Genomic DNA, 41,170 nt, shown 5'->3' on the forward strand with positions numbered 1-41,170 from the left:
TGCAATTGGTTATGCAGAAGTACATCATGAGGAAAGATATCGAAAATTTTTAGAACAAATAGAAGCAGGTACCCTTTACAAGAAAGATAAGGAAGTAGAATGGACCTGTAGAAAATGTGGACATGTATATATTGGAACAGAGCCTCCAGAAAAATGTCCATCGTGTGATCATCCGGCAAAATACTTTGAAATTAAATGTGAACAATATTAAAAGAGGAATCAAAATGACAGAACAAAATCAGGTTTACAGGTGCAATATCTGCGGAAATATCGTTGATGTCCTTCATGCAGGTGCAGGGAAACTAGTATGCTGCGGACAGGAAATGCAGTTGCTTGAAGAAAAAATCAATGATTCAGGGTCTGAAAAACATGTTCCAGTAGTTGAAAAAACAGATAATGGAATTAAGGTTAAGATAGGTTCAATTCCACACCCTATGGAAGAAAATCATTTTATAGAATGGATAGAAATAGCTACAGATGGTAGAGTTTATAGAAAAATGCTTAAACCAGGCGATAAACCAGAAGCTGAATTTGAAATTGATTTAGAAAGTGTAAATGTAATCAATGCCAGGGAATATTGTAGTATCCATGGATTATGGAAATCAGTTTAAATTAGTTAAATGATTAAGGGGGTCTTAGACTTCCAATTAATTTTTTTATTTTAATATATGATTTTTTTTAGTAATCTCTGATTTTTTTTGCATGCTTATAAAACCTCTAGTTTTGCAGAGCAGTGGAAGTTCAAAGAATTTTGCAGGTTGTAATAAATCTTCGTTTTGATACAGCAAAATTCAAAGAATTTTGCATGCTTCGCATTTACGAATATTAAAGATTTTTCAGTTAAAAATAGAAAATCTTTAAAGCTTGAAAAAATCAAAGATTTTTTCATGTTTAAAATCGTAAGATTTTAAAGTTGAGGAAATTACGTTTTCCGAACATTAAAATTTTACTAAAATAGTAAAATTTTAAAGTTGAGTAAATGTTATCAAAATCTTCGATTTTGATGCAGCAAAATTCAAAGAATTTTGCATGCTTTGCATTTACGAATATTAAAAATAGAAAATTTTTATACTTGAAAATTAAATGTCTAATAGGTAAATATGAAAAATAAAATTCTCCCATTGCTACTTGTAATATTTATGATGGCCATAGTTGCTATATCTGGATGTATTCAGTCAGATGCAAGCGGTATAAACGGACTTTCTTCCACCATAAGTAATCATATTAAAAATGGGGACAGTTATTATAATACTGCAGTAACAAATGCAAACAAATATTCGCTTGATAATGCCAGTTCAAATGCTGACAGTGCACTATCTGAATTTAATTCAGCAAAAACTTCGGCTAAAAATGCTTTAAGTTACGCTCAAAACTCTAAAGATAGTGTATTTACACAATATATTCAGAACCTTATGGTACAAATAGATGCCAGGATTAATGCAACTTCAGAGCTTCAACAGGCTGTTACTTACTTTAAACAGAAGGATAGTACAAATGGAAATTCTCACGTAACGCTTGCAAATAGCTACATGGACAGATCAATCCAGTATGAAACAGCAAATGATAATTTAGTAAGACAAAATCCATCTAAATTTAAATAGTATTGAATATAATCTTGATATTGATTTATTATTTTACAGGAATTACTCTATTTAGTAAACTAACAAAAAACACTGGTAATTAAAACATAGGATATAACTTCATTAAAAATGAAACATGAATGTATTTAAATGGGAAAGACGAATTAGTAAATAACGATTTAAATTTAATAATACTGGTGAATAATTCAAAATTTAAAATTGAATTTAACAGTTTTTATTTTTTGTATCAAAAATACGGAGTAAAAAAGGCAAAAACATGGATTTTTGCATTTTTCGTATTTTATCAAGTCACAAAACCATTTTGGTAGGTCAATATTTTAAATTTTGACGGTTTTTATATAGGCTATATTTTTAGACCTAAATTCAGAGTTGAGGTATTTTATGATTAAAACTTGTTTGGAATGTAAAGGTAAAGGACATAAAGTCCTAAGTTACAAAGTTTGTGAAAGCTGCCATGGAAGCGGCGTAAAAAGTGAAGTAGATGTTAAAAAGCATGTTAAAGGTATTTCAAAAGGGGCGATGGAACGGTTTGATTTAGGAGAAGAACATGAAGTTCCCTGTGATGTCTGTAAAGGTAAAGGGGAAGTTGAAGTAACAGAAACATGCGAAGAATGCGGCGGTAAAGGCGAAATTAATGTCTGTAAAAAATGCGGTAAAACGATAGAATCAGGCGATTACTGCAAAGGCTGCGAAGTTAAAGAGAAAGTATATGCATTACACCCTTCATGTGATATAAATGATCTTGAACTCGGTTCTCACTATAAAGGAAAGGTTACAAGAGTCGAAGATTGGGGAATATTTGTAAGCCTCTCAAAAAAAGGTTATGGCCTAGTTAGAGGACGAATGTTAGGTCATGATGTTGGTGATGAGGTTATTGTTAAAGTAATTGATATTAAAAAGGCCAAAGGAGAAGTTGACCTTACATTATCAAATCTTAAGGGAAAATATGAGCTTGTTAAACTCAGGAAAAATATTGCAAGAACTCCTATTGGTGAAATCACTAAAAAATCAGTCAAAAAATCTGTAAGGATAGTTGGGGAAGTAATTCAGATCCAGCAGACTTCTGGACCTACCATTTTTACAATTTCAGATGAAACCTCCACTACATGGGTAGCTGCATTTGATGAGCCTGGAATTAGAGTATATCCTCACATAAACATTGGGGATATTGTTGAAGTACTTGGTGAAGTCTCTATTCACAGCGGTAAGATACAGATAGAATCGGAATCAATTGAAAAACTACATGGTAAAGAGTCCCTTGAAGCAAGGAGGCTTATTGATGAGGCAATTGATGAGAAAGCTATGCCTGAAACAACAGAAATCCTGATTGAAAGTGAAGTCCTGGATAAGCTTAGGGGAAGAATGGCTAATGCTGCAAAAGCAATAAGAAGAGCTATTTTCGACGGCAGATCTATCCTTGTAAGACACCATGCAGATGCAGATGGGATATGTGCAGGGGTTGCAATTGAAAAGGCAGTAATTCCTTTAATAAGAGAAATAAATCCTGGCAGTGATGCAGAATGGCATTTCTTCAAGAGAGCTCCAAGTAAAGCTCCTTTCTATGAGATAGAAGATGTAGTAAAGGACCTTTCATTCTCACTTGAGGATATGGAAAGACACGGCCAAAAATTGCCTTTAATAGTTCTCCTTGATAACGGGTCCACTGAAGAAGATATTGTGGCGCTTATAAAGGCTAAGATCTACGATATTGAAATTGTAGTTGTTGACCACCACTATCCTGGTGAAGTGGAAAATGAAAGGGTAGCTGTGGATGATTACGTGGACGTACACGTGAATCCTTACCTTGTTGGTGGCAACTCTGAGATAACAGCAGGGGCACTTGCATATGAAGTGGCAAAAATGATAAATCCTGAAGTTAAGGAAAGCTTAATGCATTTACCGGGTATTGCTGCAGTTGGAGACCATGCAAGCTCGGAGGAAGCTGAAAAGTACATAGAACTTGCCGGAGAAAAAGGTTATACAAGGGAAGATCTTGATAAAATTGCAACATGTGTCGATTTTGAGGCATTTTATCTGAGGTTCATGAACGGTAGAGGTATTATAGATACAATCCTGGGCCTTGGAAATTATGATAAACATGTAAAGCTCATAGGGGCGCTTTACAATGAATCTCAAAAGAGAGTTAAAAACCAGCTTAGAGCGGCACTTCCTAATCTTAAAACCCAAAAACTCCCTAATGGAGTAATATTCAACGTTTTAGATGTTGAAAAATATGCTCATAAGTTCACTTATCCTGCCCCTGGTAAAACTACAGGTTATGTGCATGATACAATTGTTAAAAAGTATGGGGAAGAAAATCCAATTATAACACTTTCTTTTGGCCCTGATTTTGGAGTTATAAGGGCAACAGATGCTGTAAATGAAAAATTTGGATTTAATTTGAATACCATTGTTACAAAACTCGCAGAAGGAATTCCTGAAGCAGGGATAGACGGCGGCGGCCACGAATGTGCTGGATCACTCAAGTACGTTGAGGGGTTATCCAAAAAAGTGCTTGGGGCTTTTGCAGAAGAAGTTGCCGACCTTGGTAAATAAATTTCATAGTGAATAACATGACTTTATGTCATTAGGCACTAATCAAATTTCTTATAATTAGTCCAAATATTGGGTTATTCACTTATAAGAAACTTTTATTTTTAACAGTTTCTATTTATTTACTCTCTTTTAATTCAGTAACAGCTTCGCAGTATTCATCACCTTTACACATTGCTTTTGTGAATTTTTTTGAATATTTGGGGTTCAAATTACTAACAAATGTTTCATGATAAGCACTGCAGTTTTCAAAAAGACTTTTACTTTCAAAACCTATTTCTTTGCTTCTATTTAAAAATGGACAGCTCGTTATCTGGCTTTTTGCATGATGTCCAACTGCATAAATTTTTTTATATTTTATTTCTGGCCCATAAAGTATTTCTGAGACTAATTCATTGGTTTTCTCAATTTCTTCTGCAGTCTTGAATGGAAGTCCTAGATATTTTGATAGAATACTTGCATTTTTTCCATCCTGAATCCATGATATATAATTAATAGTATCCATTAATGGCTGTATTTTTTTGTAATCTGGACCTAAGATATCTTTATATACTTTTTCATGAGTTAATAGCAGTGAACTTGCAGATTGGGCAGCAATTTTCCATCTCAATTCTGCCGGAAAATTATCTATATTGATCACAGTTTCATCTCCCTTTAATATTATAAGTAATATTATTATGTTATTTAATATTAATTTATTTTATGAATTAATTGATAAAACAAAATAAATATGAAAATCAAAAATTATTATAAATGAAATTTTAACCTGCCATTACTTGAATAAGGCACATCATCAATATGTCGATATTTAACTCTAAAAGTCTTAATTTTGAATGAAATAAGTTTGGAAGTTGTAGAACTGTTTTAAATTCTATTTTTGCAATCGGCTGTTCTGGCATTTGATTAAAATAATTAAAACAATAAAAATAAAATATAATCTAACTAAAATCGACTTTAAATGTTAATGGATTAAATTAAATTTTAGCTAAACAAATTTATCATGATTAAATGAAATTGGAGCTGATCTGAATTACTAGGATTTTACCAGATATTTGCATTTTAATATCCCATACACTCTCAAGAGTAGTAGAACTGGATTTTTTAGACGGCTTTGAGATATTAATTCCGGATTTTGTTGAAGAAATAGTTTTAGTTTTATGTGAAGGAAAATTAAAGGCAGGGTTTTACAATGAAATAAATAAGTTAAAGGAATTAGAAGCTGAAAGAAAAATAGATATCCTGTATTGTAGTTATGGAATAGATTGGCCTGAAAATAGGAATAAACTTATAAATACTGAAGATGACATGATTCTGGAAGTTGCTGTAGCCACAGATTCAATTCTTTTTACTGCAGATAAAGGTTTGAGGGATAAAGCTGTTTCAATTAAACAGCCTGTTATTTATATCCCTCCTAAGTTTCAAAAAGGGATCAAAAAGCTTGCTGAAAGATAGTTTTTAATTGGATTTGGAATTATTTAGATATATGTCTAAAGCTTGGTGCAAGGGCGTAATTAAGTTGAATTGCAATGAGAATTACAATGCTTAGGTATGTACTGATGAAACACATGAGTGCCGCAAGGGCATAAAATATCTGTGCAGTAATGATCCTGTTTCGTAGTGATTTATCAACTTTTTCAGGGATTTCACGTGATATAAATCCGCTTTTACATGCGTATTGCCAGTGGATATATGTGAAAATTCCAAGGATCAAAATATTTAGCCAGTAAACTCCTATCGCTAGTTTGAATGTGATGTATTCAGTTAAAAAGGCAGTAGTAAAGGGTATCAGTGCAACAAACATCAGGAAAAAAATAGAGATCCAGTTTAAATGTCGGTCGCTTTCCTCAATAAAAGTATACTGAAGGGAATGGCCTGTCCAGAAAATTCCTAAAGTGATAAAGCTCATGAAATAAACCAGTAATCTCGGCGCTACCTGCAGTAGAACTGTAAACAGATCGCCTTCACTGTGAACTGATCCAAAAAATGGAATACTTAGTTCGAGCACAAGAATTGTCATTGCAATAGAAAATACGCCGTCTGCAAGGGCTTTTGTCCGCTGTAAGTCATGTCCTGCAAAAATGTTGTAATCGTCTCTTAACTGAGGCATTTTATTTCTCCAAAATGAAACTTGGCTGTTTATTTAAGTAAAGTTGGGCCAACTTTTACACTATATGAGTAGGGAATACTTGATTTTCGATAGGGAATTTCAAATTTCCATGTTTCCCCGGGACTAATGTAGCTTTTAGCGTCAAAGCTGGAATATAATAAATTACCATATTTATCATAAAAATTAACGGTTATAGAAACATACCTCAGTTTGTACTGCCCTGTATTTTGTGACTGGCCTTTGATCATATATTTATCTGGCTCGGTTTTAACCATCTGTTCATTTAAAATTTTTATATCATCGTGGGGGTCAATTGTCTGTGCTGTACTGTCATAAGCATTGCTTTTGGTAAAATAATCGTTTAAGTTAACCAAACTCAAGGCACCAGCTAAAGTAAGAACGATCAATGCAAATGATGCTATGTACATAACATTTCCCACGCATATCCGACCTTCAATACTAATAATTTTACTAAGAGAAGTATTATTAATTATATGATCGGTATTATTTAACAATTTCTAAAAATGAACTTAAATGAGATATTCCTGTTTTTTAAGAGTAGTTAAAGCGCAGTTTTACATAAAAATAACAAAGATTACATGAAATAAAAAAAGTGCTGCTGAAATAATATTGTAGATAAATTAAGAAAGGTGTATATTAGCACATTAATTTTTAAAAGTAGGAGAAAATATTGCATAAAATAGCTTGGAAGAATAATCAGATATATAAAGAAGTAATAATTGATTATTTGATTTTATTTTTTAAGAGGATTCATTCTTCATATCCCTATAAAAATCACACAGGTCATTAATCGGACATTCTTCATGTTTTGGCCCAATAGGCCTGCAGATATCCTGTCCAAACCTCACAAAACTTTCATTTAAATCAAGCCAGTAATCTTCAGGGACAATTTTTGTAAGTTCAAGCTCAGTTTCATCGGGAGATTTTGTCTCTACAAGTCCTAATCTATTTGATATTCGATGCACATGTACATCTACGGGAATCGCGTTTAATCTGAACCCATAAACCAGAACACAGTTTGCTGTTTTTCTTCCCACTCCCGGAAGAGCCAGAAGCTCATTTATATCATCAGGAACGACATCTTTGTAGTCTTCATGGATTATCCTTGAAACTTCCTTCACTCTCTTTGCTTTCACCCTGAAAAAGCCCGCTTTTTTGATCAATTTTTCTACTTCTTCAGTGGGAGCATTGGCGATTTGTTCTGGTGTTCTGTATACTGCAAAGAGAGTAGCTGACGCTTCATCTGTGTTTTCATCCCGTGTTCTCTGGGATAAAATAGTTGTAATCAAGACCCTGAATGGATTCGGGTTTTTCACAGGCTTTTTAACGTATTTGTGGAGCCTGTCCATTATTTCTTTGATTTTCATTTGAGTTTGAATTTCAATCACCTTGTTTCCATTTCTTGTGGATAGCAGGGCAGAGAGTGTAATAGCCGCAGAAGTTGCATTTCCAGTTGTTTGCTTCTCCAACAGAGGTAGGGCTTCGTTTTCCAGACCAGTATTCAAGTGCCCATTCCATTCCACGGGTAAAAAATCTTTCATCAAACTTATATTTTTCTCTGTGGACTTCAGTAAGTGTTTTTTGATTTATATAAATAATTTCAATGGTTCTGGATAGTTCGGGGAGTTCCTTAAATTTATGGATAACTTCAGTTATAAGTGTTCCAACCCCCAGTAGAGTACCAATTTCTTTTTGTTCATTTTTGGGGATTTCAAGGCTTTCCATATATTCCTCACTTAAAATAATTTCATTAAAATCAGGTTCAATTAGATCTACTCCATAAGCAGACCAGAAATCTCCCATTTCAGTCTTTCCATTTATCATGGCGTTGAGTACATACCAGTAAATCATGCCCTGCATTTTATCTTTAATTATCTGCTGGGATGATGGTGGGTTCTGGCTTTTTCGTGTTTTCATCTCAATTATTTGAGTTCTTTTATATGTTTTTAGGCCTTCAACTTCTTCTACAAGTTTAATCTCATCAATAATGCCTTTTATAAGTGCATTTTTAAATTTAGATAAAATAGGTAGTTCACGGGTTAAACCTTCCTTCTGGTACAGATCAAGTTCTACGTTCATGTTATGAACATTAGAATGAAGTTTATCTGCAGGAGTCTTTATTTCAACTACTATTTCTTCTAAGACCTCAAGAAATCTGTCTTTATGAATTTCACTGCCTTTTTCTTTCTCTGGTGTTTGAACTTCACCGTACTGGCGCCTCAAGTCAACTGCCATTTCACACCAGAACTGGCTTGCGATGGTTGATGGTCCTAAAATAATTGAAGACATATTATCAATAAAAGAAAATTAAAATTATTAAGGTTTTATACTAAGTTTAAAAGAACTTCTAATCCTTCTTGAATTCCTTCTCCTGTTGTTGCAGTGGTTGGAATTAGTGGAGTATGGGGTTTTATATATTCGGATTCAAGATCTCCTGGAGCTATATCCTGTTTATTTACAAAAACTACATAGGGAATGTTTCCGCCGTTTAGTGCTTCCAGTATTCTGATATCCATGTCTGTGACGCCTACAGAATTATCAACTACTACAATTGCACCGCTTAAATTAGTAGTTAATATTTCCCTCATGAACTTGAACCTTTCCTGACCTGGAGTGCCGAAAATATGGACTTTTTTACCATTAATAATGGTGTTTCCGTAATCAAGTGAAACTGTCGTACCGTTACATTCTATTTTGGTTACTTTTTCTTCTCTTCTATTTAAAAGAGTTTCTATAACAGTTGTTTTCCCTGAATCGGCTGACCCAAGAATTACGATTTTGGTTACTTTTTTTCTTGTCATGTCCATCTGGTTCCCCTTTTTTGTAATAAAAATACTATATTTTCAGTAATTAAATAGATTACCATGTAGTTAAAGCACTAAATAGATATTTGCTTTTTGTGGGAAAATTTTTTGCAGTAGTGTACCTTGTAGTTAAAGGATTAAATAAAATTTAGTTAATGGTTCTATTTTGTTTTTATATTACATCCAAGTCTTTTCATAGCCTCTGGGAAATTAGGGAAAGATATATCATAAACCGACGCGTTTTCTATGGTTAAACCACCTGTTTTTAATCCAACAAGCGAGAGCGCCATTACAAGGCGGTGGTCTCCATGAGATTTAACTATTCCCCCTTTAGCTCCTCCTTTAATTACAAGCCCATCTTTTTTTTCTGTAACATTTACGCCGAGTTTTGAGAGTTCAAGGGCACAGGTATGAATCCTATCCGTTTCCTTAAAACGGGCGTGTTCAACATTCCCAATAGTTGTAACGCCGTTTGATATGGCTCCAAGCGCTGCAACAGTAGGCAGCAGATCTGGAGCATTTTCCAGGTTCACATGCGTACCGTTAAGTTCTCCCTGTCCAATTATTGTAACTTCATCTTTTTTAACTTTAACTTCAGCACCCATATCCTTGACAATATCTAATATTTGTTTATCTCCCTGTTTTGAGTCTTTAAAAACATTTTTTACTGTAACTTCGCCGTTAAGTGCTGCAGCAGCTCCTATTATATAAGAAACTGAGGAATAATCTCCTTCAACTGTATAATCCCGGCTTTTGTAGGTTTGGGGATCTATATGGAATGATCCCTGTTTTTTGTTATAGTCTAGACTAACTCCAAATTTCTCCATGATGTCTGTTGTCATATCCACATATGGTTTGGAGATGAAATCACCCTTCACGTTGATATCAACAGAATTCTGGGCATAGGGAGATGCAATAAGAAGAGATGAAATAAACTGAGAGCTTATATCACCTTTTATACCGGTTTTACCTCCTTTAAACCCTCCTTTGATACATATTGGTGGTTTTCCATTTCCTCTAGATGAAAATGCTGTAACTCCCAGGCTTTTAAGGGCGTCTAATAAATCCTGCATGGGCCTTGTTCTAAGTGAGCTGTCACCTGTTAAAACCGTATAATTTGAAGCAAGAGCCGAGACGCTAGTCATTATTCTAAGTGTTGTCCCTGAATTTTTAAGGTCTACAACATCTTCTGGTGTTTCTAAGACCCCTCCAGTACCATTAACTATGCATCTATCATCTTCCTTTTTAATTTCACATCCAAGTGCCCTGCATGCATTTAAAGATGCAAGTGTGTCCTCAGAGTACAGGGGGTCATTGAGTGTAGATTTCCCCTCTGCAAGTGATGAAATTATAATAGCCCTGTGGGTGTAACTTTTGGAAGGAGGAGCTTTGATAACCCCTTCAATTTTATCAGTTTTTTGTATTTCCAGTTCCATTGAATCACGTAAATTTTTAAAAATTTTCTATTTTTAAGCGGTGCAAAATCCTTAGAAATTTTTAGTTATTTAAACGATTACCTCTAAAATTACATCTAAATTAGATGCGTGAATTACTTCTACCTTCTCTCCAGTCTTACCAACCGCTACCTTCTTGGCTTCAATATGGTCCCATGTCAATTTGTTACCTTCAATTGTGATTTCTCCTTCATTATCAAGAGTTGCCACAATTTCATCCATATCTTCAGACTGCAAATACTTTACAATCTTAGGAGCGTCTCCTTTAAATTCAGGGCCTATTTTTGCCATGACTGGGGTAATTTCAACCACTTTTTCTTTAATATCTGGTTTTCCTGTCATCACATCTAAACTTTCTATTCTCATGGTACCTTTAATGTCTTCTTCCAGGTTTTCGATCTGGCCAATTAAAGCAGGATCGGGAGTGTATATGTTTAGATTTTTAATCTTTGCATTTAAAGGCATTTTCTTGGATGCCTTGAATCTCCTGATTTCTCCTATAAGTTCTACTCCAATTTTTCCAGTTTCCTCTGCTGCTTCATCAATTAATTCAAAGTTTACATCGGGCCACAGAGTTTTGTGGATGCTTATACCAGTATCAGAAACATACTGGTAAATTTCATCTGCAAAGTGAGGAGTCAGCGGAGCCAGCATAATTAATGAGGTTGATATAACAGTTTGAAGCGTATATTGTGCAGCTTCTTTTGTCATGCTGAGTTCGGTAGAATCATTGTAAAGCCTGTATTTTACAGCTTCAATGTATTCGTCGCAGAAATCATGCCAGATAAATGCCTGAATACTGTTCACGACATTGGCAAAATTATATGACTCTATTGAACCCATTACATCAGCAAGCAAACGGTTTAATTTTGATAATATCCATTTGTCCATAGGATCTAAGTTCTTCTGGATTTCTTCTTCACTTATGCTCAGTTTAAAGTCCTGTATATGCATATTTATAAATCTAAATGCATTCCAGAATTTTCTAAGGAATTTATATCCATATTTTACATCTTTCCATGCAAAAGGAACATCAGAACCTGGGACACTGTTTGCAGCCCAAAGCCTGAGAGCATCTGCACCGTATTCTTCAAGCACTTCTTCTGGTGATATGGTGTTGCCCCTTGATTTACTCATTTTATGGCCGTCTTCACCAGATACCATTCCGTTTACAACTATTTCATCAAATGGTTTTTCCCCTGTAAGTGCTTTACACCTGAGTATTGTGTAAAATGCCCATGTCCTTATGATGTCGTGCCCCTGCGGCCTGAGTGATGCAGGGTAATATTTTTTAAAGTCCTCATCAGGCCAGCCGGTAATAGAAAGAGGGCTTATTGAACTGTCCATCCATGTATCAAGTACATCGGTTTCCCCGATGAATTCTTCGTTACCGCATTCGCATTTTTCTTCTAGTTTGTCCTGTGTTGGATCTACTGGGAGCATATCTGGAGTTGCAAGATGTACTTTCCCACACTTGCTGCAGTACCATACTGGAACAGGGGTTGCAAATATCCTTTGACGGGATATACACCAGTCCCAGTCCATGGAACCTGTCCAGTTTAAAAGACGGGTTTCCATATGCTCTGGAGTCCACTTCATTTCAGCACTGGCTTCCCGTACTTCAGGTATGAGGTCTTTTACCGCTACAAACCACTGATTTTTAACCAGTATCTCTATTGGAGTTTTACATCTCCAGCATAATCCAACGTTCTGGTCTACTTTTTCCTGTTTTTTGAGGTACCCTTCATTTTTCAGGTCTTCAATGATCTGTTTTTTACAGTCCTGGGTATTCATACCAGCATATTTGCATGAAACATCTTTCATCACACCTTTTTCATCCAGTGCTTCTATTATATCAAGATCATATTTGTTTACCCATAAAACGTCAGTTTTATCACCGAAGGTACATATCATAACTGCACCAGTACCAAACTCCGGATCAACTTCTTCATCAGTTATTATTTCAACATTGCGCCCAAATAAAGGTACTTCTACTTTTTTCCCTGCCATTTCTTTATATCTTTCATCTTCAGGGTGTACAACGACAGCTACACAAGCTGATAAAAGTTCAGGTCTGGTTGTTGCTATCATGAGACCTTTTTCACTTTCTTCAACTGGAAATTCCAGATAATTTAGGTAGGTTTCATTTTCATGGTATTCAACTTCTGCAAAAGCTATCGCAGTTTCACATCTTGGACACCAGTTTACAGGGTGAATTCCTCTGTAAATCAAACCCTGTTCATACATTTTTAAAAAGGACAGTTGTGTCCTTTTCATATATTCTGGCGTCATGGTCACAAATTCTCTGGACCAGTCCTGTGAAAAACCCATTGACAGCATCTGGGATTTCATCTGTTTGATGTTTGTACGTGTAAGATCTACACACATTTCCCTGAATTTAGCCCTTGGAACATCTCCTTTTTTGATATTATGGGTTTCTTCTACTTTAACTTCAGTAGGGAGCCCGTGGCAGTCCCAACCCTGTGGGAAAAGGACATCATAGCCCTGCATTCTTTTAAATCTTGCTATTATGTCTATGTATGTCCAGTTTAAGACGTGCCCCATATGGGTAGCACCTGTAGGGTATGGTGGAGGTGTATCAATTATGTAATTTGGCCTTGTTCCGTCACCTATGAACTTATATGTATCGTCTCTTTGCCATTTATCCTGCCATACGGCTTCTTTTTTATGATCATAGTCCTTTGGAATATTGTCGTTGGTCATCTCACTTCTCCTTTATGTAGATTTAAGAATAGATTAAGTTAATTTGTTTACTAATTTAATTTTAGTGCCATAACTTATTAGATTTGTGATTTAAACATGTAGATCATCATTATTTAAATGATTTTAAATTAAATCAAATGCCTATGCCTGCAAAATTTTGCTGTTTAAATAATTTAAGTTGAATTTAGTTAAGCACCGATAAATTCAATAATACTTGCATTCGGCATAATGATGTTTTAGATTTACTTATCCATATAAAATTTATAGTATGAAAAATGGGAGGTTAATTCCATTAACATATATGGTAAGATTATAATTTAAATGTAGCTTTGTAATTTATGTTTCACATTTAAATAATAAAATGTACTCTATATTTTTAGAATTCTTATTTTTAGTAGATTTTTAAACTAAAATTAAAATTTAATGCCATATTTTTATCTAATGATATTTTAAACTTATAACTTAATTTATTTAAGTTAACCTGTGGGTTAAAATATTTTAACATTGTTTAAAATAATTGATTACTCACTACAAAATTTATTAAATAGTCAGAAAAGATATAATACTTTAAATTAATATATGGAATTTGTGCTTTTAAAAAGTATACTTCATAGGAGGGAATACAATGATGGCCAATCCAATAAATATTTTACTGGTTGAAGATAATCCCGCAGATGCACGACTCATAAAAGAAGTCTTCAAAGATACAAAAACCAAAAATAGATTGTACGTGGTAAAGGACGGTGTAGAGGCAATGGCCTTTTTAAATCAGGAGTTTGAATATACTGATATACCGAGACCTGATGTTATTTTACTCGATCTAAATTTACCCCGTAAAGACGGACGTGAAGTTTTAAAAGAATTGAAGGAAGATGATATCTTAAAACGCGTGCCAATTGTTATTTTAACTACTTCCAGTGCTGAAGAAGACATAATTAAAACATATAATAATCATGCAAATTGTTATATCACCAAACCTGTGGATTTTGACCAGTTCCTTAAAGTTATAAACTCTATTGAAGATTTTTGGCTTTCAGTTGTTAAATTACCTTCTAATTTAAATGGAGATTGATGGGGTTAAGATATGGATGATAAGCTTATCAAAGTTTTAATAATTGAAGATAATCCTGAAGATTTTAGATTAATAGAGGAAATGCTGAAAGAAGTTAATAGTGCTGTATTTGAGCTTCACCATTCTAAAAGGCTTTCTGATGGGCTTCGGTGTCTTGTTAGGAATGATTTTGATATTTTATTGCTTGATTTGAGTCTTCCGGATAGTGTTGGGCTTGATACGTTCTTCAGTGTATATGAACAGGCCCCTGAAATCCCTATTGTAATATTAAGTGGATTCAATGATGAAGAAACAGCTATTAAAGCTGTAAGTGAAGGTGCACAGGATTATCTTGTAAAAGGACAGGTTAACAGTCCTTTATTGTCCCGATCTATATCATATGCTATTGAACGTAAATTAATTGAAGATGAATTAATCCGGCACAGATATTATCTAAATGAACTGGTTGAAAAAAGAACAGAAGAACTGGAAAGGGCCAATAAATATCTTCAAGAAGAAATAAAGGAAAAAGAAACGCTTATAGATGAAATATATAGGCGAATTCAGTTTACTCTGGAACTGATCTCAATTATAATAACTATAGATGCCTCTGTAATTAAAGAGGAAGATTCAGCTGATTTCTATATTAAAAGCCAGACTCGTATAAATGCTATTATGATGCTTAATGAAATACTAGATCAGTCTGAAGATTTTGCAATGGTTAATTTTAATACGTATACTGCTCTCCTCATAAATTATTTACTGGACGTATATGCTGTGGATAAAGATCTTGTTAAACTAAATTTAGATATGGGTGGAGTTTTAATTGATATAAATACTGCAATTATCCTTGGATTAATTCTAAATGAGCTTATATCTGATGAGTTAAAATATGAATTTATTGAAGGTAACTACTTTGAATCAGATCAGGATAAATGTGAGTTAAACATCAGTTTAAAATCGTATGATGGGACTGTTAAATTGGTTATGAATTATGATGGTATTGGAGAAGATATTAACGGGTCTCGAAAATCTAAATCAATGTTAAAATTTATAATGACAATATTAGAACATTTTAATGGTTCAATTGAGTTTATAGAAGATAAAAAGAAAATTAATCTTATTTTAAGCGAAATTAAAGTTTAAAAGGCATCTTAAACTTCAACATATTTTTTTATAACATAAATTTTACTTCTTATTTTTAGATTACCAAGTTATATTCCATTTTTTAACCTATAATTTATTTAATATCGAATTTGAAAGTGATTTAAGAAAAATATTTTTTTATCAATTATATGGGCTTTATAATGGTGGTTTGATGTATGGATTTACTTATTTTAAGATATTTAAACCTTCAACGTCAGCTGAAGTGGTTAAATTTCTTAATTAGTTCTTTGTATTTTCCACTAAATTTATTAGAGTAATCTTAAATTGAGTAGTTCATTTAAAATTAAGAATATATAATAAATGGACTATTAAGGCGCGGGGTGAATAATATAAAATAATGGAAAGTATTATTAATAAGTAATAATATATTATCTAATTGAAAACTAGTGCATGTAAATATAGATAGTTGCCTAGTTATCGCCTCCACGCATACATTTGCAGACCAATTTATAAATATATCTTGGTCTGCATATAAAACTTATTTTTTAAAAATTCCTAAATAAAAAAACCGATTACTGCAGTAACAAAATTTGCAGTTAAAGAAATCAAAAAGGCGGTTTTATATTTAATTTCTAATAAGAGTATGATTAAAATGCTTTCTATGAAAATAACAGCTATTTCAATAATATAAATGTTGTTTAAAATGTTGTAATAGCTATATGTAGCTAGTGGGAGTGTAAATGAATTTATAAGTAAAGAATAAAGAAAAAGTTTAGATGGCCTATCTCGGGTAAAAAGCCATAAAATAAAAAATTCTACCATAACTGTGATGAGCCATGCAACCAGAAAATGTGCCATATTTTCATTTAAATTTTCTTGATATAATAATTATAACTATGGCAATGATAGCTAAAACTGGAATAACAATGTACCATAATTCAAGAGCTAAATTAGATTTATTGGAAGGTTCAGGTGTTATATTTTGATCTTTAAATATTTTTTCCTGTGAAGTACCGTCTGTATATGTAAATATTATTTTAGATTTATTTATCTCCATTGTACTTCCATTTATCGAATTTATATCAAGTAGTACGCACGCTTTCTCTAGAGGGTCATTAATATTGACCTGTTTATAAGAACCATCGAGTTTTATATTTGATCTTATTATATCTGGATTATTTTTAAAGTAATTATAAAAATGGGCGTTACTGGATAGTTCAGTTTCATTGAAATTAGATTTTTTTATGGCATATATGGAAACTGTACTTAATTTATAGAAACTAAACTCGCTGGAATTAATTATTTCGTAGGATGGAGAAGGTGTCCCATGGATTAAAAAAATATAATCTGGGTATTTATTAATATTGGAGATAGTATAATATAATTTAACTTCTTTCATCCCAGGCTCTATAACATCAGCAAATACAACTGGTGAAGTAATGGATAAAATAAAAATAGAGATAACTGAAATAACTAATTTGTTTTTCATGAATTGATCTTGCACTTATGGGCTTATAAATATTTAAGATCATGTAAAATTTTACATTTTAAAATTACTGTTATTTATTAAAGAAAAAAATCATTATAAGAACTCCATATTAAAAACATCATATAAAATTCAATATTTAATTTTTACATAATGTATGTAATTTCAAAATCAGAGATTGAAGGCATAAAGGAGGTGAAAAGTATGGAAAAAATAACAAGAAGGATGATTTTATCCAGACTTTTCACCAGGACTTGTTCGGCCCTTGATTTAAAGTAATTATCACAAATAAATAAAATTTTGTCCCTTAAAATGTGAGTTATTTCACATGTGATATTATCTGTGTATAAAATCTTAAGGAAAAGAAGTTTAGAATGGTAAATTCAATTTTTAATCCTGTTATTTGATGTATAATCTAGATTATAATGAATTACCAGTATTTTTTTACCAGCGAAACTACTGTGAAAGTTATTCCTAAAACTAAAATAATAGTTGCTCCTGAAGCTAAATTGAATATGTATGAAAGCAGCAGTCCAACAGTAGTTAAAATAGCACCGGTTATAATGGAAAATGCCATTAATTTTTTGATATCATAGGTAAATTGTTTGCTTATGGCAGCGGGAATGCTTAAAAGGGCAATTATAAGGATGACCCCAACTACTTTAATAAGAACCACTACACTTAACGCCACCAGAGATAGAAGAAGCATATAAATGAATTCTGTAGGAACTCCTAACACCTTCGAGAATTCCTCGTCGAATGATATGGCTAAAAATTCCCTCTGGAACAGGAAAACAGTTGCTATAATTATCAGGTCTAGAATAAACATTATATAAAGATCAGAGTTGTCTATGGTTAGTATGCTTCCAAAAAGGTAGCTAAAGAGGTCCGGAGCGTTTCCTGGGGTTAAATTTATGAAAATTATACCAATAGCCATTCCTACACTCCATAATATCCCAATAGCTGTATCCTCACTAACTTTAACTCGATCTCTAATTGCACCTATTCCCATTGCAGATAAAATACTGAATGGAATAGCTGCCAGTACTGGATTTACACCTAAAAAGTAGCCAAGACCTACACCACCAAAAGCAGCATGGGATATTGCCCCGCTTAGAGAGACTATTCTTTTTATAACTACGTAGGTTCCAACGATTCCGCATGCGATACTCACAAGCACCGCTGCTATAAACGCTCTCTGCATGAACTGATACTGAAGTATATTCTCAATCATCAATAATCTCCTTTATCTTATTATTTTTCATGTTTTCCCAGCACTCTGTGGGGAATACCATGGCTTATAAGTTCAAGAGGACATTTATAAACCTCTTCTAATCCTTTTGCAGAACCTTCCACTGGGCCGTGATAAAATAATTCACGGTTAAGACATGCTATTTTATCAACATGGGCCGAAACTGCCCCTACATCATGACTTATGAGTATTATGGTCATTTTATCATTCAAACGAGATAATAATTTGTAGAATGAATTTTGCATTTCAGGATCTATGCTGGCCATGGGTTCATCCATAATGAGAAGTTTAGGCTCTCTTACAATGGAACGAGCTATAAAAACCCTCTGCATCTGCCCACCGGAGATCTCGCTTATTTGTCTATCTCTTAATTTGTAAATGTCAACATCTTTTAAGGCCTTTTCGGCTGCTTCCTCATCGCTTTTTGTGTAGCCTTTAAATAATCCATGATATCTGCCGGAAAGTACTGTGTCAAAAACGTTTATAGGAAAATCAGGATCAAAAGCAACATGCTGTGGTAGGTATCCCATTAATTTTCTGGATTTTTTAGGTTCCCTGCCGAAGATTTTGACTTCACCAGTGTCTGGTGTCAGGATCCCCATGATGATTTTAATGAGGGTACTTTTTCCACCTCCGTTTGGACCTATTATTGCCATCAAATCTTTTTCATTTACACTGAGGTTAATATCATGAAGAACTGATAATTTGCCAAATTTTTTTGAAACATTGCTAATTTCAACTACTTTTGAAGCCATAATTTAACCTTCGTTTTTATTGTTGTTAGATTTAAGGGGTTTAACATATTTTTCAGCTTGTATCGCTGGTTTCAACCACGTAATAGCCGTAATCTAACCTTCAATTTATATAATTAACTGTTAAATAAGAAGAATCAGCAGTATCTTTCTGTTATATTGCTAATCCTAAATAATAACACAAATAAAATTTTAAAAATTAATTTTTTTAAGACCCTGAAAATGCTTTAGCGACATTTTCCATGTTTTGCAGATAATTTTCATCAAGATCATTTACAAATACAACTCTGCCTCCTATTTGGGAGGCTACTGACTGCATATATTTTGGGTTGTACTGGGGCTCTGTAAATACCACGCTTATATTATTTTTTTTGGCAGTGTCCACCATCATTGCGATTCGCTGTGGTGATGGTTCTTCATCGTTGATCATAGCTGCGATCATGGTAAGATTGTATGCTTTGGCGTAATAACCGAAAGCAGGGTGAAATACCAGTATAATAGGAGTATGTTTCTCTTTAAGCGTTTTGGTTGTGTTTTTATCTAATTCATCAAGTTTCTGTAAATACTGGTCACGGTTTTTTTGATAGTAATCTTTATTTGAGGGGTCTATCTGAACCAATCCTTGGTATATATTTTCAACCATTATCTCAGCGTTTTTAGGATTTGTCCAAACATGGGGATCTATTTCATCGGATTCATTCTCTGCAGTATTAGGCATTAATTCTATCCCTTTTGAACAGTTTACAATAAGCATATTGGGATTAATGCTTTTTATTTTGGACATGTAATTTGTTTCAAACTCTACTGGTGTCCCTACTTCTGCATACATTCTTGCTTTTGAGATGCTGGTTAATTGTTCAGGTAACGGCTCGTAGGTGTGTGGGTCTGATCCAGAGGGCACCATTAAAATTACATTTACTTTATCTCCCCCTACAGCTTTAACAAACTCAACTTGCGGACCTATACTCACTGCTACGTTTATTTTACTGTTATCTGATTCTTCTTGACTGCTTGCAGAAAAATAAATAAATAAACCTGCCGTTAAAATAAATATTAAAAGTAATGATACTATTATTATTCTTCTCTTTTCCATTCATAGCCCCCAAAGCTATTAAACTTTGTATGCTTTATTATTAGTTCTTATTAATATTTAAATATAATGTTAATAAAATTTAGCATAATCTTTATAATAGCTTATTAACTTATAATACAACATGCCAATTGTCAGTATATCTCTGAATGAAAAGTTGCTTGAAGAAATAGATAAAATAAAAGATGAAATCGGTTTTTCTGGAAGATCTGATGTAATTAGGGCAAGTGCAAGGATGCTAATAGCAGACAATAAGGAAAAAGAGGCCTTAGAAGGTCAAATTAATGCAATACTTGTTTTAATTCATAAACAGGAAGTTGAAGATAGGGTAACTGAAATAAAACATGATTTTGAAGATATTGTCAATACTCAAATTCACAGCCACCTTAAAGACAGCACATGCCTTGAAATATTTATTTTAGATGGTTCGGCAGATAGAATCAAAAAGATTGCTAAAATGTTCCAGATAAGCCGTAAAATTGATTATGTTAAGTTAATTGTAGTATAAATGTTCACTATGCCTGATTAATTATTCATCAAATAACAACTGAATTAAAGTTATGTATATCTCTATTTTATGTAATAATTCATTTAATTAAATTTCACGTATATGTTATTTATAATAAGTAATATAAACCTAAAATAAATTATAAAGTTAAATAAAACATAAGTTTGCTGTATATTAATTTGATTACTAATGGGATTTGAAAAAATGAAAGTATTAATCATTGGTTCTGAAGGTATGCTGGGTCATGATTTAGTGGATAGCTTATCTGCCGAAAATGAAATCAGTACCACCACAATTGACACTTTAGATATTACAGATATTAATAAAACAATCAAAACAGTAAAAGAGATTAATCCTGATGTAGTGGTGAACGCTGCGGCATTTACCAATGTGAATGAATGTGAATCTAAATTTGATCTAGCATATAAAGTAAATGTGCTGGGAACAAGGAACGTTGCTGTTGCATGCAGAGAAGTTGATAGTGCCCTTGTTTATATATCTACAGACTATGTTTTTGATGGTACTAAGGGCAGTTCATATTATGAATATGATCAAACCCACCCATTAAGTGCTTATGGTAAAACTAAGTATTTGGGTGAAGTTTATACCCGTGACATTTTGGACAAATTTTATATAGTTAGAACTGCATGGTTATACGGCTACCACGGCCCTAATTTTGTTACTACAATGCTTAATTTAGCTAAAACAAATGATACTATTTCCGTTGTTAATGACCAGGTAGGCTCTCCTACTTATACTTTAGATCTTGCAAATGCCATTGAGCAGCTTATTAAAAAACCAGCCTACGGCATTTATCATGTTACAAATAGTGAATACTGTTCATGGTATGAATATGCCAAGGAGATTTTTGATATAGCTGGAATTGATGTTGAAGTAAAACCAGTTACTACAGAAGAGTTTCCTACTCCCGCATTAAGACCAGAATATTCAGTTCTTGAAAATTATAACTGGAAAATGGAAGGTTTTCCGGAAATTCGAAGTTATAAAGAGGCCTTAAAGGAGTATATGGACTTATTATAAATGGGCTGCATAAAGGAGGAATAACAAATGAAAGGAATAGTTCTGGCAGGCGGATCCGGTACAAGACTGTACCCAATTACAAAATCGGTTTCAAAGCAGTTACTGCCTATTTATGACAAACCAATGGTTTATTATCCATTATCTGTTCTTATGCTTGCAGGTATCAGGGAAATACTGATCATTTCCACTCCTCGAGATTTACCTCTCTATAAAGAGTTATTAGGAGACGGCAGTGATCTGGGAGTTTCTTTTTCGTATGCAGTGCAAGATGAACCTAGAGGGCTTGCAGAAGCATTTATAGTTGGGGAAAATTTCATTGGCAGTGATAATGTGGCTTTAGTACTTGGGGATAATATATTCCACGGTCACAGGTTCAGTGAAATATTAAAAAGGGCTTCAGCACTAAAAGAGGGTGCAGTTATTTTTGGATATTATGTTAAAAATCCACGGGCTTTTGGCGTAGTTGAATTTGATGAGGATGGTAATGTACTTTCTCTTGAGGAGAAACCCGAGAATCCAAAATCAAAATATGTTATTCCTGGACTTTATTTTTATGATAATGATGTAATTGAAATAGCTAAAAATGTAAAGCCTTCTGCTCGGGGAGAACTTGAGATTACCTCTGTTAATGAGGTTTACTTGAAGCGGAAGCAATTAAAAGTTGAATTATTAGGCCGTGGAATGGCATGGCTAGATACCGGGACACATGATGGGCTTTTAGAGGCCAGTAACTTTGTTGAGGCTATTCAGAAAAGACAGGGATTTTTTATAGCATGTTTAGAAGAAATTGCTTACCATAATAGGTGGATAAATGCTGATAAGGTCCTTAAACTGGCGAAAACTTTAGAAAAAACTGAATACGGCAATTATCTTATGGAATTAGTCAATAACAACCGATTTTAAGATTCAAATTTAGAAAGTTCAATTTAAGCGAGGAAGAGTATGGGTAAATTTAAATTTATAAAGACATCTATTGAGGGTGTTTATATAATAGAACCTACCGTGTTTGGGGATGAAAGAGGTTACTTCATGGAGACCTACCATGCAGAAGAATTTAGAGAAGCAGGATTAGATTTTAACTTTGTTCAGGATAACCAGTCTAAATCTAAAAAAGGAGTTCTTAGGGGGCTTCATTTTCAGTATACCAAACCTCAGGGTAAACTGGTCCGTGTTATAAAAGGGGAAGTATTTGATGCGGCGGTTGATTTAAGAAAGGATTCACCAACTTATGGTAAATGGGAAGGAGTCATTCTCTCTGATGAAAATAAAAAACAGTTTTATGTACCTGAAGGGTTTGCACATGGTTTTTTAGTACTTTCAGATGAAGCAGAGTTTACCTACAAGTGCACCAACTTTTATGACCCCAATGATGAGGGAGGAATACTCTGGAACGACCCTGATATAAATGTTGAATGGCCAATTGGTCAGGATATGGAAATCATGCTCTCTGAAAAGGACATGAAGTGGAAAACATTTAAAGAAACGGGTACTGATTTTTAAATAATGCCGTGGAGAACAAATAATGACGAAGATACTGATTACAGGGGGAGCAGGGTTTATAGGGAGCAATTTTGTAAGATATATGCTTGATAAATATGGTAGCTATGAAATTGTGAATTTAGACTCCCTTACATACTGCGGAAATCTGGAGAATTTGAGTGGAATTGAAGATAATCCTAATTATACCTTTTTTAAAGGAGATATAACTGATAAAGATTTAATTTTTAAAATCACATCTGATGTGGATTACATCGTAAACTTTGCAGCAGAATCTCACGTAGACCGCAGTATTGAAGATCCTGAAATATTTATAAAGTCAAATGTACTTGGAACTCAGGTTCTTTTAGACGCTGCCAAAGAGTATGGTATTAAAAAATATCTGCAGGTATCAACTGACGAAGTTTATGGTTCCTTGGGAAAAACAGGTTATTTCCGGGAAGATACTCCTTTAGCTCCCAATAGTCCTTATTCTGCAAGTAAAGCCAGCGCAGATTTAATGGTCAGGGCTTATAATAAAACGTTTGATCTGCCGGTAAACATAACCAGATGTTCTAATAATTACGGACCATATCAGTTCCCTGAGAAATTAATCCCTTTAATGATATCTAATGCCCTTGAAAATAAGCCGCTGCCGGTATACGGTGATGGGCTGAACGTAAGAGATTGGCTGCACGTTTATGACCACTGTTCTGCTATAGATCTTGTCATTCATAGGGGTAAGATTGGAGAAATCTATAATATAGGTGGAAACAACGAGAAAAAAAATATAGAAATAGTAAAATTAATTCTTCAAAATTTAAATAAGCCTGAATCTCTTATCAACTTTGTAAAAGATAGATTAGGCCATGATAGGAGATATGCTATAGACTCCAGTAAAATACAAAATGAATTGGGCTGGACACCAAAATATACCTTCGAAACAGGTATAGCTGAAACTATACAGTGGTATTTAGATAACAAAGAGTGGTGGGAACGGATAAAAAGCGGCGAGTACATGGCTTATTATGAAAGAACATACAGCAACCGATGAGCTAGAAAAAGGGATAAATTGATAATTTATCCTGAAACTTTTAATATATCTGGATAACGGCTTAAAACATTCAATTTACTTTTTTTACATTTTTAGCTTCATTGTACAGGTTTCCTGATATTTTTTCCAATTTCATTACAATATTGAATAGTGAACTTATTTCTTCATCCTCCAATCCTTTAAATAGAGAAATTATAGATTTAGCATCTTCAGGACTCCTTTTTTCCCAGTACCTTCTGCATTCATCTGTAGTTCTCAGTCTTAAAATACGCCTGTTATGGAGGTCTCGTTCTATCTTAATAAAGCCCCTTGATTCTAATCTGACTGCCAGCTGTTTTACATTTTGATGTGTGGTGCTTAATGCATCTGCAACTTCCTGCATAGACGGGTCGTGGTCAAATGCATTCTCTATAACAATCATCATTAACCATTGTTTAGTTGTTATTTTATCATCTGCAAGTTCTTTATTGATTATATAACCCCAGCGCTGCTCTATCAAAAATATGAATACCAATATATACTGTTCCATTTCGAATCTATTTGGATGTCCTTTTAGGTTTGAATTCTGTTCCATTTTTACCCGCCTGAAGTTGTTATTTAGATCTGTTAGTCCTCTATAGGTAATATATTACGTGTTTTGATATTTTTACCTGCAGATTATATAAACTTTGTGTTCATGTTTAAATTAAAGAAAATAAAGAATTAAAAAGTAGTATCTTCAAATAATTTCAATTAATTTTAAAAATTATATGATCTTAAAGCTGTTTACTGTTTGTTCAATTAAATAATCATTCTTTTCGTAGTAATCACTGAAGACCATTAACTGCAGTTCATATACGCTTACATTATCTTTTGTAACCGTTGTCCTGTCTATATAAAACGGTGCAGCTATGTCATTGGAAAATACAGGATTATTCTGACATTTATATACAGTTCTAAAGCCAGTCATGCCATTTTTATTGATATCCTGTTCAAAAACTTCAGTTCCACCCCACCATGTACGTATGTGAACATCCTGGGTGTTTTTATAGTCTTCAAGAGAGTTTCCAAATTCATTGCCAATTTTACCATACCATACTATGGCTTCAACACTATTTCCATAGATTAAATCTAATCGGGCATCTTTCCCTGCGTTTTTATATGACTGTCTTTCCCAGACTGCAGGATAGGTTATTGAAAATCCTTTTCCAGTGAAGTTTTTCACTTTAACACTGTTTGAAAGATAGCTGCTGTTAAAGATTGACATAATGGAAGGGAATATATCATAATCACGGGTAACATTTTGAACTTGAGTACTGTCCCTTTTACCTGTAGATGTGGCAGTTACATTGAAGTAAGCTGATGTGGAATTTAAAGGAACATAGAAATCCTGTTTGAAATAGCCGTTGGAATCAGCCTTCAAAGTGATATTGTTGATCACCGGGTCATTAAAAGCGGTATCTACATAACTTTGGAGATTAAGGTTACTTCTCAGGGTCATATTTGATATAATATGAATAGTAGCACCAGGATCACTTTTACCTTCCAGTACAAGACTTTTATTCCCATAACTAAGTTCTTGCATAGGCTTAATCGAAAGAAATGTTAATGGGCGCTGTATTTCCATATCCTGAGAGACCTCATATTTCCCATGTACCTGTGAAACTACAGAAACTTTGGTGTCGGTGACGCTAAGTGGAATATTAAGATTGTAACTGAAATTACCGTTGTTATCTACCTTAACCGGCACCTTATTTAAGTTTAAATCTGCATCATACAGAAAAACTTGGGCATTTGGTTCTGAGGAACCTGTTATAGTATATTCAAGAGTGCTATTATCTATTTGAGCATTAGGTGTCTCTAAAGATAAATAAGTAATATCTGGAACCAGTATTCCTGCCATTGCAATGAATAGTATAGAACCTATACAAAATAGGCTTAATCCCAGCACTGCTTTGTTGGTATTGCTCTGCCGGTTGAACCATTCTTTTAGTTTATCTATATTATTCAAGTTTTTAATTCTCCAAAAGTTTCAATAAAAAAGTTAAGTAAGTGTATAGATATTCTGATATTTATTTTATCTGTTAAATTTTATTATTTGTTTTGGCGCCCTTTCCTGTATTCATGTGTAAATTCAGCATCATAAAGTTTGGAAGGGGTAATATCACCAGGATTAAGAACGTTACCTACTACTATAATTGCAGTCTTTTCAATTCCAGCTTCTTTAACTCTGGAGGCAATATCTTCTAAAGTACCCTTAACTATCATCTGATCCCTCCATGAGGCCTTCTTAACAACAGCAACTGGAGTGTCTTTAGGGTAGTGAGTTAAAAGATCAGAGACGACATTTTCAATCATGTGAATTCCTAAAAATATGCACATGGTGGCATTATGTTTTGCAAGTTCTTTGATGGATTCTGATTCTGGTTTAGGAGTCCTACCTTCAGGACGTGTTATAATAACTGTCTGTGACACTTCAGGCAGTGTTAATTCCGATTCAAGTGCAGCTGCAGTTGCAAATAGAGAGCTGACGCCGGGTATAATTTCAAATTTAATATTATTGTGCCTTAAAAATTCGATCTGTTCTCCTATTGCCCCATATATAGCGGGGTCTCCTGTATGTACTCTTGCAATGATTTTTCCCTCTTTTGTTTCTTTATCCATTATTTCCAGAATTTCATCAAGGTTCATAGAAGCACTGTTGTATATTTCAGCTGTCTTTTTAGCGACACTTAAGACTTCTTTGTTTACAAGTGAACCTGCATAAATTATAATATCTGCATTTTTTAATGCATTCTGGCCTTTTACGGTTAAAAGTTCAGGATCTCCAGGTCCTGCACCTATAAATATTACTTTTCCTTCCATTTTATTCACTTCTTTTTAAGTTTACATTATTTTTAATTGTAATGGCTTCAAATGGACATTTTTGAACGCAAATTGAACAGTATCCACATGAATTTGCATTAATTTCTACTTTACCATTTTCTTTGATCTTAACAGTTTCATCCCCTAGGGGGCATACCTCATAGCAGATATGGCTGCAGTTATCTCCACCCTGGCACATTTCTTCACTAACGACAGCAGATTTTACAGCAAACCCAAGCTCTCTCTTTACAGCTTCCTTGATCCTGTAACCTGCAACGTGTAATAAGGTATCTCCAATTTGAGGATCAATATCCATGGATGCTAAACATGGATAATTATGGTATCTGCCTCCAGCCTCAAATTCAGCTTCAGCGACAGGTACATTTTTCAATTTATCTGCTACAAACAATGTTGAACCGCAGGGAGCGCCTCTTTTAACTTCAACATGTCTTATTAGATCATCCGCTTTGATCTCAAGTTCCGGCTTTCCAAAGGATTCTACAAATTTATCTATATATTTATCTCCAACCGGCTCAAGCGAACAGAATGGTTTTGGAAACACTATTCTGGCATCACAAGCCTCGCTTTCTATTTCCATCTGGAGACCTGCTGGAATTTGTTTGGGGTCATGTATTGGTACAATTATAGACTTTGCCCCAGTTTTAGATGCAACGAAAGGTATAATCATATTTATGTCCCCATATAATCCAATTGAAAGGATCAGATCTGCTTCAGGAAGATTATCTGGAACATATCTACTGACATCGTCTATAAATTCAGGTAAATCGCCTGGAACTTCATGTATCCCTATTATGGAAGATGCAAGCCCCATTTTTGATATATGGTTTATAATCCGTGAACCGTACTTCCCAGATGTTAGTATAAATATATTCATTTTAATACCCGCTGAAATTTAAAAATGATTTGGATGTATTCCTTTTTAAATATATTTAATTGTTTTATAGATTAGGATAATTTTATACATAATTAAAAGAGAGAAGTTGGTTAATGTATGGTTATTTTTATATAAAAATATAATCGTGATGTATTCTATGTTTTTGCAGTTTGAACCTTGCATACTATAAAGTCATTGTTTTCGTATACTATTTTTGCATATTTTGGTATAATTTGATAGATATTAGTGAAATACACCAGTCCGCCAGGTTCGGTACGGTAAGTCTTATTATCTGAAGTGAACTTTAACCTTTTATCATATACAAGGTAACCTATATTTTTCTTAATAAGTGTTGATTGATTGACTTTACCAATAAGCACACGGTTATAACGTGAGAGAGGCTGCCCTGTATCAGCTACTAAAAACATCCCGGAATAATAATTGGAAATCACTACCCTTTTATTTTTATCTCCATTTTTACTAAACCAATCGGCTAAATCTATTTCAGATGCAGATGGCGGCGCTATACTTATGGTTCCAAGCTCTGTTTGGGCCCCAAAAGTAGCTATTTTAGGGTTACTTGCTATTAAAACCCCATTTATCGTTGCAAATAAAAATATTGTCCCTAAAATTAAATGCCCTACTGGTAAATTTGATATTTTCTTTTGTTTTCCCCAATTATACACTTGATACAGGCCGAAACCGCCTAATATTGAAAGTGGCAGCAGTATATAAATAAGAACCCTGTAAGATATCATATTAAGTCCAAACCAGTTCATCTTGCTGAATATGAACATAACTACTATCCATACTATTAAAAGGACAGATTTATCTTTCACAGTTCTAGGCAGGTCTAATTTATAGGATGCCACGGCACCTATAAGTGCAAACAATAAAGCTATGATCCCTAACTGCCATACATAACGAATTAAATCTAAAGGCTGGTTATAACTGTATGAAATTGAATCTTTATAACCTGTTACAGCACCTATCCCATTTTGCAGTATATTGTGTATAATACTGTTATCTAGAATTAGAACAGCTGTTAATGCTATAACTGCTGCACAAACAGGAGGCAGTATCCATGCAATATACTTTTTAAAAACATATATGTCCTTACTTAAAATGGATTTAACAATAATAAATGATGTTATTGTTAAAAATAATAAAAATGCAGCTGATTGATGGATTAATGCCATTAAAATAAACAATAATCCTGATATTAAAGCATATTTATATGTATCTCTTTTCAGGGATATGTAAAATAAATACACTGCAATTGGGAATATAATCAACGCTATATTTTCAGGGATAGGTAAAACTATCCTGTTAACAAGGTTGCTTGATAATATTAGAAAGCCAGCAGAAACACCTGCTGTTAAACCATAAAATTTGTATCCCACGTACGAAACTGAGAATACTATGCCTGCTGCAATTAAAGGCTGTAAAAAGCGTGCTATCTGGAAGTAATTAATTTTTGTGATATAACCAATAGCTGCAATAAATAAGTGGAATAATGGGACGTATCCTATTTTTTGAGGCCCATTTTGTAAACTTATCAGCGGATCTGTAAGTGTAAACCCGTACTGTGCATATACTTCTGCAATATGTACGTGGTGGATGATGTCCCAGCTTAAAGGCCAGCCGTATTGTAATGTTGGGATAAGCCCTATGAAAAATGCTATGATTGAAGGAATAATAATTAAAAGATTTTTGTTAACAATTTTATGGTTAAACATTACAATAAATATGCTATTTAACTGTTAAAAACATGTCGGGTAGTACTGCAATCTTATTAATTAAAAAATGTTCCAGATGACTAAATGTGTATTTTATTTTCCCTGTTGTTTGACTTTAGTGCTGGAAATCTCACCGGCACGGATATCATAATTGGGATCATTTACAACCCTGTTTATCATTCGAGTCATGGAGTCTAAAATTATTCCTGTAAATGCCAAAAATCCACCTACCATTGTCATCATTATTGCAAGGATCGTGGGAAGCAGGCTTCTAGTTCCACCACCTAAATAGTCTCCGAAGAATAGAAGGCCCAGTACTACTCCAGTTATAACTATTATGGCTCCGGGTAATGTAAAATAGTATAAAGGTCTTTGAAATTCAAGATCATTTATTACCCTCATCAGCACGCCTATACCGTGACTTACAGGATGTTTTGTAGAGCCGTCTACATCATATCTAACGTTAATTTCAACCTCTTTGATCCGCAGCCCTGCATTGGCGGCATCCATAAGCATTTCACTTTCGATACCAAAATCAACACTGCTGAATCTAAAAACAGGTATCGCATGCCTTGCAAATGCCCTGTATCCACTTTGACTATCTGTAATCTCAAGTCCACAGCCTAAATTAGTGGCTTTATCAAGCACTGTTTGACCGACACGTCTGTAGGATGGGGTATCTTTTTTATTCCCGTTGATATATCTGCTGCCGTTTACGATATCAGCTTCACCGTTTATTATGGGAGCTACCAGTTTTGGTATTTCATTTGGGTCGTGTTGACCATCAGAATCTATAGTTACTATAATTTCAGAGGTTTTTGCAATTTCAAAACCAGTTTTTAATGCTGCACCTTTCCCTTTATTAGAAGGATGACTTATTACTTCTGCACCTGCAAGTTTAGCGATTTCTACAGTACTGTCCTTACTGCCGTCATCAACTACAATTACATTGTCCACATATTTTTTAGTATTAAGTACAACACTTCCGAGGGATACCTCTTCATTGTAAGCAGGTAATATGGCTGTTATTTTAGTCATTTTTTCCCCTTTTATCCCCTTATCTCAGACTAATTATCGTTATTATTAATATAATAAATTAAAATAGTGTATATTAATTAGTTTTTAGTTTGCCTATAAATAATTTGTTATTAGTGAATAATACAGTTTTCTCCTTTGTTATATTGAGTAATAACTTATTTTCAACTGTTTTATATCTCGTATTACATTCATTATTTTTCATATTACATTTTAAAGATGTAATATATTTTATGTCTTAGGAGAGCCATCTTAATCTATTTGAAATACTTAAAAAGTACTACTTTTTTTTATATTGTGATTACATGTAGTAATTATTCTAATTTAAATATTATATACATTATTATGGATTCTTATTATATATAAATTCACTTATTTTATTTTATATTAATATAGTTGTGTTACAGAAGTCACAAAAGCGATTTATTGTTTTATATGGACGTGATATATTTTGGTTTTGATGCAATGGTTTTATACCTGTAATAACTATTTTTTTATCTTTTAAATCAAGTAATAAATATTTTAAGTTTTTTATATAACATAATAAAGTTTATTTATCATATATTACTTATATAAACTGCATACTATATTGTTAATGTAATAATGGGAAATATTGTTCATTTTTAACAAGTAAATTTATATGGCATGTAATTAAAAATAAAAGAAAATAAATAATTCTCTGAAATAATGCGGGTGAATCGATGGATAAAATGGATGCTAAGATGGCATTTGATTTAGGAAATACTTCTTATGGTCAGGGAAGACTCGAAGAAGCAATTTCATATTACAAAAAAGCAGTAAGCTTATTTAAAAATACAAATGATCCTCGAAGGGAAGCAGATGCTCTTCTTGGAATAGGTGACAGTTATATATCGTTAAATAAACCTGAAGAGGCTCAAAAGTATTATAATTCTTCTCTAAATCTTTATAACGCTGCTGCTGATATAACTGGAGAAGGTTATGCTCTTACCGGGTTAGGCATTGTTTTTGAAAGATACAAAAATTATGAAGAAGCCCGTGAGTACTATGAAAAATCCATTAAAAAATTTCAGAAAGCGGGTGATTATAAACGCGCGGGAATGGTATCAAACCTTATAGCAAACACTTTTGAACTGCAGGATGCATTTGAAGATGCTGTGATGGATTATAAACGTTCTTTAGAGTTATTTGAAAAGGTTAAAGATCGTGAAAGGGAGGCCCGTGTTAAAGATGCAATGAGAGACATCGAACCCAAAAGATATCGTATTAGATCTTCTAAAAAAGATATAGCAGCACTTATTGTTTATTTCATCGCAATTTCTGCAGCAGAAATTTCTGTTACATATGTCAATATGCAAATGGGCCTTGTTTTAGAGATGGTTATACTATTTGCCCTTTTAATCCATTCTTCCTTTCATGAATCTTATAATTTTTCCACACTTCTTAGATCAATGATGGCTCTACCTATGATTAGAATAATTGGGCTTTCAATACCTATCATGCAGATACAGCCGCTTTACTGGTTCCCTATAATTGCTGTTCCGCTATTTGCTGCATCATATACTCTTATTAGAGCTCAAAAACTCACCCGAAAGAAAATAGGGTTAGTTTTAGGTAATATTCCTCTTCAACTAACTATCGCTTTAAGTGGGATTATTTTAGGGTTTACTGAGTATTTAATACTTAAACCTGCTCCATTAATCTCTACGCTTTCTGTAGAAACAGTTCTGTTTGGGGCTGTAATCCTTACAATATCAACAGGGTTTGCAGAAGAACTTCTGTTTCGAGGTATACTTCAAAAAAATGCAGAAAATGTATTTGGAAAGGTATTTGGCCTGCTTTATGCTTCCATACTCTTTACAGCGCTTCACGTTGGGTGGCAATCTGGTTTGGATTTAGCTTTCGTATTTGGAGTGGCTATATTTTATGGTTATGCTTTCCAGAAAACAAGAAGTTTGCTTGGGGTTACATTATCTCACGGAATCTCCAATTCATTCCTGTTTCTAATCATGCCATTTATCTTTCCAGCTGTAGCGCCTTATCTAGCAACTATCCTTTGATAATGTATTAGTAGGGTTATCAAAAATTAGAAAAATAAATTGTAAAAAAATAAATGCATTAAACTTGAGTTTAATGCATTTACATGTATATAATTTCTTGAACATTCTTAGCTTTTTGAGGGTTATTATTTGGATACCATACATAATTCATCTGTAATTTTATTCTATTACTATCTTCTTTTACATCGAATGTTCCATTCCAATAGGAGAATACTCCTCTTATCTTGAAGTTTCCAGTAAAATTCTGCCCGTTATTTAAGAAACTGCCGTTACCTGTCCAAGCAGCACATGACATGTTGAATGTTCCATCAAATTTAGTGTTGAACATGGCCCCTTTTAAGTCATGTGACCAGAGGCTGGTAATAGTGTTGTAAGTTATACCTATATTGTTTAGATGTCCTGTACCATTAAGCCCGTCTTTTGTATAATCAAATGGACTTTCTGTATTTTCTTCTCCTGGCAGGGATATATTAAAATTAAAGTTCTTTCCCTGTCCATTTATTGCATAGTATCCTCCAAGAGAACCTTCATTTGAGGGTATCAACACACCTGAAGAATAATTATAAGGAATGCTGTTAAATATAGCGTCTTCTATGGCTCCACTTGCAATTCCATAAGCTGCAATTCCACAGATGAGAACTAATACTATTAAAATAATTGTAGTTTTAGAGTTCATTTTCGATCACAATTAACTAATTGAATTACAAAAAAAATAAAAAAGAGGTTTTTTTAATATTCACTGTTTTTTACACAAGCTATTTAACCAGCCATTATATGACATAACGGCGGTATTGGTATTATGATAATTGTGTGTGTCTTACCATTTTTGGTTAGTGTAACTTTACCGTATTTAGCATTTTGGTTAGCATTTGACAATATCTGCAATGTTGGTGCCTGTACTATGGTTATTGTAACTTTACCGTTTTCATCTACGTTTACTGTTTCGTGTTCAAAGATAGGGTCTTGTTTTTTGGTTATCTCTGGATTGAATTGGACTTGGTTAGGCTCTGTTTTTATAATAACCGTGTCACTGGTTATTGGATTTCCTGAAATTGTTGGAAGTTCTGATATGTTTAATTGTGGGTAAAATACATTGTAAATACCATCATCATCAGTCGGTTGTCCTGTGTTTGACCATCCCTGCATGTTTAAGTTCAAATCAGCTGTATCTCCAATAGCTGGTGTTGAACCCGCAGGCATGAATAGTCCTTTTGAAGCTAGAACTGTTATATTTGTTCCAGCAGGTAACTTTTCATTACCATAACCTGCAAGATTACTTAGATCAATTACTGCTGTTCCATTATTTGGTTGCATGAATACTTGTACGTAAAAGTTTTGTACAGTTCCATTTTTTAAAGTTACATTCTCTAGAATAACATCTAAGTGTAACCATGTGGTCCCGTTATTGTAGAATGCTAATTTGGTAGCATTATCTCCTGCAGCTGAAGCTTGTTGTCCTTGTGGTTTCATAAAAGTTGTTACGGCTAAAGCAGCTATAACTATGACAGCTATAAGCGCTATAGCGATTATTAAATTATTTTGTTTCATTTTAATTCACCTAAAGGACTGTTACCACTTTATAAGCTACAATAGCTACAAATACCAAAAGGAGTGGTACTATTGCTACGTTGGATCCCTTAACGAATGATTTCATTCGTTCGCTTTTATCTGCTTCAGCACTTAAAATCTCTTTAAGCGCTAAAAATACGATCAATGCAATCACTGCAATTATCCCATACGCCATAACCTGTGTTGTAGTTACTGTCGTTGTTGTGGTTGTTACAGTTGAGATCATTTATTACCTCCAAATAATATTTATTCTCTCTATTTGATATATAATATTTGTTATTTTTACATACTGTAAGGCCATTTCTGCCCATTATATATCACATACAATTATATTACTTTGTATTACTAAATTTTATTTATTAATATGTTAATTGTAAATCTGGCAGTAATTAATGAGATTTATGGTAAGTAATTGCTTTATAAGGTATGCATTTAATACTTAATTGATTATTTTTATTCGCATGTTAATATAAAATAATTTCAGGCATGAAAATATCATTGATATTTAAAATTTAAATTTTACGCTCTGTCTATGACATGTGCATCAATTAGACTTCATGTTAAATTTTAGTTTTGATATGAGCTATCTTAAAACATTTAATTCAAGATCACGCGAAATTACATTATTTTCGCAACCTCGGGACATGGGCGAACTTTTAAAAATAAACTTGAGTGTAATGTTTTAATAGTAAGTTACTGCTTAACTTTTGTAGGGATACATTATTTTTGTTTTTTTAGACAGTATTGCATAACTTTTAATTAGACTTTTGAAAATAGCTGTTTTTATAGTAACTGTAGGGATAAGTAACCTGCAGGTTGAACCCTATTTTTTTAAGAAAATTAAAATATCTAGTTTTGTTTATGTTATAAATAGGGGGTTCAGCAGATGGGTCGAAGATATGATCTTTCCACATTACTGCACAGTGGGCATATTCTCTTGAGTTATGGATAAGTATAACAATTTTTACATCTTCAGCACCTAATTTATTTAAATAATCTGCAAATGCCGCACTTTTGTCATCGCAGTCGCCGCAGTTATCTTTCCAAAATTGAGATGGTTTTTTAGGCACGTTAGATTTATAATTTGCTTTATAATGGACTTTTACAACTTTCTGGAAATATTTTTTAATATTTGAGTCTTTAGGATTTATATTTTTATCAGTATCCTGATTGGAGTTTTGAATATTTATTGGGCTTTTTAGAGGAGAATTATATTTTTGGACACTGTAACCTGTAAACAGGCCCATAAGAACAATAAGAATCAATATCAATAGATAATATTTTTTTTGCATGATGTAAAAATAAGCAGGATACTATTAAAATTATTAATAAATTAGTAATTGTTCTTAAATGCATTCGACCGATATACACATATCTTTAGCACTGAATAGTGTTATATTCGAATTAATTAAAATTTGGACGGTAAAAATAGGATTAAAGTTAATAAAATGTAAAAATAGATCATTTATCCAACGTTAACCCACAGGTGGAGAGACCTGTAAACTGTATTGTTGTCTGGTAATTTATATAGTAAGAATTCCAATTCCTGGTTTTGACCGTAAATGGACGGTGTAAACGTGAAAGGCTGCTGCCATGTTTCGTTGTTGGATAATGTAATATTGGTATCGTTTATGGTCTGGTTATTTAGTTTTATTATCATTTCATAGTTAACTGTGGAGTACTCGTGATTTACAATTCCCACTGTCACGTTTCCTGTTTGCCCCACTGTTAAATTTGTGGGGTAGTTGCTTGCTTTTCCATCTGGACCTAAAATGTAAAATTCTGTGAATTTTTCACCTTCCTTAGGGACTGCAATCACATAAGCTGTGGCAGAAATTGCAAGGATAATGGAAACTGCAAGGACGATTGATAAAATTCTATCTGTTCCCGATTCTCTCTTAAATGATTCAATGATCTTGTTGAAATAATACTTGAAGTTGACATTGAACCTCTCCTCTTCCGGCAGATTCCATCTCCTGATGTAAGCAGCAACACTCATAACCATAGTGAAAATTGATAGAGATATAAGTACAGGTTCTAATCTAATTCCAAATGGAGTATAATTTAATAAAAGCCCAATAAGAGGAGTAACTGCTATGCTTAAACCAAAACTGAGTGCAGTACGTTCAATTCCATCTAAATCATCTTTTTTAGGGAATAATGCAGCTATTAACGAATAACCTGGAATGAATAATATTAATAATATGCCTAAAATGACCCTGATAAATGTATCATTCAATACGGGAGTTAAAACAAAAACTATGCATAATGCAGTGATTAACCATACCAGTATAATATCTGAAGGAATAGCGATCCGACTTTCCTCTGGTAATTTAAACACTGGCTTTTTATCATGCGGTGCCTTTTGAGGACTTTTTGGCAGTGCAGATACTGAATTTTCAGTAGGTGATGTTGATTGTTTATTTCTAACTGCAATGGATTTTAAGAGTGCTGTACCCAAGTTGGATCGTTTTTGCACCTTTTTTTCTTCTCCTTCTTTTTCGGCTTTGCTTAATTTAGGATCTCTAATTTTGGAAAATACTGTTAATATAATTGTAAGGCATGCTAAAGCAGTGATAACATTTGCAGGGGAAATTTTTACAATACTGCTGAATGCTAAACACAGTAAAAATGTAACAATTGTACTTAAAATAAAACTTGATATTGCAAGCTTAAATTTAGATAAATGAGGATGAATGATGTTGATGATAGAATAACCTGATAAAAAGAACAGTAAAGGCAAAACCATAACAGACCGGATAATACTACCGCTTATTGAATTAAAAACCACGGCAATTACAGCAGCGAGTGTAAGGATAATTACCAGTAAAAAGCTGTTTGAAAATATTTTAGATCTACCTTTAGGGTTCAGTTTAAAATATTTTTCAGCGTATTTCAATCTGCCTCCGCAGCGGCATGATTCAAAGTCTTCTAAAGATTCTCCTTTTTTAAGGGTGTAGTGGCCGCCGCAGTTTTCACATACGATGTACTGGGGATCTTCAGCTTTAGGTTTTTTAGATTTCTTCTCCTTATGGGATTTTTTTTTCCTCTTCGGCTCCTTTTTAGACATGAAATTATCTTCAGCATACCTTAATTCACCGCCGCAGCGGCATGCTTCAAAATCTTCTAAAGATTCGCCTTCCTCAAGTTTGTAATAACCGTTACAGCTTTCACAGATCACATATCTATCTGGTTTCCTGGAAGCTATAACTCTCCTTATGTATCCAACTGCTGCAAAAAGTATAGTAAATAGTGCTATAATTATTAAGCGGTATCTAAAGGGAGTATTAGTGTAATGGATAGTTGAAATCAATATAAATGTGATAACCATACTTATGAGGATGCCCACTAAAATTTTAGTGATTAATCCACTTTTTTTAATGGATAATGCAGTTACAATGGAATACCCTGGTAAAAAGAACAGCAAAAGCCCGTATGGAATTAACACTATTATATATTTGTTTAAATGGGGGGTGGTGATACATACAATAGATATCACTGCCAGTAAAACTACTAAAATAATGTCTGTGTTATTTGGTCTTTTCATGCTGGTCTTCCTTGAATCAAGTATTATTAAATTTCAATTTGAATTAGTTATGTATTTAATATTAATTCATTGATATTTCCGTTATAAATACTCTATTCTTAATTTTTTAATATTTAGTATTAAATGAAAGATTTTTGCTTCCTATAAATATTTATGATCCAACCAGCAATTGAGATAACATGATACATAAAATATCTGATTTATCTGTGATTTCTGTCACAAAGGAAGCGGTTCACTGCGACGTGGAAGATGAAGTTGTAATTTTAGGTCTTAAAGACGGCGTGTATTACGGCTTAAATCCAGTAGGGGCATTTATATGGAATAATATTAATCAAGAACCGAAAACTATGGCTGAAATCCGTGATGCAGTCCTTGAAGAATACGATGTTTCAGAAGAAGTATGTGAAAAGGACTTGATGGAATTACTCACAGAACTTTCAGATAAAGGACTTATTGAAGTAAAATAAGATTTTGTTGATGTTATGGGGATAATTCATAGTTTTTTAAAATTAAGTTTTGAAGACAAATTTATTCTAGTTAAATCTTTCTTCTTACTATGGGTAATTAGAATAATGCTGTGGATACTCCCTTTTTCAGTTATTCAAAAGATCGTAGGTAAATTAACCGCAGTTTCAGGTGAATCTCACAACATTCCCCTTGAGAAATTGACATGGGCGGTTCCGGTTATGAGCAGATATGTGCCTAAGGCCACGTGTCTTACTCGTGCTTTAGCTGCGCAGATATTACTTGCAGGGCAGAATTATAACTCCAACCTTAAAATTGGAGTTTCTAAAAATAATGGGGAATTAGAAGCCCATGCATGGTTGGAAGCTGATGATAAGATAGTTCTAGGTGAATCAGAAGTTGAATATACTCCTATATTGAACATAGGTGAAAAATAAGATGAGCGCGATTACAGGGATATTCTATAGAGATGGGCGAAAAATTGACCCTGAACTAATTAAAAATATGAATGCTAGACTTTCACACAGGGGGCCAGATGGGTCTGCCGTTTGGTGTGAAGGATCAGTTGCTTTGGGGCATCAGATGCTCTGGACAACACCTGAATCTTTACATGAGAAACTCCCCTTTGAAGATGATGAATCAGGGCTTGTTATTACAGCTGATGCAAGGATAGATAACAGGGACGAGCTTTCAAAGGAACTGGATATTGAAGATAAAGAAGAAGTTTCAGACAGCTACTTTATTTTGAAAGCTTATTCAATGTGGGGTGAAGATTGTCCTGATAAGCTTTTGGGGGATTTTGCTTTTGCTATCTGGGATAAAAATGAGGAGAAGTTGTTTTGTGCCAGGGACCATATGGGAGTGAAGCCTTTTTATTATTATTTAGATGATGATATGTTTGTTTTTGGGACTGAAATTAAGGCACTTTTTTGTGTTCCAGGGGTTCCACGTGAGTTGAATGAAAAAAAAGTGGCGCTTTTCTTAATGAGAGATAGTCAAGATCAAGAATTAACTTTTTATGAAAATGTTAAAAGTTTACCATCTGCTCATTCTTTTACATTAAACAAATATAAAATCGTAAAAGAGAAATACTGGAAATTAGATCCTAACTTAAACTTAATAATGGATTCTGAAGAAGAGTATGCAAAAACTTTTCGGGATATATTTGCTGAAGCAGTGCGCTGTCGCTTAAGAAGTCATTTTCCTCTAGGATTTGAATTAAGTGGAGGACTTGATTCATCTTCAATTGTATGTATTACAAAAAAAATTTTAAGTGAAAATGAGGATATAAATTTGAAAATTAACACTTTTTCACAGATATTTGATGAAACTCCTGAAAGTGATGAACGATTTTTTATTAAAAAGGTGATAGATAAACATGAAATAAAAGCTAATTTTGTTAATGTAGATTTTATAAGTCCATTGGAGGATATCAAAACAGTTCTATGGTATCAAGATCAACCATTTTACACTCCACATATTACAAAACTAGTTAAATTTTATCAAAAAATTAATGAAGAAAGTATAAAAATAGTTTTAAGTGGTCAGGGTGGTGATCAAATTGTATCCCATGGGAACAATTATCTTCGAGAACTAGCATTAACATTTAGTTGGAAAGAATTAATTAAAGAGATAAATGGACGTTCTAGTAACTCTCATGAGAATAAATTTAAAATACTTCTGGAAAAAATTATTTTTCCTTCTGTTCCATATGATCTTAAAAAATTAATTAAATTATTTTTAAGGAAAAATGAAGATTTGTTTATTAATGAAGATTATTTAAAGAGTTTAGGTATTGATAACGTAGATTATAATGAATCATTAAAACAATTTTCATCTAAAAAATATCATTATCATGCTATTAATGATGCTTATGACAAAACGGTATTTGAAACAACGGATAGACTTGTTGCATGTTCCGATATTGAATTAAGATATCCTTTTTATGATAAAAGGCTCATTGAATTTTGCTATGCGTTACCAACAGAAATGAAATTAAAATGTGGATGGAGTAGATATATTTTACGTATTGCAATGGAAGATATTTTACCTACTGAAATTCAATGGCGTTATAATAAAACAGATTTAAGGCCAACATATGAAAAAAACTTTTTACTATTTGAAAAAAGCACATTAAAAAAAATTATTTATGATGATAATAGCATCATCAAGAGCTATGTGAATTTAAAAGAACTTCAGAATATTTTTGAAAGATATAACGGAAATAATCATGATCTTTTCGAAATTTGGTTAGTGGTTTTATTATATCTATGGTTTTTACTACAACAAAAATATCTCATAAATTGATTAAAAATTTTTCATTTTCAAAATTTGCTATCTTTAACGTGTACCTAAAAATTGATAGATGAATTAGCTTTCTGGACCACCCTGCATATCTGCTCCTCCTACACCAAAACCTTTAGTAATTTTTTTAAGATCACCATGTTTTTTTAATTCGGGTTTTTCATATTTTTTCTTCAAATTTATAACCTCCTTAAAGAATGTTTTTAATTTATATATTATATTTCTTATAAATAAATTAGTTAGAGGGTTTTTAGTCCTCTAATATTTTTTTTAACTATTTATGTTATAATAATATATTTTTCATTTGCGTTGTTTTCTGTGTTCCAGTCGTATTGTGCGGGTGTTCCTGACAAGTATGCGCGATTTGCAATAGTTGTTCCGGATTCAGCGTCTACTCTGGCAATTATGGTCAATGTGACTTCTTTTCCATTGGTTAAAGTTCCGATAGCCCATAATCCGGTTGTAGGGTCGTAAGTTCCTTGGCTTGCTGTAATGCTGGTATTTGGGTCACTGTCTACTATTAATCCGTTTGGCAGTAAATCAGTTATATTTACTCCTGTAGTGTTATTTGGTCCATTGTTTTTAACATTAATTTTTATTGTGACGTAATCACCTTTTTTGGGATTACTGTTATTTGTTGTTTGGTTTACTT

The 41,170-nt window shown here is 33.2% G+C and carries 41 protein-coding genes (1 of these 41 cut by a window edge); 16 read left to right on the forward strand and 25 right to left on the reverse strand.

Going from position 1 to position 41,170, the window contains the following annotated elements:
- From rbr to EJ01_RS07070, 4 genes are all read left to right on the forward strand, one after another.
- Window positions 1–211, forward strand: the 3' portion of a protein-coding gene (gene rbr, locus EJ01_RS07050) for a rubrerythrin (RefSeq protein WP_048081127.1). 377 nt of this gene lie to the left of the window's left edge; the window shows 211 of its 588 coding nt (coding positions 378–588); its start codon lies beyond the left edge, outside the window; the stop codon is at window positions 209–211.
- A gap of 13 nt (window positions 212–224) precedes the next feature.
- Window positions 225–611 (forward strand): desulfoferrodoxin, encoded by a 387-nt coding sequence (locus EJ01_RS07055; RefSeq protein WP_048081126.1) that lies wholly within the window; start codon window positions 225–227, stop codon window positions 609–611.
- Window positions 612–1,100: 489 nt separating this feature from the next.
- Entirely contained in the window at window positions 1,101–1,601 is a 501-nt protein-coding gene (locus EJ01_RS07060; RefSeq protein WP_048081125.1) for a hypothetical protein, read from the forward strand.
- Between the two features lie 381 nt (window positions 1,602–1,982).
- Window positions 1,983–4,157 (forward strand): DHH family phosphoesterase, encoded by a 2,175-nt coding sequence (locus EJ01_RS07070; protein ID WP_048081123.1) that lies wholly within the window; start codon window positions 1,983–1,985, stop codon window positions 4,155–4,157.
- Window positions 4,158–4,272: 115 nt separating this feature from the next.
- Here the strand turns inward: EJ01_RS07070 and EJ01_RS07075 are convergent, their stop codons facing one another.
- The gene (locus EJ01_RS07075) at window positions 4,273–4,794 is read right to left on the reverse strand and encodes a hypothetical protein (protein ID WP_048081122.1); all 522 of its coding nucleotides are present in this window, start codon (window positions 4,792–4,794) and stop codon (window positions 4,273–4,275) included.
- Between the two features lie 665 nt (window positions 4,795–5,459).
- Between EJ01_RS07075 and EJ01_RS17250 the strand changes: the two genes are divergently transcribed.
- Complete coding sequence (locus tag EJ01_RS17250; RefSeq protein ID WP_157197568.1) at window positions 5,460–5,606, forward strand: PIN domain-containing protein; 147 nt, start codon at window positions 5,460–5,462, stop codon at window positions 5,604–5,606.
- A gap of 19 nt (window positions 5,607–5,625) precedes the next feature.
- Here EJ01_RS17250 and EJ01_RS07080 read toward each other — a convergent pair whose 3' ends face one another.
- From EJ01_RS07080 to EJ01_RS07110, 7 genes are all read right to left on the reverse strand, one after another.
- Complete coding sequence (locus EJ01_RS07080; protein ID WP_052375936.1) at window positions 5,626–6,261, reverse strand: TMEM175 family protein; 636 nt, start codon at window positions 6,259–6,261, stop codon at window positions 5,626–5,628.
- A gap of 29 nt (window positions 6,262–6,290) precedes the next feature.
- Window positions 6,291–6,689 carry an FxLYD domain-containing protein gene (locus EJ01_RS07085; protein ID WP_048081121.1) on the reverse strand — a complete coding sequence of 133 codons (399 nt, stop codon included), beginning with the start codon at window positions 6,687–6,689 and terminating at the stop codon, window positions 6,291–6,293.
- A gap of 333 nt (window positions 6,690–7,022) precedes the next feature.
- On the reverse strand, window positions 7,023–7,631 hold the full coding sequence (locus EJ01_RS07090) for an endonuclease III domain-containing protein (RefSeq protein ID WP_394296662.1): 609 nt from the start codon (window positions 7,629–7,631) through the stop codon (window positions 7,023–7,025).
- A 31-nt stretch (window positions 7,632–7,662) separates the two neighbouring features.
- Window positions 7,663–8,571 (reverse strand): exonuclease V, encoded by a 909-nt coding sequence (locus EJ01_RS07095; protein WP_048081119.1) that lies wholly within the window; start codon window positions 8,569–8,571, stop codon window positions 7,663–7,665.
- Between the two features lie 35 nt (window positions 8,572–8,606).
- Window positions 8,607–9,089 (reverse strand): GTP-binding protein, encoded by a 483-nt coding sequence (locus EJ01_RS07100; protein WP_331275690.1) that lies wholly within the window; start codon window positions 9,087–9,089, stop codon window positions 8,607–8,609.
- 158 nt (window positions 9,090–9,247) lie between these two features.
- The gene (gene aroA / locus EJ01_RS07105) at window positions 9,248–10,522 is read right to left on the reverse strand and encodes a 3-phosphoshikimate 1-carboxyvinyltransferase (RefSeq protein WP_048081118.1); all 1,275 of its coding nucleotides are present in this window, start codon (window positions 10,520–10,522) and stop codon (window positions 9,248–9,250) included.
- 69 nt (window positions 10,523–10,591) lie between these two features.
- On the reverse strand, window positions 10,592–13,264 hold the full coding sequence (locus tag EJ01_RS07110; RefSeq protein ID WP_048081117.1) for a valine--tRNA ligase: 2,673 nt from the start codon (window positions 13,262–13,264) through the stop codon (window positions 10,592–10,594).
- 625 nt (window positions 13,265–13,889) lie between these two features.
- Between EJ01_RS07110 and EJ01_RS07115 the strand changes: the two genes are divergently transcribed.
- Together EJ01_RS07115 and EJ01_RS16460 are read left to right on the forward strand one after the other, a co-directional pair.
- Window positions 13,890–14,336 carry a response regulator gene (locus EJ01_RS07115; RefSeq protein ID WP_211251422.1) on the forward strand — a complete coding sequence of 149 codons (447 nt, stop codon included), beginning with the start codon at window positions 13,890–13,892 and terminating at the stop codon, window positions 14,334–14,336.
- 12 nt (window positions 14,337–14,348) lie between these two features.
- The gene (locus tag EJ01_RS16460; protein ID WP_052375938.1) at window positions 14,349–15,461 is read left to right on the forward strand and encodes a response regulator; all 1,113 of its coding nucleotides are present in this window, start codon (window positions 14,349–14,351) and stop codon (window positions 15,459–15,461) included.
- A gap of 823 nt (window positions 15,462–16,284) precedes the next feature.
- On the opposite strand, the gene EJ01_RS07130 is transcribed toward EJ01_RS16460, so the two are convergent.
- From EJ01_RS07130 to EJ01_RS07145, 4 genes are all read right to left on the reverse strand, one after another.
- On the reverse strand, window positions 16,285–16,911 hold the full coding sequence (locus EJ01_RS07130) for a hypothetical protein (protein WP_048081115.1): 627 nt from the start codon (window positions 16,909–16,911) through the stop codon (window positions 16,285–16,287).
- 427 nt (window positions 16,912–17,338) lie between these two features.
- Entirely contained in the window at window positions 17,339–18,142 is an 804-nt protein-coding gene (locus EJ01_RS07135; RefSeq protein WP_048081114.1) for a metal ABC transporter permease, read from the reverse strand.
- Between the two features lie 20 nt (window positions 18,143–18,162).
- Window positions 18,163–18,915 carry a metal ABC transporter ATP-binding protein gene (locus EJ01_RS07140; protein ID WP_048081113.1) on the reverse strand — a complete coding sequence of 251 codons (753 nt, stop codon included), beginning with the start codon at window positions 18,913–18,915 and terminating at the stop codon, window positions 18,163–18,165.
- Window positions 18,916–19,120: 205 nt separating this feature from the next.
- The gene (locus EJ01_RS07145) at window positions 19,121–20,005 is read right to left on the reverse strand and encodes a metal ABC transporter solute-binding protein, Zn/Mn family (RefSeq protein WP_048192865.1); all 885 of its coding nucleotides are present in this window, start codon (window positions 20,003–20,005) and stop codon (window positions 19,121–19,123) included.
- Between the two features lie 121 nt (window positions 20,006–20,126).
- Here EJ01_RS07145 and EJ01_RS07150 point away from each other — a divergent pair, with 121 nt between their 5' ends.
- The 5 genes from EJ01_RS07150 to rfbB all read left to right on the forward strand — a co-directional run bounded on the left by EJ01_RS07150 (window position 20,127) and on the right by rfbB (window position 24,081).
- Complete coding sequence (locus EJ01_RS07150; RefSeq protein ID WP_048081111.1) at window positions 20,127–20,510, forward strand: CopG family ribbon-helix-helix protein; 384 nt, start codon at window positions 20,127–20,129, stop codon at window positions 20,508–20,510.
- A 204-nt stretch (window positions 20,511–20,714) separates the two neighbouring features.
- On the forward strand, window positions 20,715–21,551 hold the full coding sequence (gene rfbD / locus EJ01_RS07155) for a dTDP-4-dehydrorhamnose reductase (RefSeq protein ID WP_048081110.1): 837 nt from the start codon (window positions 20,715–20,717) through the stop codon (window positions 21,549–21,551).
- A gap of 27 nt (window positions 21,552–21,578) precedes the next feature.
- Window positions 21,579–22,454, forward strand: coding sequence for a glucose-1-phosphate thymidylyltransferase RfbA (rfbA, locus tag EJ01_RS07160; RefSeq protein WP_048081109.1), 876 nt, complete (start codon window positions 21,579–21,581; stop codon window positions 22,452–22,454).
- Window positions 22,455–22,493: 39 nt separating this feature from the next.
- Window positions 22,494–23,051: a dTDP-4-dehydrorhamnose 3,5-epimerase gene (gene rfbC, locus EJ01_RS07165; RefSeq protein WP_048081108.1), complete on the forward strand. Its 558-nt coding sequence runs from the start codon at window positions 22,494–22,496 to the stop codon at window positions 23,049–23,051.
- Between the two features lie 22 nt (window positions 23,052–23,073).
- Window positions 23,074–24,081, forward strand: coding sequence for a dTDP-glucose 4,6-dehydratase (gene rfbB / locus EJ01_RS07170; RefSeq protein ID WP_048081107.1), 1,008 nt, complete (start codon window positions 23,074–23,076; stop codon window positions 24,079–24,081).
- 70 nt (window positions 24,082–24,151) lie between these two features.
- Here rfbB and EJ01_RS07175 read toward each other — a convergent pair whose 3' ends face one another.
- The 6 genes from EJ01_RS07175 to EJ01_RS07200 all read right to left on the reverse strand — a co-directional run bounded on the left by EJ01_RS07175 (window position 24,152) and on the right by EJ01_RS07200 (window position 30,597).
- Window positions 24,152–24,655, reverse strand: coding sequence for a MarR family winged helix-turn-helix transcriptional regulator (locus tag EJ01_RS07175; RefSeq protein WP_048081106.1), 504 nt, complete (start codon window positions 24,653–24,655; stop codon window positions 24,152–24,154).
- Between the two features lie 171 nt (window positions 24,656–24,826).
- On the reverse strand, window positions 24,827–26,071 hold the full coding sequence (locus EJ01_RS07180; RefSeq protein WP_048081105.1) for an Ig-like domain-containing protein: 1,245 nt from the start codon (window positions 26,069–26,071) through the stop codon (window positions 24,827–24,829).
- 83 nt (window positions 26,072–26,154) lie between these two features.
- Entirely contained in the window at window positions 26,155–26,925 is a 771-nt protein-coding gene (cobM, locus tag EJ01_RS07185) for a precorrin-4 C(11)-methyltransferase (RefSeq protein ID WP_048081104.1), read from the reverse strand.
- Window position 26,926: 1 nt separating this feature from the next.
- Window positions 26,927–27,820, reverse strand: a complete 894-nt coding sequence (locus EJ01_RS07190) for a DUF166 domain-containing protein (protein WP_048081103.1) — start codon at window positions 27,818–27,820, stop codon at window positions 26,927–26,929.
- 155 nt (window positions 27,821–27,975) lie between these two features.
- Window positions 27,976–29,559, reverse strand: a complete 1,584-nt coding sequence (locus EJ01_RS07195; RefSeq protein WP_048081102.1) for a hypothetical protein — start codon at window positions 29,557–29,559, stop codon at window positions 27,976–27,978.
- A gap of 93 nt (window positions 29,560–29,652) precedes the next feature.
- Complete coding sequence (locus EJ01_RS07200; RefSeq protein WP_084689171.1) at window positions 29,653–30,597, reverse strand: glycosyltransferase family 2 protein; 945 nt, start codon at window positions 30,595–30,597, stop codon at window positions 29,653–29,655.
- Window positions 30,598–31,295: 698 nt separating this feature from the next.
- On the opposite strand from EJ01_RS07200, the gene EJ01_RS16465 reads away from it, so the two are divergent.
- Window positions 31,296–32,633, forward strand: coding sequence for a tetratricopeptide repeat protein (locus EJ01_RS16465; RefSeq protein WP_052375940.1), 1,338 nt, complete (start codon window positions 31,296–31,298; stop codon window positions 32,631–32,633).
- Between the two features lie 79 nt (window positions 32,634–32,712).
- Here EJ01_RS16465 and EJ01_RS07210 read toward each other — a convergent pair whose 3' ends face one another.
- The 5 genes from EJ01_RS07210 to EJ01_RS16940 all read right to left on the reverse strand — a co-directional run bounded on the left by EJ01_RS07210 (window position 32,713) and on the right by EJ01_RS16940 (window position 37,749).
- Window positions 32,713–33,309, reverse strand: coding sequence for a hypothetical protein (locus tag EJ01_RS07210; RefSeq protein WP_048081101.1), 597 nt, complete (start codon window positions 33,307–33,309; stop codon window positions 32,713–32,715).
- A gap of 83 nt (window positions 33,310–33,392) precedes the next feature.
- A complete protein-coding gene (locus EJ01_RS07215; protein ID WP_052375943.1) occupies window positions 33,393–34,181 on the reverse strand; it encodes a hypothetical protein in 789 nt (262 codons plus the stop codon).
- Window positions 34,182–34,191: 10 nt separating this feature from the next.
- The gene (locus tag EJ01_RS07220) at window positions 34,192–34,428 is read right to left on the reverse strand and encodes a hypothetical protein (RefSeq protein WP_048081100.1); all 237 of its coding nucleotides are present in this window, start codon (window positions 34,426–34,428) and stop codon (window positions 34,192–34,194) included.
- Window positions 34,429–34,957: 529 nt separating this feature from the next.
- Window positions 34,958–35,494 (reverse strand): hypothetical protein, encoded by a 537-nt coding sequence (locus EJ01_RS07225; protein WP_157203586.1) that lies wholly within the window; start codon window positions 35,492–35,494, stop codon window positions 34,958–34,960.
- Between the two features lie 173 nt (window positions 35,495–35,667).
- Window positions 35,668–37,749 carry a DUF1616 domain-containing protein gene (locus EJ01_RS16940; protein ID WP_084689172.1) on the reverse strand — a complete coding sequence of 694 codons (2,082 nt, stop codon included), beginning with the start codon at window positions 37,747–37,749 and terminating at the stop codon, window positions 35,668–35,670.
- Between the two features lie 179 nt (window positions 37,750–37,928).
- Here EJ01_RS16940 and EJ01_RS07235 point away from each other — a divergent pair, with 179 nt between their 5' ends.
- The 3 genes from EJ01_RS07235 to EJ01_RS07245 are packed head-to-tail and all read left to right on the forward strand — an operon-like array spanning window position 37,929 to window position 40,521.
- Complete coding sequence (locus EJ01_RS07235; RefSeq protein ID WP_048081098.1) at window positions 37,929–38,216, forward strand: PqqD family protein; 288 nt, start codon at window positions 37,929–37,931, stop codon at window positions 38,214–38,216.
- Window positions 38,217–38,231: 15 nt separating this feature from the next.
- Window positions 38,232–38,651 (forward strand): lasso peptide biosynthesis B2 protein, encoded by a 420-nt coding sequence (locus EJ01_RS07240; RefSeq protein ID WP_048081097.1) that lies wholly within the window; start codon window positions 38,232–38,234, stop codon window positions 38,649–38,651.
- 1 nt (window position 38,652) lies between these two features.
- A complete protein-coding gene (locus tag EJ01_RS07245) occupies window positions 38,653–40,521 on the forward strand; it encodes a lasso peptide isopeptide bond-forming cyclase (protein WP_052375947.1) in 1,869 nt (622 codons plus the stop codon).
- Between the two features lie 63 nt (window positions 40,522–40,584).
- On the opposite strand, the gene EJ01_RS17255 is transcribed toward EJ01_RS07245, so the two are convergent.
- A complete protein-coding gene (locus EJ01_RS17255) occupies window positions 40,585–40,695 on the reverse strand; it encodes a lasso RiPP family leader peptide-containing protein (RefSeq protein WP_169740446.1) in 111 nt (36 codons plus the stop codon).
- 101 nt (window positions 40,696–40,796) lie between these two features.
- Window positions 40,797–41,170, reverse strand: a 374-nt coding sequence (locus EJ01_RS07250) for a DUF11 domain-containing protein (RefSeq protein ID WP_048192866.1), incomplete at its 5' end; no start/stop codon positions are given.

Source organism: Methanobacterium veterum (assembly GCF_000745485.1).
In the GTDB taxonomy this organism is placed as follows: domain Archaea; phylum Methanobacteriota; class Methanobacteria; order Methanobacteriales; family Methanobacteriaceae; genus Methanobacterium_D; species Methanobacterium_D veterum.

Excerpts from the sequence above, each read along its gene's own strand:
- EJ01_RS07080 (WP_052375936.1), bottom strand. The coding sequence starts at position 6,261 with ATGCCTCAGTTAAGAGACGATTACAACATTTTTGCAGGACATGACTTA.
- EJ01_RS16460 (WP_052375938.1), top strand. The coding sequence starts at position 14,349 with ATGGATGATAAGCTTATCAAAGTTTTAATAATTGAAGATAATCCTGAA.
- rfbB (WP_048081107.1), top strand. The coding sequence starts at position 23,074 with ATGACGAAGATACTGATTACAGGGGGAGCAGGGTTTATAGGGAGCAAT.
- EJ01_RS07055 (WP_048081126.1), top strand. The coding sequence starts at position 225 with ATGACAGAACAAAATCAGGTTTACAGGTGCAATATCTGCGGAAATATC.
- EJ01_RS07235 (WP_048081098.1), top strand. The coding sequence starts at position 37,929 with ATGATACATAAAATATCTGATTTATCTGTGATTTCTGTCACAAAGGAA.
- EJ01_RS07090 (WP_394296662.1), bottom strand. The coding sequence starts at position 7,631 with ATGGACAGGCTCCACAAATACGTTAAAAAGCCTGTGAAAAACCCGAAT.
- EJ01_RS07200 (WP_084689171.1), bottom strand. The coding sequence starts at position 30,597 with ATGACTAAAATAACAGCCATATTACCTGCTTACAATGAAGAGGTATCC.
- EJ01_RS07130 (WP_048081115.1), bottom strand. The coding sequence starts at position 16,911 with ATGAAAAACAAATTAGTTATTTCAGTTATCTCTATTTTTATTTTATCC.
- EJ01_RS07070 (WP_048081123.1), top strand. The coding sequence starts at position 1,983 with ATGATTAAAACTTGTTTGGAATGTAAAGGTAAAGGACATAAAGTCCTA.
- EJ01_RS07240 (WP_048081097.1), top strand. The coding sequence starts at position 38,232 with ATGGGGATAATTCATAGTTTTTTAAAATTAAGTTTTGAAGACAAATTT.
- cobM (WP_048081104.1), bottom strand. The coding sequence starts at position 26,925 with ATGGAAGGAAAAGTAATATTTATAGGTGCAGGACCTGGAGATCCTGAA.
- EJ01_RS07145 (WP_048192865.1), bottom strand. The coding sequence starts at position 20,005 with ATGGAAAAGAGAAGAATAATAATAGTATCATTACTTTTAATATTTATT.
- rfbD (WP_048081110.1), top strand. The coding sequence starts at position 20,715 with ATGAAAGTATTAATCATTGGTTCTGAAGGTATGCTGGGTCATGATTTA.
- EJ01_RS07100 (WP_331275690.1), bottom strand. The coding sequence starts at position 9,089 with ATGGACATGACAAGAAAAAAAGTAACCAAAATCGTAATTCTTGGGTCA.
- EJ01_RS07225 (WP_157203586.1), bottom strand. The coding sequence starts at position 35,494 with ATGCAAAAAAAATATTATCTATTGATATTGATTCTTATTGTTCTTATG.
- EJ01_RS07095 (WP_048081119.1), bottom strand. The coding sequence starts at position 8,571 with ATGTCTTCAATTATTTTAGGACCATCAACCATCGCAAGCCAGTTCTGG.
- EJ01_RS17250 (WP_157197568.1), top strand. The coding sequence starts at position 5,460 with ATGATTCTGGAAGTTGCTGTAGCCACAGATTCAATTCTTTTTACTGCA.
- EJ01_RS07210 (WP_048081101.1), bottom strand. The coding sequence starts at position 33,309 with ATGAACTCTAAAACTACAATTATTTTAATAGTATTAGTTCTCATCTGT.
- EJ01_RS07110 (WP_048081117.1), bottom strand. The coding sequence starts at position 13,264 with ATGACCAACGACAATATTCCAAAGGACTATGATCATAAAAAAGAAGCC.
- EJ01_RS07245 (WP_052375947.1), top strand. The coding sequence starts at position 38,653 with ATGAGCGCGATTACAGGGATATTCTATAGAGATGGGCGAAAAATTGAC.
- EJ01_RS07175 (WP_048081106.1), bottom strand. The coding sequence starts at position 24,655 with ATGGAACAGAATTCAAACCTAAAAGGACATCCAAATAGATTCGAAATG.
- EJ01_RS16940 (WP_084689172.1), bottom strand. The coding sequence starts at position 37,749 with ATGAAAAGACCAAATAACACAGACATTATTTTAGTAGTTTTACTGGCA.
- EJ01_RS07195 (WP_048081102.1), bottom strand. The coding sequence starts at position 29,559 with ATGTTTAACCATAAAATTGTTAACAAAAATCTTTTAATTATTATTCCT.
- EJ01_RS07140 (WP_048081113.1), bottom strand. The coding sequence starts at position 18,915 with ATGGCTTCAAAAGTAGTTGAAATTAGCAATGTTTCAAAAAAATTTGGC.
- EJ01_RS07150 (WP_048081111.1), top strand. The coding sequence starts at position 20,127 with ATGCCAATTGTCAGTATATCTCTGAATGAAAAGTTGCTTGAAGAAATA.
- EJ01_RS07085 (WP_048081121.1), bottom strand. The coding sequence starts at position 6,689 with ATGTACATAGCATCATTTGCATTGATCGTTCTTACTTTAGCTGGTGCC.
- EJ01_RS07220 (WP_048081100.1), bottom strand. The coding sequence starts at position 34,428 with ATGATCTCAACTGTAACAACCACAACAACGACAGTAACTACAACACAG.
- rfbA (WP_048081109.1), top strand. The coding sequence starts at position 21,579 with ATGAAAGGAATAGTTCTGGCAGGCGGATCCGGTACAAGACTGTACCCA.
- EJ01_RS07115 (WP_211251422.1), top strand. The coding sequence starts at position 13,890 with ATGATGGCCAATCCAATAAATATTTTACTGGTTGAAGATAATCCCGCA.
- EJ01_RS16465 (WP_052375940.1), top strand. The coding sequence starts at position 31,296 with ATGGATAAAATGGATGCTAAGATGGCATTTGATTTAGGAAATACTTCT.
- aroA (WP_048081118.1), bottom strand. The coding sequence starts at position 10,522 with ATGGAACTGGAAATACAAAAAACTGATAAAATTGAAGGGGTTATCAAA.
- EJ01_RS07135 (WP_048081114.1), bottom strand. The coding sequence starts at position 18,142 with ATGATTGAGAATATACTTCAGTATCAGTTCATGCAGAGAGCGTTTATA.
- EJ01_RS07215 (WP_052375943.1), bottom strand. The coding sequence starts at position 34,181 with ATGAAACAAAATAATTTAATAATCGCTATAGCGCTTATAGCTGTCATA.
- EJ01_RS07190 (WP_048081103.1), bottom strand. The coding sequence starts at position 27,820 with ATGAATATATTTATACTAACATCTGGGAAGTACGGTTCACGGATTATA.
- rfbC (WP_048081108.1), top strand. The coding sequence starts at position 22,494 with ATGGGTAAATTTAAATTTATAAAGACATCTATTGAGGGTGTTTATATA.
- EJ01_RS07060 (WP_048081125.1), top strand. The coding sequence starts at position 1,101 with ATGAAAAATAAAATTCTCCCATTGCTACTTGTAATATTTATGATGGCC.